The following is a 56,240-nucleotide window of genomic DNA, read 5'->3' on the forward strand; positions in this document are numbered from 1 at the left end:
CGATGATCCACACCGACGACAGCAACAGCAGGAACACAGCCCAGAGGCTGTCCACCCACGTAGGGTGCCTGCGGATGAAGTCGTAGAGCCGGTTCACGTAACCCAGCGTATGCAGGCCGAGTACGTGCAGAGGTCAACCGGACGGCCGATCCGTAAGCCCCGCGCATACTCCGCAAGGTGGAGGAGCGGGGTCCGCACGTACGGTGAAGCCCATGATCCCCGAGCTGCCGGGATGGCGTACGGCCACCGAAAGCGCCCTCTACGGGCCCCGTGGCTTCTACACGCACCAGGCCCCCGCCGCGCATTTCCGCACCTCCGTGCATGCCTCGCCGCTGTTCGCGCAGGCCGTCGCCGCCCTCCTGCTGAGGGTGGACAAGACCCTGGGGAAGCCCGCACGGCTGGACCTGACCGACGTGGGCGCCGGCCGGGGCGAGCTGCTGACCGGAGTACTGGCCGCGCTGCGGGCCCCCCACGGACCGGCGGGCGGCGAGGCGGGCGCCGACGCGGCGGCGCGGCTGCGTCCGGTGGCCGTCGAACGCGGTCCCCGGCCCCCGCGGCTGGACGCCGGGATCGAGTGGCGGCCCGAGCCGCCGCGGCCCGGCACGCTGACCGGGCTGCTGTTCGCCAACGAGTGGCTGGACAACGTGCCCGTGGACGTCGCCGAGAACGACGCCGAGGGCCTCGCGCGGCTCGTACTGGTCGACGGGGCGGGGCGGGAGCGGCTGGGGCCCGAGGTGACGGGCGCGGACGCGGAGTGGCTGGCGCGCTGGTGGCCGCCCGCCGGCGCGGGTCCGGGTGCCCGCGCGGAGATCGGGCACCCGCGCGACGCGGCCTGGGCCGCCGCCGTCGGAGCGCTCGATGCCGGAGCGGCCGTCGCCGTCGACTACGGGCACACCCTCGATACCCGGCCACCCTTCGGGACGCTCACCGGATTCCGCGACGGCCAGGAGACCGCGCCCGTGCCGGACGGCTCGTGCGACCTCACCTCGCATGTGGCCCTGGACGCGGTCGCCGCCGCCTGTCCGGGCGAGCCCACGCTGCTGACGCAGCGCGCCGCGCTGCGGAGCCTGGGCCTGGACGGACGCCGCCCCGCGCTGTCCCTGGCGAGCGAGGACCCGGCGGCGTACGTACGGGCGCTCAGCGCGGCGGGCGAAGCCGCCGAACTGCTGGACCCCGCCGGACTGGGCGGCTTCAGCTGGCTGGTGTGCGAGCGGGGGTGCGCGACGGGGCTGGGGTGAGGGTGCCTGGGGGCAGGCTTCTACGCCCTCCATCCGGTCGCCCGGCTGAACGCGCTGGGCTTCACCCTTCATCCGGTCGGCCGGCTGAACACACCGGGATTCGCCTTCATCCGGTCGGCCCGTTTCCCGGCCCTCCGCGCGGATGCCCGTGGGGCGTCGCGCTCTTATGCTCGCGGGAGGGCGTGGAGCGCCGTGCGGCCGGTCGCGGCCCGGCCGTCCGCCGACCTGATGAGGAGGCCGGGCATATGGCACGCGAGTGCGATGTCGTCGTCGTGGGGATGGGCCCCGGGGGCGAGGAGGTGGCCGGGAGGCTGGCCGAGGCGGGGCTGGACGTGGTCGGCGTCGAGGCGGAGCTGCTCGGCGGCGAGTGCCCGTACTGGGCGTGCGTGCCCAGCAAGATGATCGTGCGGGCCGGAAACCTGCTGGCCGAGGGGCGGCGGATCCCCGGCATGGCGGGCAAGTCCACCGTGGAGCCCGACTGGTCCCCCGTCGCCGCCCGGATCCGGGACGAGGCGACGACGGACTGGGACGACGCGGGCGCCGTCGAACGGTTCACCGGCAAGGGCGGCCATTTCGTGCGCGGGCGCGGGACGTTCACCGGCCCCGGGCAGGTCGAGGCGGGCGGCGAGACCTTCACCGCGCGGCGGGGCGTGGTCGTCTCCACCGGCAGCAGCCCGTCGGCACCGCCGGTCGACGGGCTGGACCAGGTGCCGTACTGGACCAACCGCGAGGCCGTCTCCGCCAAGGAGACCCCCGCCTCGCTGCTGGTGCTCGGCGGCGGCGCGGTAGGCGTCGAACTCGCCCAGGCGTACGCCCGGTTCGGCACGCGCGTGACGATCGTCGAGGCATCCGAGCGCGTGCTGTCGATCGAGGAGCCGGAGAGCGGGGAGATGCTCACGCGGCTCCTCATCGAAGAGGGTCTGGAGGTGCGGACGAAGTCCCGCGCCGCCTCCGCACACCATGAGAACGGCGAGTTCACCCTCACGCTGGAGGACGGCGAGCGGCTGCGCGCCGAGAAGCTGCTCGTGGCGACCGGTCGCAGGCCCCGGCTGGCCTCCCTCGGGCTGGAGACCCTGGGCCTGGACCCGACGGCCCGTGCCCTGGAGGTGGACGCGCACATGCGCGCGGCGCCGGGGGTGTGGGCGGTGGGGGACGTGACGGCCAAGGGCGCCTTCACCCACGTCGCGATGTACCAGGCGGACGTCGCCGTGCGCTCCATCCTGGGCGAGGACGGGCCGGGCGCCGACTACCGCGCCGTTCCCCATGTGACCTTCACCGAGCCGGAGATCGGCTCGGTGGGCCTGACCGAGCGGGCGGCGCGCGAGCAGGGCCTGACCGTGCGCACCGGGCTGTCCCGTACGCCTTCCAGCACCCGAGGCTGGATCCACAAGGCGGGGAACGACGGGCTGATCAAGCTGGTCGAGGACGCGGAACGGGGCGTCCTGGTCGGCGCGACGGCGGCGGGGCCCATGGGCGGCGAGGTGCTGTACGGGCTCGCCGTGGCGGTGCGCGCCGCCGTTCCCGTGGCGACCCTGCGCGACATGATCTACGCCTACCCGACCTTCCACCGCGCCGTGCTCGACGCCCTCGCCGACCTCGGACAGCGCTGAGCGCTGAGCGCTCCGCCGGCTGGACGGTCCGGACGCGGTACGCCGTCTGCGGGAGCTCCCCCTAGCTCTTCGAGCAGGGAGGTACCCCCAGGCTTGTCGCGCGGTTCCCCGCGCCCCTTCGGGGCGCTCCCGCTACGCCCCGCCGGGACCGGGACTGTCCGCCGGGGTCTCCGGGAGCGCCGGGAGCCGCACAGGCAGCCCCGCCGCGCGCCACGCCTGGAAGCCGCCGTCGAGGTCCGTGGCCCGGTGCAGGCCCAGGGAGCGCAGCGAGCGGGCCGCCAGGCTGGAGGCGTAGCCCTCGTTGCACACCACGACGACCGGCAGCCCGAGGCCCGTCGCCTCGGGCGCCCGGTGCGGGCACGAGGGGTCGAGCCGCCACTCCAGCTCGTTGCGCTCGACGATCAGCGCGCCGGGAATGGTGCCGTCCCTCTCGCGCAGCGCGGCGTAGCGGATGTCGACCAGCAGGGCGCCGGAGCGCTGGGCCTCGGCTGTCTGCTCGGGGTCCAGCCGCTCCAGCCCCGCGCGGGCCTCTTCCAGCAGCGCGTCGACCCGGCTGGTCCCAGCGCTCTGATGCTGGCCCCTGCCCCGCTCCTGGCCCCGGTCCTCCGTCACTCCCACTCCCCGGGACGCTCGACCTCTTCGAGCCGCAGCAGCGCGCCCGTCCGGCTGTAGCGGCGCATCAGCGGCAGCGGCGGGTAGTAGGCGTGCACCGAAACGGCGTGCTCATCCGGTGCGACGTTGAGGACCTCGTGCACATGGTGCGGCCCGAAGGCCCGGCCCCGTCCCTTGCCCAGGCGCCGCTCGCGGTCGACACCGTCGGCCAGCTCCAGCGTCTTCCACCCCTCGGTGGGCAGCCGCGCTGCCAGCGAGTGCTCGGTCAGCTCGCCGCCCGCCGTGGTGAAGGCGCCCCGGGAGCCGCCATGGTCGTGCCAGCCGGTGCCGGTGCCCGGCGGCCAGCCGATGAGCCACGCCTCGCTGCCGCCCGGCCCGTTGAGCCGCATCCAGGTGCGGCCCTCCGGATCGAGAGGCAGGGACGCGACGAGGGCCTCGTCGGCGGCGATACGGCGTACGAAATCGAACAGCTCGGCCTCTGAGGGACCCTGCCCCTGCGAGGGGGCTTCGGAGGGGTCGGAAGCGAGCGCGGGAGCAGACGCCGCGGAGGGACTCGCTGAAGGTGCGGGTGACACTGAAGACACTGCCTGCCGTCCTGAGAACGTGATCGTGGACGCGCGCCGGTGTGTGGAAGGCCGGGGGCCCGGCCGGCTGCGCGCGAACCCCGCGCCGAGCGCGTGGGTTCAGGGGAAAGAAGCGATCAACGGGACGGCAGACACACACAGCCCGCATAGCGGAGCAGGTCCAGGTGGACCCTCCGCCAGAAGTGGCCGTGTGTACTGGTCATCCGTGGAGTGCAGCACAGATCGCCGAACAGTGTCAACGCCTCCCTGCCCCTCCGCGGCCGGTCCTCAGCCGGTTTCGATCAGCTCCTCAGCTGCTCTCGATCGTCTCCAGCTCCACGTCCCCGCGTGCCACTTCCCGCTCGTCCGCGTCCACCGAGCGCCGCAGTGCCTCGTGCAGCCGGGCCGGAGTGAGGACGCCGACGAATCTGTCGCCCTCGTCCAGGACGGCGATCCACCCGGCGTCGTGCTGGAGCATCGTGCTGAACGCCTGCTTGAGCGAGGACCCCAGCGGAAGCCAGGCCTCCATGCGCCGCGCGTGGTCGCCGACGGTGCCGGAGCCGTCTGTGATCGCGCCGGCCGAGACCCAGCCGTGCAGCTCGTCCGCGTCATCCAGCACCACGGCCCAGCGGGCGTCGCTCGTCGCCATGCGCTCGGCGGCCTTGTCCAGCCGGTCGCTCAGGTGCACGGTCGGCGGCTCCACCAGGTCGCCCGGCTCGATCGGGGTGACGGACAGCCGCTTGAGGCCCCGGTCGGAGCCGACGAAGTCCGCCACGTACGAGGAGGCGGGCGCGCCCAGCACCTTCGCGGGCGGGCCGTACTGCTCGATGCGGCCCTCGCCGTAGACCGCGATGCGGTCGCCGAGGCGTACCGCTTCCTCTATGTCGTGCGTGACGAAGAGCACGGTCTTGTGCAGCCTCGACTGGAGGCGCAGGAACTCGTTTTGAAGGTGCTCGCGCACCACCGGGTCGACCGCGCCGAAGGGCTCGTCCATCAGCAGCACCGGAGGGTCGGCCGCCAGGGCGCGCGCGACGCCGACGCGCTGCCGCTGGCCGCCGCTGAGCTGGTCGGGGTAGCGGTCGCCGAACACGGAGGGGTCCAGCCCGACCAGGTCGAGCAGCTCGCGGGCCCGCTCCCGGCGCCGCGCCTTCGGCCAGCCCAGCAGGTGCGGGACGGTCGCGGTGTTGTCGAGGACGGAGCGGTGCGGGAACAGGCCGGTCTGCTGGATGACGTAGCCCATCCGGCGGCGCAGCTCGACCGGCTCCGTGCCGGCGATGTCCTTGCCCTCGACGAGAATCCGGCCCTCGGTCGGCTCGGTGAGCCGGTTGACCATCTTCATGGTCGTCGTCTTGCCGCAGCCCGACGGGCCGACGAGCGTGACCAGCTCCCCCTCGGCCACCTCGAAGGAGAGTCCCTCGACCGCGATGGTCCCGTCGGGGTAGCGCTTGGTCACGTTCTCGAAGCGAATCATGTCCCCATCCTCATACTCCGGGCCGCTCTCGCCGTACCGAATGCAGAACTCTCGTCGTACGGAATACAGAAACAACAGAAACACAGCACACCGACAATCCTTTGCGCCGAGGATGAACAGTGTGTTGCCAAGGCACGGCATTGCGGACCGATTGTCAGTGCGCCGGGATAGGGTCGCCCGGACCTGATCGAGGACCCGCGCTAGGGAGGTGACCGGCGTGAGCAGCACTGCGGCGGGCGGCCCGGGAGGCTGCCTCGCGGCGAACGACTGGCTGTGCGGTGAGTATCTCCGAACCCGTCAGAGCGAGTTGGTCGACGCCACCGTCGAGCACATCTGGATCACGGCGTCCTCGGTGGTGATCGCACTGCTGATCGCGCTGCCGCTGGCCGTCGCGGCGCGGCGCTGGCGCGCGGCCAGGGGCCCCGCGCTGGGGGTGACGACGGTGCTCTACACCATTCCGTCGCTGGCGATGTTCGCGCTGCTGCTGCCGTTCTTCGGCCTGTCCGCCGCCGTGGTGGTGACGGGCCTGGTGCTGTATTCGCTGACGGTGCTGGTGCGCAACATCCTGGCGGGCCTGGACTCGGTGCCGAGCGAGGCCACGGAGGCGGCCCGCGGGATGGGGTACGGGCCCAGCAGGCTCCTGTTCGAGGTGGAGCTGCCGCTGGCCCTGCCCGCACTGCTGGCGGGCGTACGCATCGCGACGGTGACGGCCGTCTCGCTGACCACGGTCGGCGCCATCGTGGGCTACGGCGGCCTGGGGAACCTCATCTACGACGGGATGGAGAGCTTCTTCAAGGCGCAGGTGCTGACCGCTTCCGCCATCTGTGTGGTGCTGGCGATCATCGCCGACCTGCTGCTCCTGTGGCTCCAGCGGGCCCTCACCCCCTGGACCCGCGCCGTCAAGCGCGAGCGGCCCGGGCGCCGCGGTCCGGCCGGGCGCGGGACGAAGGGCCCGAGCGACGGTCCGGGCGACAGCGGGAGCGGGGCCGGGAGCGGTACGGACGACGGCGCGGCGGGCGACGGCGGCGCCGGCCGGGGCGGGCCCCTCGGGCTCGCCGGAAAGACGACGGGGTGAGCGGCGATGAACATCGTGGGCGAGGTCTGGACGTGGCTGACGACGGGTTCGCACTGGAGCGGTGACGGCGGCGTGCTCCAGCGCCTGGGCGAGCACGTCTATCTGACCGCCGTCTGCCTGCTGATCTCCTGCGCCCTGGCGCTGCCGGTGGCGCTGTGGCTGGGGCATGTGGGCCGGGGCGGAGCGCTGGCCGTCAACATCTCCAACGCGGGCCGCGCGGTGCCCACTTTCGCGGTGCTGGTGTTGCTGACCATGAGCCCGCTGGGCAAGCAGGGCGACTGGGCGACGATCGTGGCGCTGGTGCTGTTCGCGCTGCCGCCGCTGCTGACGAACGCGTACACCGGGATCCGCGGGGCCGATCCACAGGTTGTCGAGGCAGCCAGAGGCATGGGCATGACAGGCTGGCAGCTGATGCGCCAGGTCGAAGTGCCCCTCGCCCTCCCGCTCATCATGACGGGGATCCAGACCGCCGCCGTGCAGCTCGTCGCCACGGCGACGCTCGCCGCGCTGCCCGGAGGCGGCGGCCTCGGCCGTCTGATCACGGCCGGGTTCGGCAACTACGACACCCCCCAAGTGGTGGCCGGCGCCCTGCTCGTCGCCGTGCTGGCCCTGCTGGTGGAGCGGGCGCTGACGCTGGCCGAACGGCTCCTGGACCCGATGCGCAAGCGCCGCGGCTCCCGCCCGGCCCTCGCCACGGCCACCCCCGGCGGCGACGGTGACGACGGCACGGACGGCGGAAGCACCGGGTCCGGCGAGCAGCCACCGCCCGAGAAGACGACACCCGCGGCCTCCACGGCCTGACACATCCCGCCGGAACGCCCCACCCGCATGACCACTTGGACGGCACCGGGGCGCCCCACCCGAGACGCCCCACGACGAAACGGACGAATGATGGCCCCGATGCACAAGTCCCCGCGCCCGGTCCGCCCCGGCGCCCCCGTGCGCACGCTCGCCCTGACCGGCGCCGTCGCCGCGCTGGCGGTCTCGCTCACCGCCTGTGCTGGTGACGGGCTGGAGAAGGAGGGCGGCGGAGGCGGCGGCAAGGGCAGCCTCGTGGTGGGCTCGGCCGGCTTCACCGAGTCCCAGATCGTCTCCGAGCTGTACGCCGGGGTGCTCTCCAAGGCGGGCTACAGCACCTCCGTGAAGAAGGTCAAGAACCGCGAGCTGTACGCGCCCGAGCTGGAGAAGGGCCGCATCGACGTCGTGCCCGAGTACGCCGCGACGATGGCCGAGTTCCTCAACGCCAAGGAGAACGGCCCCAAGGCGAAGCCGGTCGCCTCCAGCGACTCGGACAAGACCGTCGAGGCACTGCGCAAGCTGGCCGAGCCGCGCGGCCTGAAGATCCTGGAGGCGGGCGACGCCGTCGACCAGAACGCCTTCGCCGTCTCCAAGGACTACGCCAAGAAGCACAAGCTCAAGACGCTCTCCGACCTGGGTGAATCCAAGCAGAGCGTCACGGTCGCCGCGGGCGACGAGTGCGAGACCAGGCCGTTTTGCCAGCCCGGCCTGGAGAAGAAGTACGGCATCGACGTCAAGGGCATCGACCCCAAGGGCGTGGGCACCACCCAGTCCAAGCAGGCCGTCAAGGACGGCAAGGACCAACTGGTGCTGACGACCACCACGGACGCCACCCTCGGCCAGTTCGGCCTGGTGCTGCTGAAGGACGACAAGAAGCTCCAGAACGCCGACAACGTCCTCCCGGTCGTCAACGCCAAGGACGCCGGCGGCAAGAAGGTCGCGGGGGCGCTCGACAAGCTGACCCGCACCCTGACGACCAAGGACCTCACCGACCTCAACCGCAAGGTGGACCGGGACCGCCAGAAGCCCAAGGACGTGGCGCAGGAGTACCTCAAGAGCAAGGGCCTGGTATGACGGTGACGGAGCCACAGGACCGGCGGAGCGCGGCGCAACGGTCGGCGGCGTGAAGGTCCGCACGGAAATGTGAGGGCCTGACGAAGTGGTTCTTCCGGTGTCGTCCGCCCAGGGGCACACGGTAAATTCCCAGCCATGCCCCGTGGACGTCATCGCCATTCCCCGCCGCTGCACCGGCTCCTCGCACCCGCGACCGTCGCAGCGGTCTCGTTGGCCTGCGCCGGTGGCGCCTGGCTGATCGGCGAGCGCGGCATAAGCGACATCGAGACCGTGGCGCTCCGCGCGCTCGCCGCCGGCGCGGCGCTGGCCGCCGTCACCGGCGCCGTCCTGCTGCGCCGGTGGGATTACGAGGCCGGCCGCCGCGTCGGCGACCTCAAGGCGCAGCAGGCCAGCACCGCCTGGCGGACCGAGGAGAAGCAGGCCGAGCTGGAGGGCGAGGCCGAGGAGCAGCGCGAGATCCGCGCCAAGCTGGACACCAAGCTCCGCGCCAAGCGCGCCGAGCTGGCCCGGCTGCGCACCGAGCACGCCGCCCTGCTGCGCCGCTACGCCCACGCGGAGACGGAGCGGGCCAGCGCGCTGGAGGGCCGCAGGCAGCTGGAGATCGAGGCGGCCCAGCCCACCAAGGCGCTGACCGCCGCCGCGACCGACCACCGCCACAGCTCGGGCGCCCCCACCCCGCTGACCTACCTCCAGGCCGACGAGGCGCTCAACGGCCTCGTCCGCAACGCCGCCCGGCAGCGCGAGGCCGACGAGCGGCGCGAGCGCGAGGAGCGGATCGAGCGGGAGAAGCGGGAGGCCGAGCACAGGGCCCGCACCAGCGCGGCGGCTGCCGTACCGCCCCAGCCCGAGGCCAAGCCCAAGCCCGCACCCGAGAAGGACGGCGGGGACGGCGGGGACGAGAAGGACCGGGCCGGGCAGTCCGCCGATCCGGACGGCAGCTCTCCGGACACCGGCGGCTTCGACTTCTTCGGCAGCAAGAGCGGCGCGGCCTCCTCGTCCTGAACGCGCCGCTCACAGGGCTCGACGGGTGGGCCCCGGGCCCACCGCGCCCGCGAAGCGGCCTACTTGTCGACGTCACCGACCACGAAGAAGAACGAGCCCAGGATCGCCACCATGTCCGCGACCAGCGTGCCGGGCAGCAGTTGGGAGAGCGCCTGGATGTTGTTGAACGACGCCGAGCGCAGCTTGAGCCGGTAGGGCGTCTTCTCGCCCTTGGAGACCAGGTAGTAGCCGTTGAGCCCGAGCGGGTTCTCCGTCCAGGCGTAGGTGGCGCCCTCCGGGGCCTTCAGGACCTTCGGCAGCCGCTGGTTGACGGGGCCCGGCGGCAGCTCGGCCAGCCGGTCGAGGCAGGCGTCGGCCAGGTCGAGGGAGTTGTGCACCTGGTCGAGCAGCACCTCGAAGCGCGCCAGACAGTCGCCCTCCTGGCGCGTGATCACCTTCAGGGTGTCCTGGAGCTGCCCGTAGGCCAGGTACGGCTCGTCGCGTCGCAGGTCGAAGTCGACGCCGGAGGCTCGCGCGAGGGGCCCGCTGACGCCGTAGGCGTGCACCAGTTCGGGGCTGAGCACACCGACGCCGCGCGTCCTGGCCCGGAAGATCTCGTTGCCGAGCACCAGCTTGTCGAAAGAGTCCATCCGGCCGCGCACCGCGTCCACAGCGCGCCGGGCCCGGTCGCGCCACCCGGCGGGCAGGTCGTCCTTGAGGCCGCCGACGCGGTTGAACATGTAGTGCATCCGACCGCCGGAGACCTCCTCCATCACGTTCTGGAGCTCCTCGCGCTCCCGGAAGGAGTAGAAGACCGGCGTGATACCGCCCAGCTCCAGCGGATAGGAACCCAGGAACATCAGGTGGTTGAGCACCCGGTTCAGCTCGGCCAGCAGCGTGCGCGTCCACACCGCGCGCTCCGGCACCTCCATGCCGAGCATCCGCTCGACGCCGAGGACCACGCCCAGCTCGTTGGAGAACGCCGACAGCCAGTCGTGACGGTTGGCCAGCACGATGATCTGGCGGTAGTCGCGCGCCTCGAAGAGCTTCTCCGCTCCCCGGTGCATGTAGCCGACGACCGGCTCCGCCGCCTCGATCCGCTCGCCGTCCAGGACCAGCCGCAGCCGCAGCACGCCGTGCGTGGACGGGTGCTGCGGGCCGATGTTGAGCACCATGTCGGTGCTCTCCGCCGCACCGCCGATACCGACCGTCGTGGCGGAGGTCTCCGTCTGAGTCATGAAACTCAGTCTGTCAGCTTCCTTCTTCAGGTGGACCAGGTCCCTTGCGGGCGCTCTTAGGCTGAACCTATGACCAGGGGAACACCTCCCGATGCCCGCAGCGGCCAGAACGACGGCACGGACGGCATCCCTGACGACAACCCGGACGAGGTCCCGGAGGGGGCCCCGGACGACGGGAGCGCCGAGAGCCGGCCGGGCACCGAGAGCCGGCCGGGCACCGAGAGCTGGCGGGGCGTCGAGAGAGCGCTGCTGCCCATGCGCAGGCTCGTACTGCTGTGCTGGCTGCTGCCCTCGGCGCTCGCGCTCGGTGTGGTGCCGGCGCTCTTTGTGGAGCCGGTGTGGGCGCTGTTCGCACTGGTCCCGCTCGCCCTGGCGGCCTGGAGCTGGGGAGCGCTGGGCCGTAACTGGCACTCGTGGCGGTACGCGGAGCGCGCCGATGACCTGCTCATCTCGCGCGGTGTGCTGCGGCGCGAGGTGACGGTGGTGCCCTACGGACGGATGCAGCTCGTCGAGGTCACCTCGGGACCGATGGAGCGGCGCTACGGTCTGGCCACGCTCCAGCTGCACACCGCCGCCGCCACCACGGACGCCTCCATCCCGGGCCTGTCCCCGGCCGAGGCCGAGCGCCTCCGCGACCGGCTGACCGAGCTGGGCGAGGCCCGTTCGGCGGGGCTGTGAGGCCCGACCGGGGTGCCGGGATCCCGGCACCCGGCAAGGCAGAGGCAGAGGCCAAGACCGAGACCGAGGCCAGGACCAAGGCCGACGCCAGGACCGGGCTGGAGACAGAAGCCGGGACAACGGCCGGAGCAGAGGCCGGGAAAGGGAAAGAGCCGAACCCCACCGGCCCGCGCTTCCTGCCCCGCCGCCCCGAGGGCAACAGGCTGCACCCCATCACGCCCTGGCGCCGCGCCTGGGCGCCGCTCGCCGCGCTGCTCGCCTTCGCCGGGCACGACTTCGAGCGCGCCCGCGAGTGGTCCGAGCACCTGACCGCCGGGTGGGTGGCGCTGGGGCTGGCCGTGCTGCTGCCGCTGGCCGCCGCCTACGGCTTCCTCTCCTGGTGGTGCACCAGCTATCTGGTCACCGACACCGAACTGCGCATCCACACCGGGCTGCTCTTCCGCCGCGCCGCCCACATCCGGCTCGACCGCATCCAGGCCGTGGACATCTCCCGTCCGCTGCTCGCCCGGGTCGTGGGCGTCGCCAAGCTGAAGCTGGACGTCGTGGGCACCGAGTCCAAGGACGAGCTGGCCTTCCTCGGCGAGAAGGACGCCGTCGCCCTGCGCGCCGAACTCCTCGCCCGCGCCGCCGGCATCGCGCCCGAGGCCGCACCCGAGGCGGGCGAGGCACCCTCGCGCGCCCTGCTGCGCCTCCGGCCGCGCACCCTGATCGTCAGCGTGCTGATGACGGGCAGGATGTGGGCCCTGCTGGCCGCGCTCCTCATCGTCCCGGTGGGCGTCTACTTCGGCGCCGACAGCGTGTGGCCCGCGCTGGCCTCGCTGATCCCGCTCGCCGGCGGCTTCTGGACCACCGGCGCGGGGCGCGTGGTGCGCGAGTGGGACTGGACGGTCGCCGAGTCCCCCGACGGCCTCCGCCTCGACTCCGGGCTCCTGGACCGGCAGCACGCCACCGTGCCGCCCGGCCGGGTCCAGGCCGTGCGCATCGTCGAGCCGCTGCTGTGGCGGCGGCGGGGCTGGGTGCGGGTCGAGCTGCGGATCGCCGGCGCGGGCAAGGACGAGAAACACGGCGGCCTGCTCCTGCCCGTGGCCGGGTGGGACGAGGCCGCCGCCGTGCTCCCCCGGGTGCTGCCCGGCGTCGGCCTGGACGAGGCCGTCGCCTCCGCCGTGCACGCGCCGCGCCGCGCGCGCTGGTGCGCTCCCGTGGTGCGCCGGGGGTACGCGCACGGGGTGACGCCGAGCGTCTTCGTCACCCGCGAGGGGCTCTTGAAGCGCAGCACCACGCTGGTGCCGCACGCCAAGGTGCAGAGCGTACGGCTGACCCAGGGCCCCTGGGAGCGGCGGCGCGGCCTGGCCGACGTGTACGTCGACCACGGCGCGAACGAGGAGGTGTGCGCCCGGCTGCGCGACGCGGACGAGGCGCACGCCCTGGTACACGCCCAGGCGGAGCGCTCCCGTACGGGCCGCCGCACCGCCCGCCCCGACCGCTGGCTGACGTGACGCACCGGCTGACCCGATGGCGCGCGCGTGTCCGCGTCGGCTGACCCGACGGCGCGCGGGCCCGAGCCGGGCACGCCCCCGACCGCCCCTTTCGCCTGGTACCCCTACCCTGGGCGCATGAGTGCGAGGACGCGTGGCCGAGTGGACGGGCTCCCCGAGTGGGACCGTTGCGCCGTGATGGGTGTGGTGAACGTGACACCCGACTCGTTCTCGGACGGGGGGCGCTGGTTCGACACCGAGGGCGCGGTCAAGCACGGGCTCGACCTGGTGGCGCAGGGTGCCGACCTGGTCGATGTGGGTGGCGAGTCCACCCGCCCGGGAGCCGCCCGGGTGAGCGAGGCGGAGGAACTGCGCCGCGTCCTGCCCGTCGTCCGTGGCCTGGCCGAGGAGGGCGCCGTCGTCAGCGTCGACACCATGCGTGCCTCGGTCGCCGAGCGTGCCGTGGCCGCCGGCGCCGTGCTGGTCAACGATGTGAGCGGTGGCCTCGCCGACCCAGAGATGATCCCGGCCGTCGCGGAAGCGGGCGTTCCGTTCGTGGTGATGCACTGGCGCGGCCAGAGCATCGACATGAACAACCGCGCCGTCTACACCGATGTCGTCGGCGAGGTGATCGCCGAACTGAGGGACGCCGTGGACCGCGCCGTCGAGGGCGGCATCGCACCGGCGAGGATCGTGGTCGACCCGGGCCTGGGCTTCGCCAAGCGCGCCGAGCACGACCTGGCGCTCGTAGCAGCCCTCGCCCGCCTGCGCACCGAGCTGTCCCACCCGCTGCTGGTCGCCGCCTCCAGGAAGCGGTTCCTGGGCCGTGTGCTGGCCGACGAGCACGGCACCACTCCTCCCCCCGCACGCGAGCGCGACGCGGCGACAGCGGCCGTCTCAGCCCTCTCGGCGCGCGAGGGCGCCTGGGCCGTACGCGTCCACGAGGTACGGGCCAGCGCCGACGCCGTCCGGGTGGCCCACGCCATCGAAACGGCGGCCCCCTCCCCCGGCTCCCCGGCCTCCGGCACCCAGGCTCCCGGCTCCCCCGGCTCCCGGACCCCCCGCACCGAAGACCCCGGCACCAAGGACACAGAGGCACCCAGGTGAGCAGCGCCCGTACGGACATCGAGGCGGTCGAGGCCGCCAACACCGCGCTGTACGAGGCGGTCGAGCAGGGCGACCTGGAGGCGCTCTCCCAGCTGTGGCTGGAGGAGGGCGAGGCCGGAGAGGGCGCCGGGGCCGACGGCGCCGAGGGCAACGGCGGCGTCAGCGTCGTCCACCCGGGCTGGCCGGTGCTCACCGGCCGTGGCGAGGTGCTGCGCTCGTACGCGCTGATCATGGCGAACACCGAGTACGTCCAGTTCTTCCTCACCGACACGGAGATCTCCGTCCTGGGCGACACCGCGCTGGTGAGCTGCACGGAGAACATCCTCAGCGGCGGCCCGGCCGAGGAGGACGGCTCCGCGGGCCCGCTGGTGGGCGGCCTCGTCGTGGCCACGAACGTCTTCCGCCGCACCGGCGAGGACGAGTGGAAGCTGTGGTCGCACCACGGCTCGCCCGTACTGGTGGAACGGGACGAGGACGACGACGAGGACGGCGAGGACGAAACCGACCTCGGCCAGGGCGACATCGACATCTAAGGCGCCAGGGACATAACCGTCACCTGAGACATCCCGCACCGCTCCAGCGCGACAACCTCACTCGTTGGTGGCATGTGGCGCGGAATGCGCGAGTGGCGGCCGGTGCTGTGGGGTATGCGGCGGCGCGAGCCGCCGAACGGCGGACCCGGACAGGCCCTTCCAGGGCTGTCCGTGCTCCTGCCGGGCGACGGAAGGGTTCCCTCGCGGGCCCCTCGGCCGAAAGGCCGTGTGCTCGCAGGTAGATTCGATTCGGTGGCGCGACCAGCGGCGCCGTGTCCGTACGACCGACGGGAGTGACGCATATGGACCGCGTCGCACTGCGCGGCCTCAAGGCGCGTGGGCATCACGGGGTGTTCGCCAGGGAACGCGAAGAGGGACAGACCTTCGTCGTCGACCTGGACATGGGCCTCGACACCCGTCCGGCGGCCGACGGCGACGATCTGGCCAAGACCGTGCACTACGGCATCGTGGCGGAGGAGACCGTCGCGGTCGTCGAGGGCGAGCCGGTCGACCTGATCGAGACGCTCGCCCAGCGGATCGCGGACAGCTGTCTGCGGCACGAGGCCGTACGAGAGGTCGAGGTGGTCGTCCACAAGCCCGACGCCCCGATCACCGTGCCCTTCGAAGACGTGACCATCACTATCAAGCGGAGCCGCGCATGACGCCGAACAGTGACCCGACCGTACAGCCGGTGCCCGCCTCGGTGGTGCAGCAGGTGGATGCGGCGGACGCGACCCTGCACAACCCCAAGCGCGCCGTCATCTCCCTCGGCAGCAACCTCGGGAACCGGCTGGAATCCCTCCAGAGCGCGATCGACGCCCTCGCCGACACCCCGGGGCTGAGGGTCAAGGCCGTCTCGCCGGTCTACGAGACCGAGCCGTGGGGGGTGGATCCGGACAGCCAGCCCAGCTATTTCAACGCGGTCGTGGTCGTCAAGACGACCCTGCCCCCCGGCTCGCTCCTGGAGCGCGGCCACGCCATCGAGGAGGCGCTGGAACGCGTCAGGGACGAGCGCTGGGGCCCCCGCCCCATCGACGTGGACATCGTCGCCTACCAGGGCGTCGTCTCGGACGACCCGAAGCTCACCCTCCCCCACCCGCGGGCCCACGAGCGGGCCTTCGTCCTGGTGCCCTGGCGCGATGTGGACCCGGCCGCCGAGGTGCCGGGGCACGGCCCCGTCGACCAGCTGCTCGCCTCGCTCGGCACGGAGGGCGTCGCCGCGCGCCCGGACCTGGAACTCAGCCTGCCCGCGTAAGCGTTGGGTGCCCCGTGCCGCTTTTTTCCGGGGGCTGCCCCGGACCACCGCCCCCGCGAGGTGAAGCTCTGTGAAAGAACTCCGTATCCGCACCCTGGCGGCCCTCTTCGTGGTCGCCGGGGTGCTCTCGTGGGGCGGAGCGAGACTCTGGGACTCGCTCGGCACCCTGCCGAGCGTCCCGGTCGCGGCCCCGATCGTGCTGGGCGCGATCGCCGCGGTGCTCCTGGCCACGGCGCTGTCGCTGCGCTCCCGCCTGAAGGCGCAGCGGGAGCGGGCGCCGGGCGCTAAGGGGGTCGACCCCATGATGGCGGCCCGCGCCCTCCTGTTCGGCCAGGCCAGCGCCCTGGTGGCCGCCCTGGTCTCGGGCATGTACGGCGGTACGGGCGTGTTCCTGCTGATCGAACGCTCCGACGTCCCCGCCAGAAGCGACCAGGCGCTCTACGCCGGCCTCGCTGTGGCGGCGGGTATCGCCGTCATAGCGGCTGCGGTCTTCCTGGAGCGCGTATGCCGCCTGCCCGACGACGAGGACGACGACGCCCCTCCGGCGGCGCGAGCGTAGAGCGCGGCCAGGCGGCCCCGCTGAAGCCGCGCCCCGAAGGGGCGCGGGGAACTGCGCGGCCAGCCACAACGGGGCCGCAGCCGAACGACGGCCTCTCGGCCCTTCCGGCGGAGCGCTCAGCGCAGGATGAGGCTCATGGCCTCGGAGCGGGTGGCCGCGTCCCGCAGCTGGCCGCGCACCGCTGAGGTGACGGTCTTGGCGCCGGGCTTGCGGATGCCCCGCATGGACATGCACATGTGCTCGCACTCGATGACGACGATAACGCCGCGCGGCTCCAGTATCCGCATCAGCGAGTCGGCGACCTGCGTGGTCAGCCGCTCCTGGACCTGCGGACGGCGGGCGTAGACGTCGACGAGCCGGGCCAGCTTGGACAGCCCGGTGATCTTGCCCGAGACCGCCGGGATGTAGCCGACGTGGGCCACACCGTGGAACGGGACCAGATGATGTTCACAGGTCGAGTAGACCTCGATGTCCTTGACCAGCACCATCTCGTCGTGGCCCAGATCGAAGGTCGTGGTCAGCACATCCTCGGGCTGCTGGCGAAGGCCCCCGAAGATCTCCTTGTACGAGCGGGCAACCCGCGACGGGGTCTCCAGGAGACCCTCCCGGTCCGGGTCCTCACCGACAGCGATCAGGAGTTCCCGCACCGCGTTCTCGGCCCGCTTCTCGTCGAACTCGCCTATCGGGCTCGCACCCTCCAGGGTCACCGGGTCGGTCATGTGGGTCCCTCGTTCCTCGTACGTAAGCAGCGGAAAGCCGCGCCCCTCAGAGGCTAGAACCTGAGGGACGCGGCTGACATTCCGGGGGTGCTGCCCGGCCCGCTGTGATACGGGTGACGGCTATCCGTTGTCGGGATCCGCCGGCTCGATGATGGCGTCCGAGTCGCGGGGGCCGATCTCCTTGCCCAGCGACGGCGTGGAGCCGTTCGTCAGGGCGGCCGGCGGCGCCGAGACCGGCGGCCGGGTGGAGGGGGTCCGGCGCGAGGAGCCGGTCCAGGCGGGCCTGGCGGGACGCTTCACGATGGAGTTGAAGACCTCGGCGATCTCCTCCTTGTTCAGCGTCTCCTTCTCCAGCAGGGCCAGGACGAGGTTGTCGAGGACGTCGCGGTTCTCCACCAGGATTTCCCAGGCTTCGTTGTGCGCCGTCTCGATCAGCTTCTTGACCTCCTCGTCCACCAGCCCGGCGACCTCCTCGGAGTAGTCGCGCTGGTGGCCCATCTCCTTGCCCAGGAAGGGCTCGGACTGGTCGGAGCCGAACTTGATCGCCCCGAGCCGCTCGGTCATGCCGTACTGCGTGACCATCGCGCGGGCGGTGGCCGTCGCCTTCTCGATGTCGTTGGCCGCGCCCGTGGTCGGGTCGTGGAAGACCAGCTCCTCGGCCGCCCGGCCGCCCATCATGTAGGCGAGCTGGTCGAGCATCTCGTTTCTGGTCGTGGAGTACTTGTCCTCGTCGGGCAGCACCATGGTGTAGCCCAGCGCACGACCTCTCGACAAGATTGTGATCTTGTGAACGGGGTCGGAGTTCGGTGAAGCCGCCGCGACCAGGGCGTGTCCGCCCTCGTGGTACGCGGTGATCTTCTTCTCCTTGTCGCTCATGATCCGGGTCCGCTTCTGCGGGCCCGCCACGACGCGGTCGATCGCCTCGTCCAGATACTTGTTGTCGATCAGCTTCGCGTCACTGCGCGCGGTGAGCAGCGCGGCCTCGTTGAGGACGTTGCTCAGGTCCGCGCCCGTGAAGCCGGGGGTGCGGCGCGCCACGGCGCTCAGGTCCACGTCGGGCGCCATCGGCTTGCCCTTCTGGTGGACCTTGAGGACCTCCAGACGGCCCTGCATGTCGGGGCGGTCGACCGCGATCTGGCGGTCGAAGCGGCCCGGACGCAGCAGCGCCGGGTCCAGGATGTCCGGCCGGTTGGTGGCGGCGATCAGGATGACGCCACCCTTCACATCGAAGCCGTCCATCTCGACCAGCAGCTGGTTGAGCGTCTGCTCGCGCTCGTCGTGACCGCCGCCCATGCCGGCGCCGCGGTGGCGGCCGACGGCGTCGATCTCGTCGACGAAGACGATCGCCGGGGCGTTCGCCTTGGCCTGCTCGAACAGGTCGCGCACCCGGGAGGCACCCACACCCACGAACATCTCGACGAAGTCGGACCCGGAGATCGAGTAGAACGGGACGCCCGCCTCGCCCGCGACCGCGCGGGCCAGCAGGGTCTTACCGGTGCCGGGCGGGCCGTAGAGCAGCACACCCTTGGGAATCTTGGCACCGACGGCCTGGAACTTCGCCGGCTCCTGGAGGAACTCCTTGATCTCGTGGAGCTCCTCGACGGCCTCGTCGGAGCCCGCCACATCGGAGAAGGTCGTCTTCGGGGTGTCCTTGGTGATGAGCTTGGCCTTGGACTTCCCGAAGTTCATGACCCGGGAGCCGCCGCCCTGCATCTGATTCATCAGGAACAGGAAGACGACGATGATCAGGACGAACGGCAGCAGGGAGAGCAGCATCCCGACGAACGGGTTCTGCTTCTGCGGTGCGACCGTGTAGCCCTTGGGGATCTCCTTCTGGTCGTACTTCTGCTGAAGTTCCTTGGCGATGTCGACGCCCTGGTCGTCGATGTAGCTCGCCTTGATCTTGTCGCTGTCCTCGACCTTGGCGCCGTCCTTGAGCTCCAGCTTGACGATTCGCTCGTCGTCCGTGGTGAGCTCAGCGGACTTCACCTTGTCTTGTCGGATCGCCTGTACGACCTGGCCGGTGTCCACCGTCTTGAAGCCGCCGGACGAGCCGACGACCTGCATCAACACGACCACGGCAAGGACGGCCAGCACGATCCACATGACCGGCCCGCGGAAGTATCGCTTCACGTCCATCCATACGGAGCGCGTGCGCCCCGTCCCTCCTGCCACAGTGAGTTGAAAAGCCTGACCTTCGGACGGTACCCCAGCATTGTCACCCGGCGCCGCCGAGGACGGTTAACCACACCGCCCTCCGAAGCTCCAACGAGGGGCCCCGGCCCAGTGTTCCCGGCCCGCAAGCACGTACGGACCGTTGCGCCGACCGGTTCGGTGAACGCGGTGCGCCGGATGGCTCAGCCGCCGTACACGTGCGGCGCCAGCGTGCCCACAAAGGGCAGGTTGCGGTACCGCTCGCGGTAGTCGAGCCCGTAGCCGACCACGAACTCGTTGGGGATGTCGAAGCCCACCCATTTCACGTCGATCGCCACCTTGGCGGCGTCCGGCTTGCGCAGCAGCGTGCACACGTTCAAGGAGGCGGGCTCGCGCGAACCCAGGTTGGACAGCAGCCACGACAGGGTCAGCCCCGAGTCGATGATGTCCTCGACGATCAGCACGTGCTTGCCCTGGATGTCGGTGTCCAGGTCCTTGAGGATGCGCACCACCCCGGAGGACTGGGTGCCGGCGCCGTAGGAGGACACCGCCATCCAGTCCATCGTCACCGGGCTCGACAGCGCCCGCGCCAGATCGGCCATGACCATGACGGCGCCCTTGAGGACCCCGACGAGCAACAGGTCCTTGCCCTCGTATTCAGCGTCGATCTTCGCGGCCAGCTCGGCCAGCTTCGCGTCGATCTCTTCCTTGCCGACCAGCACCGACTGAAGGTCGGTGCCCATGTCTTTCTCGTCCACCCGTGCCGCTCTCGCTCTGTCGAGGTCTCAGCCCCACCGGGGAGGCCGGCCGGCCGTCGTGCGACGGGCCGCCGGCCGGCGCCGGTCAGTGCCGGTCGTTCGGTGAGCCATGCCGGATGACCAGTCTGCCACCCTGCCGGCTGGCCTCCACACGCCCGGGCAGGTTGAGGGCCCGCTGACCGCGCCAGGCGGTGATCAGCCGGTCCATCTCCTCGATGTGCCGGGCGAACAGGGATCCGGCCGGGGCGCCCGCCTCGATCGCCGCCCGCCGCAGCACCCGCCGCCGCACGGCGGGCGGCAGCGCGTACAGCCGTGCGGTGTCAAGCTCCCTGCGCAGACCGGGTACGGCGCCCTGGGCCCCGGGGCCGCCGGGGCTCTCGGGGTCCTCCGTGTGCAGCACCGTGCGCTCGGCGTCCTCCGTCCAGGCGTCCAGCGCGTCCGCGTCGTCACGGGAGAGCTGTGCGGTGCGGGCGAGGGCCTCGACGACGCCCTTGCCGAGGGCCTTCTCCAGCGCGGGCAGCGCCTCGTGCCGCACGCGGGAGCGGGTGTAGGCGGGGTCGGCGTTGTGCGGGTCGTCCCAGACGGGGAGCGACTGGACCATGCACGCCTTGCGGGTGGATTGCCGGTCGACGCCCAGGAAGGGGCGCCGGTAGCGGCCCCGGGGGCCGGAGACCGCCGCCATGCCGGACAGGGAACGGGTGCCCGAGCCGCGTGCGAGGCCGAGCAGCACGGTTTCGGCCTGGTCGTCGCGGGTGTGCCCGAGCAGCACGGCCGCGGCGCCGAGCCGCTCGGCGACCTCGTCGAGCGCGGCGTAGCGGGCATCGCGAGCCGCGGCCTCGGGGCCCGTGTTCGTACGGCCCACGCGTACGGCGACGGACTCGACGGGGGTCAGGCCGAGGTCGGCGAGGCGCTCGGCGACGTCCTGGGCGCGCTCGTCCGAGCCGGGCTGGAGGCCGTGATCGACAGTGACACCTCCGGCGCGCAGCCCGAGGCGGGGGGCTTCGAAGGCGAGCGCGGAGGCGAGCGCCGTGGAGTCCGCGCCGCCCGAGCAGGCGACGAGGACGAGCGGCGCGTCGGAGGGCGCGGCGGCCCGGGCACGGGGGGTGGCCGGGACGGTCGCGGAGGCTTGGACGGGCGCGGAGGCAGGGACGGTCGCGGAGGCGGGGGATTCGGGAGCGGGGAGGGAGAGGGCCGGCTGGGGGGCTGCCGTCACATGTGCGCTGAGCACGTCGTGGAGTGTGCGGCGGACCGCCAGGCGTATCGCGGCGACCGCGGGGTGGGGACCCATGTCCGATTCACTTCCTCGTCAAGTGATCTGCGTCGATGCGGGGGTCCGCAGATCTGCGGGGTTCTGCGGTTCTGCGGGGATGTTGCGGAGAGTTGAAGCTGATCTCATCACGCTGAGTATGTCGATGGTGACAGAGACGAGCCGTATTCCCCGAGCATCGCACGCGTACCCGGCCCTCACGGTCCCTCAGAAGGGTGATTGGCGAGGCTCCCGGTAGCCTCAGTCGGCCTTTCGGTGCACCCTCGCGACCCACTCCGCGGGTTTGGCGATCTCTGCCTTCGTCGGGAGTGTGTTCGGTGACGTCCACACCCGGTTGAAGCCGTCCATGCCGACCTCGTCGACCACGGCGCGCACGAAGCGCTCGCCGTCGCGGTACTGCCGCAGCTTGGCGTCGAGGCCCAGCAGCTTGCGCAGCGCCTGGTCGAGGCGGCCCGCGCCGCTGGCGCGCCGCTGCTGGAACTTCTCGCGGATCTCCGAGACCGAGGGCACGACCTGGGGCCCCACCCCGTCCATGACGTAGTCGGCGTGGCCCTCCAGCAGGGACATCACCGCGGTCAGACGGCCCAGGATCTCGCGCTGCGCCGGGGTCTGGACCAGCTCGATGAGGCTGCCGCGCTCCTCGCGCGCCTCCGTCTCGTTCTCGGCCCCCTCGGCCCCCGCCTCGCCCGGCTTGTTGCCGGTCAGGGTCTGGGCGGCCTCGCGCAGGCGCTCCAGGAGGGTGGAGGGGTCGATGTCGGTCTGCTCCAGGAAGGACTGGATCTCCATCCGGATGTGGTCGCGCAGCCAGGGCACGGCCGTGAACTGGGTGCGGTGCGTCTCCTCGTGCAGGCACACCCACAGCCGGAAGTCGTGCGGTTCCACATCCAGTTCCCGCTCGACGTGCACGATGTTGGGCGCCACCAGCAGCAGCCGCCCGCCGCCCTCGGAGGCACCGGGCAGCTCGCGGGTGGCCGGGGCGAACGTCTCGTACTGGCCCAGGACGCGCGAGGACAGGAACGAGAGCAGCATCCCGACCTCGACGCCGGTGACCTTGCCGCCGACGGTGCCGAGCACCGCGCCGCCGGGCAGCGCCGCGCGCCGCTCCTCGACCTTGCTGAGCAGCGGCGAGAGCAGCTCGCGGAAGCCCGCGACGTTGGCGCGCACCCAGCCGGGCCGGTCCACGACGAGGACGGGGGTGTCCGTGCCCTCGGGGCCGGCCGCGCTCAGGCGGGTGAAGCCGCGCACATGCTCCTCGGACGCCTTGGCGTGCCGCCGCAGTTCGGCGACGATGCCGCGCGCCTCTTCCCTGCTGACTTCGGGCCCCGGCCGCACGAGCCGGGTCGCGGTCGCGACCGCGAGATTCCAGTCGACCATCTCCACACCACCGAGGCTCGTCATTCCTTCACCGTACGTGCAGTGTGCTCCGTACGGGAGGAGACCTGGGTACCACCGCTCCCCTAGGGGCGTCGGGGCCCGGGCCGCTTCCGTGCCGGGTGACGGATCAGCCGGCGGAAGGCGAGTCGCGGCAGCCGCAGTTGGCCAGGGTGGAGGCCAGCCGGTCCAGCGAGGTCTGTGCCGCGTTCGCGTCGACGGTGCCGGTGGTCATGAAGGCGAAGGCCAGCATCCGCCCGTCGGCGTCCACGACGGTGCCGGCCAGAGTGTTCACGCCGGTCAGCGTGCCGGTCTTGGCGCGTACGAGGCCCGCGCCCGGCTCGCCGCGCTCGCCGCCGTAGCGGGCGTCGAGGGTGCCGGTGAACCCGGCGACCGGCAGGCCCGTGATCACCGGCCGAAGCGTGGGCCTGTCCGGGTCGGCGGCGCGGACCAGGAGCTGGGTGAGCAGCGCGGGCGAGACGCGGTCGGCGCGGTTCAGGCCGCTGCCGTCGGCGAACTTGACGCCCTTCAGCGGCAGGCCGAGCCGCTTGAGGGTGCTCTTCACTGCGCGGCCCGCGCCCTCGAAGCTGGCGGGCTCGCCCTTGGCCAGCGCGGTCTGGCGGGCCAGGGCCTCGGCGATGTCGTTGTCGCTGTTGGTGAGCATCCGTTCGACCAGGGCGCCGAGGGTGGCCGACTTGTGGACGGCCAGTGCGCGGGCCGAGCCGGGGGCCTTCCGGGACTCGGCGGTACCCGTCGTCTTCACGCCCTCCTCGCTGAGCCGGTCGGCGAACTCCTGGGCCGCCTGGCCGGCCGGGTCGCCGGTGCGGGCCGCGGGGCCGTGGTCGCTCTTGTCGAGCCTGCCCTCGTTGAGCATCAGCGGGGTGACGAGGGCGAGGTTCTCGTTCGGGCCTATGGGGTGCTGCTCGGTGCCGGTGTAGCGGGTGAGGTCGTAGGCGAGCGTGACCTTGCGCACGCCGCGCTTGCGCAGGGTGTGTGCGGTGTCCTCGGCCAGGTCGGAGAGCGCGCCCTTGGTGAGCGTCGGGTCGCCGCCGCCGACGAGCGTGACGTGGTCGCCCTTGCCGACGACCCGGGTGGCGATGCGGTGGTTCTCGCCCCGCGCGGTCAAGGCGGCGACGGCGGTGGCCAGCTTGACGGTGGAGGCCGGGGCCGCGGTCTCGCCCGAGCCCTGGGCGAACAGCTGCCTGCCGGTGACGGCGTCCACGACGGAGGCGTGCCGTACGGCGCCGAGCGCATCGTCTTCGAGCAGGGGTTCGAGGGTGTCGGCGAGCGCGGAGGCGGTGGGCGGCGGCACCTTGTCGGCCCGCTGGGAGCCGCTCCCGTTCGCGCCGCCGCCTCCCTTGGTACCGCCGGCTCCGGGAAGGGGGCCCGCCTCGGCGAGGACCTGGGGGGCGGTGAGCCCGGTGCGGCCGTCGTGGTCGGTGCCGCTGTCCGGCCGCTGCTCCGCCGCCCAGGTGCGCTCCGCCGTACGCTGGCCCGAGTCCCAGGGTCCCGCCGCGGCCACCGTCGTCAGCGCGACCGCGAGTCCCACGGCGGCGGAACCCGCCGCCAGCTGGATGGTCTGCCGCTGCTGCGGCGCGGCCTCCCGCCACCGCTGCGGGATTCCCCGTATGACCGTATCGGCGGACCGTACCGCCACGCCGGCGCGACGCCGTGCCACGCCTGCGGACCGCGAGGCCGCGCGATACGCCCGGTTCGCGGTGTCTCGCACCTTCGATGCGGTGTCAGGCACCCCGACCAGCCCCTTTCGCGAGCACACATGTGCGTGGGGGACACTTAATCACCAGACTGGAGTTCTTCTGGGGGACGGCCCCCAGGGCACGCGAGTGCTGATCTATTGATGATCTATACGGAGGAGCCTCCCTGTGGAGTTCGACGTCACCATCGAGATCCCGAAGGGTTCGCGGAACAAGTACGAGGTGGACCACGAGACCGGCCGCATCCGGCTCGACCGGCACCTGTTCACCTCGACCGTGTACCCGGCGGACTACGGCTTCGTCGACGGCACCCTGGGCGAGGACGGTGACCCGCTCGACGCTCTGGTGCTGCTGGAGGAGCCGACGTTCCCGGGCTGCATCATCAAGTGCCGCGCCATCGGGATGTTCCGCATGACCGACGAGGCCGGCGGCGACGACAAGCTGCTGTGCGTGCCCTCCTCGGACCCGCGTATGGAGCACCTGCGTGACATCCACCACGTCAGCGAGTTCGACCGGCTGGAGATCCAGCACTTCTTCGAGGTCTACAAGGACCTGGAGCCCGGCAAGTCGGTCGAGGGCGCGAACTGGGTGGGGCGTGCGGAGGCCGAGGCCGAGGTCGAGGCTTCGGTGAAGCGGCTGGCCGCCGAGGGCGGTCACTGAGACTCGCTCGTTCCGCCGCGACGGCGGGTGCCACCTCGTGGCGCCCGCCGTCGCGGCGGAAAGTGGTCAGAACCCGCGGGTCCGCTTCGCCGCGCGGCGGCCCGGGAGCGGGGTCTCCCGGCCCGGGGTCTTGATGAAGAGGCGGGCCAGTTCGCCGCCGAGGTTGACGCCGATGGCGATGGCGAGGGCCAGCGCGCCCGCCGTCGCAAGGTGTTCGAAGCCCTTGTTCACATCCTCCTGGGCGATGTTGAGCAGCCCGAAGTACGTCGAGCTGCCCGGCAGCAGCGGCCCGATGGCCGCGGTGATGTAGGGCAGCGAGGACGCGAACTGGTAGCGGGACAAGAGCTGGCCGAAGAGGCCCACCAGCCCGGCGGCCACCACGGTGGCGGGCACCGGCGGCACCTGCGCCGTGCTCAGCGCCCCGTAGATCAGCCAGGCCACTCCCCCGTTGAGGGTGGCCAGCAGGACGGTGTGACGTTCCTGCTGGAGCAGCACGCAGAAGGCCAGCGCCAGCAGCATCGCGGCGAAGAGCTGGGTGACCGGGTCACCGGCGTGGTGTACGACGTCCGGCGTCAGTTTGGCGTTCAGCTTGGCGCCGACGTAGAGCACCAGCAGCACGCCGCAGACGATGCCGACGATGAGGTAGATGACCTCCAGCAGGCGGGCCGCTGCCGTGATGTAGAAGCCGGTCAGCCCGTCGTGGACGGCCGCCACCAGCGCCCTTCCCGGGATCAGCGCGAAGAGGCCACCGGTGATGACCGCGGACGCCTGGAGGCGTGAGTCGTCGACCTGGTAGAGCAGCGCGACGCTGACTCCTATCGCGGCCGGCGGCATCGCCGCGGCGGCGAACTGGTAGAACTCGGGCAGCCCGCGCCCCGCGCACAGCCAGGCCAGCCGGTCGCCGAGCATGGCCCCGAGCGCGGCCAGGACGAACACCAGCGCGTCACCGCCGACCAGCAGCGAGGCGGCGCCGGACAGCGCGCCGCTGGCCACGGTGAGCGCGCCCTTGGAGAAGGGGTGCCGGTTACGGCGCATCTCGGCGAGGCGCCGGTAGGCCTCCTCCAGCGTGACGTCGCCCTGGGTGATGTCGGCGACGAGCCGGAAGACGGAGGCGAGCCGGGTGTAGTCGGTGCCGCGCCTGCGCACCGTCCTGCTGAGCGTGACCGGGTCGTCCACCAGCGAGGGCTGGTGGGTGATGGACAGCAGGGTGAAGGTCACCGTGGGCTCGGTGCGGTCCAGTCCGTAGGCGTGGGCGACGCCGAACATGGCGGCCTCCACGTCCTCGGCGCCCTCTCCCCCGGCCAGCAGCAGCTCGCCGATACGGAGGATGAGGTCGAGGACACGGGGGGCGGCGGGCTTGGTCTCCACGTCCTCGGAGCGCGCGGCGCGCTCCGGGACGGGCCGCTCGGCCAGCGGCATCCGCACCATGGTGCGCATCCGGTCCTGCCAGGGCGAGCCCGACTTGGCCAGCGGGCCGATGACCGGGATGCCCTCGGGCGGGGTGAAGGCGCTGCCGAACTCGTAGGACGGGGGAGCGACGAGTCCCTCGGGGACGGTGAACTCGGAAGCGGGCTGCTCGTCCTCCGGTACGGGAGGGAGCGGTACGCCCAGCGGGGGTGTGAACGCGCTGCGCGCCTCGTCGGCGAGCGGCTTCGCGTCCTCCGGTTCTTCACTCTGCCCTGCGGCGTCGCCGTTTCCTTTTGGCTGCCCCACCACGTTCTGTCCGCTCCTTACACTCTTGCGTCTTACGCGCGGTAAGCCTCAAGTCTCCACCAGTGCCACACCCTCCACGCGGTGTCCAGCGGGGCTGGTTCCACCTTGCGGAAGCGTGATACCTCACAGTGGAGCGCAATGCTCTCCCCAAAGATCCCCCTGAGCCCAGGGATTAAAAGGGAGTCAGATGGCGGAAGTGAGTCGGAGGGCTGAACGCGGTGCGGGACGGCACACGCGAATAGTCATACTTCGCGCATACCGTCCCGTCGTGGAAACCGCCACGCCCGAGCAGGCCAGATGCAGCCGTGCGGCGCAACGCGCCTCGGGCGGCGGGGGCCCGGGCAGCGGGCCCCCGTTCTCAGGCGGCGCGGGCCGCGTTGGCGGTGATCGCATCCCGCATGTAGACGGCGAGGCCCGGCCTGATGGCCTCATAGGTGGCGGCGAACCGCTCGTCGGCCACGTACATCTCGCCCAGCCGGCGGTGCATATCGTGGCCGCACTCGTAGCCGGTGCGCGAGATGAACCCGTGGTGTTCCTCGGCCAGGTCCATCGCCTCGGGGGCGTCGGCGGGTACGCCTTCGGCCAGCAGCCCCGCGATCCGGCGGTGGATCCCGTTCATCTCCTCGGTGAACGCCTTCCAGTCCTCCTTGGTGTACGAGGCGGCCTCGCGCCGCGACTCGGCCCACGCCTCGGTGCCGCCCCAGCGGCGCTCGGCCTCCTCCGCGTGCTCGTCCGGGTCGAAGTCCCCGAAGACCTCGAACTTCTCTTCGGGCGTCAGGTTGATACCCATCTTCTGTGCCTCCATGGCGCGTTCCACGGCGGTCGCCATCTTCCGCAGCCGCTCGATCCGCCCGGTCAGCAGCTTGTGCTGACGGCGCAGATGACCGGCCGGATCCTCCCCCGGCCTCCGGCCGGGAGGTGCCCCCGCGGGATCGTCGAGCAGGGCCGCGACCTCTTCCAGCGGGAAGCCCAGTTCCCGGTAGAAGAGCACGCGCTGGAGCCGGTCCAGGTCGGCGTCGGTGTAGCGGCGGTGGCCCGCCGCACTGCGCTGACCAGGGCTCAGCAGCCCGATCTCGTCGTAGTGGTGCAGCGTGCGCACCGTCACCCCGGCGAAACCGGCGACCTGCCCGACGGAGTAGTCCACGTCCGCCTCCTCGTTCGGTTGACGACGACCACGGTGGGCCCTCACGCCGCGTGAGGTGCAAGCCCTTTCCGCCGGTCTCCCGGCCACGCGTCGGGCGGCGCGCTCACTTCCCCATGGCCGCGTACTTGCGTACCGCCAGCGGGAAGAAGACCGCCAGCAGCGCCAGCGGCCACAGCACGGCCAGCAGCGTGGCGTGCTCGGCCGCCCAGGAGCCGCCGCCCCACACGGGGTTGCCGAACAGCTCCCGCACGGCACGGGCCGTCGCGGACATCGGGTTCCACTCGGCGACGGTCCCCATCCAGCCGGGCATGGTGGAGGGCGAGCTGAACACGTTGGAGAAGAAGGCCACCGGCCAGACCAGGATCTGCACTGCCTGCACCAGCTCGGGCCGCCCGGCGACCAGCCCCAGGTAGATGCCGACCCACAGCATCGCGAAGCGCAGCAGGAGCAGCAGGCCGAGCGCGGCGAGCACGGCCCCGGGCCCGCCGTGCCAGCGCCAGCCGACCAGCAGCCCGGCGAGGACGAGGACGACCAGGCCGACGGCGGACTCCAGCATGTCGTGCGCGCTGCGGCCCACCAGCACGGCGGACTGGGACATGGGCATGGAACGGAAGCGGTCGATGACGCCCTTGTTCAGGTCCTGGGTGAGCGCCACCATCGTGGACTCCAGGCCGAAGCCCATGGTCAGCGCGAACATCCCGGGCACGAGGAACTCCCGGTAGTTCTCGACGCCCATGCCTCCGCCGATGAAGTACACGAACATCACCAGCATCACCAGCGGGAAGACGACGCTGACGATGACCTGCACCGGCCTGCGCTGCCAGTGGGCCAGCTCCCGCCTGGTCATCGTCCAGCAGTCGCTCAGCACATGGGTGCTCATGCGGCGTCCTCCCCCGCTTCGGTGGTGTGCAGGAAGACCTCGTCGAGGGTGGGGCGGCGCAGCGCGATGTCCTCGGCCTCGATCCCGGCCGCGTCCAGGGCCCGTACGGTCTCGGCGAGGGCCGCCATCCGGTCGGTGACCGGGGCGCTGAGCAGCCTGCGGTCCTCGTCGCGGGTCACCTCGGCGGCCCCGGCCGCCATGCCGACGACGGAGGCCGCGGCCTGAAGGCGGGTGGCGTCGCGTACGACCACGTCGATGCGGTCGGTGCCGAGCTTGGCCTTCAGCTCGTCGGCCGTGCCCTCGGCGACGACGCGGCCCGCGTCGATGACGGCGATGGCATCGGCGAGCTGGTCGGCCTCCTCCAGATACTGCGTGGTCAGCAGCACCGTCGTGCCCCCGCCCACCAGCGTGCGGACGGCGCTCCACACCTCGGTCCTGCCGCGCGGGTCCAGGCCGGTGGTCGGCTCGTCCAGGAAGAGGACCTGGGGGCCCGCGCCGCCGTCGGTGCCGTCGCCGCCGATGAGGGAGGCGGCCAGGTCGAGGCGGCGGCGCATGCCTCCGCTGTACGCGCTGACCGGCTTGCGCCCCGTGTCGGCGAGGGCGAAGCGCTCCAGCAGTTCCCCGGCGCGGGCCGCCGCGCGCCGGGCGCCCAGGTGGTGGAGGCGTCCGAACAACTCCAGGTTCTGCCTGCCGCTCAGGTCCTCGTCCACAGCGGCGTGCTGCCCGAGCAGTCCGATGCGGTGGCGGACCGCGTCGGGCTCGGTGACCACGTCGTGGCCCGCGACGAGTGCCCGGCCGGCACTCGGGCGCAGCAGGGTCGCCAGGATGCGCACGGCCGTGGTCTTGCCCGCTCCGTTGGGCCCGAGCAGTCCTTGTACGGTGCCGGCGGGCACCGTCAGGTCCAGCCCGGCCAGCGCGCGTTTCGTGCCGTAGTCCTTTCTCAGCCCCTCGATGACGACGGCGTCGTCCGTCCCCATTGCGTCTCCCCTCAGCTCGTAGTCAAAGTTGACTAGTGGCTGAGAAAGTAGCCTCGGATCCCCTATTAGTCAAACTTGATTACGAGTGCCAGAGAGCTGCGGGATTTTCCGGAGAGGCTGCGGGACGTCCGGGAGAGGCTGCGGGATGTCCGGGAGAGGCAGCGGGGTGTTCCGGAGGGCTTCAGCAGTCCGGGTCCGCCGTCAGGCCGGTCCGGTCCCGTTCCCCCTCGCCCTCCATGACGTAGAGCCCGCTCTCCAGGCGGGCGATCAGCGCACGCGCCCAGGCGGCCCCGCTGTCGGCGGTGTGCACCCACAGCTGCATGATCTCGCCGATGTGGCCCCACTCCTCGGGAGTGCTGCCCTCGGGGGTCCAGTGCCGCGTGACCTCACCGCGCCACTCCTCCAGCGCCGCCACCCGCTGCTTGAGCAGCGCGAGGGCCTCGGCGCGGGGCAGTTCGACGAGAAAACCGACGCCGGCCGTCAGCACGTCCGGCTTCTCGTCGATGGAGGTGAGCGAGTGGCGCAGGAGCTTCATGAACTCCTCCTCGCCCGCCGCCGTCAGCTCGTACTCGGTACGCGGCGGACCGCCCGCCGTACTGGGCGCGACGTCGTGCGCGAGGAGCAGCTCCTGCTTCGCGAGCTGCTTGAGGGCGTGGTAGATCGACCCGGGCTTGGCACTGGACCACTGGTGCGCGCCCCAGTACTCCAGGTCGTTGCGGATCTGATAGCCGTGTGCCCGTCCGTGCAGGCGCACGGATCCCAGGACCAGCAGCCGGATCGACGACATCGTTGTTCGCGTCCTCCCAGGTCCCCCGCGTCCGTCCGTACAGGGGAACCCTAGTCAAGCTTGACCAGAGAGGAGAACGCCACCCGATGTCACTTCTGGGACTCGAAGCCCGTCCAGTCGGGCTCGGGCATCGCGCCGGTCTCGAAGACCAGGTCGAATGCGCCCTTGCCGTCGATCGTCTCGCGGATGACGTCGGCGTGGCCCGCGTGCCGCGCGACCTCTTCGATCAGGTGCAGCAGCCCCCAGCGCCAGGAGAAGTCGCCGCCCTTGTCCCAGGGGGCCGGCGGGACGACGAAGGTCTCATCCAGCGAGGCCACCGCGCGCACGGCCCGCTCGGTCTCGGCGGCGACCCGCTCGGAGAAGGCGATCAGCTCCTCGATCGTCTCCTCGGAAGACGGCGTGAAGCTGTTCTCCCACTCTTCCTTCTTCTCCGCCTCCGTGGCCTCGATGCCCTGGAAGGTGCGCACCCAGCCGCTCTCCACGACCGTCACGTGCTTGAGCAGCGCGGCCACCGACAGTTCGCTGGCCGCGGGGGCGCTGCGGGCCTGCTCCTCGGTGAGGTTGTGCAGGGCGCGGCGGATGCCGCCGCGCTGGGCCTCCAGATACGCCAGGAGCGCTCCGCGCTCGTCACCGCGGGCCTCGGCCTGAACGACTACCGGCATGCTCTTGCCACCTCTCAGCGTGTGGGACCCCGTTCGGGGCCCCGGTGAGGAACAAGTTATGCGGCCTCGCGGTCAGCTTCTGTCCTCAAGACACCATCGTTCGAAAGCGGCACTCAGAAGGGGAACGCGGTGCGCTGCCGCTGGATGGAGACCCACTTGGTGGTGGTGAACGCCTCGACCACCTGGGGGCCGTTGAGCCTGCCCAGACCCGAGTGCTTCTCGCCGCCGTACGGCACGATCGGCTCGTCCGCGACCGTCGAGTCGTTCACATGCACCATTCCGGCCTCGATGCGGCGGGCCACCGCGATGCCCCGTTCGATGTCGCCGCTGTGCACGGCGCCCGCCAGGCCGTAAGGGGTGTCGTTGGCGACGCGGACGGCCTCCTCCTCGCCGTCGACGGGGATGATCAGCGCGACCGGCCCGAAGATCTCCTCGTGCAGCAGCGGCGAGTCCGGCGGCAGGTCGGTCAGCACGCTGGGCGAGACGAGGTTGCCCTCAACGGTGCCGTGCAGCAGCGCCGTCGCCCCGCTGGAGACGGCCTGCTCGACGATGGCGGTGAGCCGCTCGGCCTGGCGCGAATTGATCAGCGGGCCGATGTGGGTGGCCGGATCCTCCGGGTCGCCGACGACCAGTTCCCTGACGCGGGCCACGAACTTGGCGGTGAACTCCCGCTCCAGGGAGCGGTCCACGATGATCCGGTTGGCCGCCATGCACAGCTGGCCCTGGTTGACGAAGCGGCTGAAAACCGCCGCGTCCACGGCGTAGTCGACATCGGCGTCGTCCAGCACCAGCAGGGCGCTGTTGGAGCCGAGCTGGAGAATGACGCGCTTGAAATTGCGGGCCGCGACGGTGGCCACATGGCGGCCGACCCGGTCGGACCCGGTGAAGGAGATCACCTTGGGAACCGGGTGCTCGATGAGGGTGTCGCCGATCTCCGCGCTGTCGGTGATCACGACATTCACCAGCCCCGGCGGAAGCCCCGCTTCCTCCAGCACCTTCGCGACCAGGGTGCCCCCGCACACCGGGGTCGACTGGTGGGGTTTGAGAACAACGGCGTTGCCCAGCGCGAGCGCGGGCGCGGCGGATTTGACGGCCAGCAGGAAGGGATAGTTGAAGGGGGAAATAACACCCACGACACCGACGGGATCGCGATAGACGCGATTCTCCTTGCCCTCGACCGAAGAGGGCAGGATCTCCCCCTGGGTGTGCAGCGAGAGCTGAAGCGCTTCCCGGAAGAATTCCTTCACCATATGGATCTCGAAGGCCGCCTTGAGCCGGGTGCCGCCCAGCTCGGCGATGATCGCCTCCGTGATCTGGGACTCGCTCTCCTCGATGACGCGGATCGCCCGCTCGAAGACGCGCCTTCTGGTGTACGGATTGGTGACGGCCCACTCGCGCTGCGCGCGCTCAGCCGCGCGATATGCCTGGTCCACCTCGTCCAAGGTGGCGACGGTGATCGAGGCCAGCTTCTCGCCGTTGTACGGGTTGAAGTCGATGATGTCCCAGGACCCGGTCCCGGGGCGCCATTCACCATCTATGCACTGGAGCGCCAGCTCCGTGAAGTAGGACATGCCATTCCTTCGGGGGGTGGAAGGAGATCCTGTAGGCAGGTCATCTTACCGTTGCGTCACCTTAGTTGGCGGATTCGGTGAAGGTGATCGCGGGTCCGTGCGGGAGAAAGGCTGATATCCACCAGGCGCTCCAGGACCTGGTCGTACTGCGCCACCTCGTCGCGCTTGTCGAGGTAGAGCGCGCTGGTGAGCTGCTCCAGGTAGACCACGTCGTTGAGGTCCGACTCGGGGAAGCGCAGCAGGGTGAAGGCGCCGCTCTCGGCGGCGTGTCCGCCGGACTCGAACGGGATGACCTGGAGCGTCACATTGGGGCGTTCGGAGATCTCGGCCAGGTGGGCGAGCTGGCCGTCCATGATCGTCTCGCTGCCGAACGGCCGACGCAGCGCGGCCTCGTCCAGGACACAGAGCAGGTCGGGGGCGTTCTCTCCGAGGAGGAGCTTCTGGCGCTCCAGACGGAGGGCGACCCGGCGCTCGATCTCCTCCTCGGCGATGGGATGGCGGTGGCCGGCGGTGACCACCGCGTGGGCGTACCCGTCGGTCTGGAGCAGGCCGTGCACGAACTGGACCTCGTACGTGCTGATTTGAGAGGCGGCGCCTTCGAGGCCGACGTACGTCTGAAACCAGCCAGGCAGCACATCGCTGTAGTTGTGCCACCAGCCGGCGATGCTGGAGTCCCGGGCGAGGGCGAGGAGGGGCTCGCGCTCGGCGTCGTCGGTCACCCCGTAGAGCGTGAGCAGGTCCTCGACGTCCCGCGCCTTGAAACTCACGCGCCCCAGCTCCATGCGGCTGATCTTGGACTCGGAAGCACGGATCGAGTAACCGGCTGCTTCGCGGGTCACCCCGCGCGCCTCGCGGAGCCGCCGCAGCTGGGATCCGAGCAGGATCCGCCGGACCATGGACCCACTCGAACTACTCGCCCCCTTTGCGCCTCCGCTGACGTGATTTGCCGGTTCTGTAACCATTTCGATCAGCCCTCCGCCCCTGCTTGAAGGGAAGTGTGCCATCTCTGCGCTTCGTTGCGTGCCCGTGTGATTACACACGATCGAAAGTCTCTCGTGCACGTGCATCTGCCCTTGCATCTGCTGTGGGCATTGGGAACCATGGGGATCGCACAAGTGCACCCGGTGTCGGTCTAGTTGGCGACACGGGGAGCACTTTGGCGCCCGCACCAGGCGGGGAAGCACGGCCGACAGGATCCGCACAGGATCATCACTGCCGCTAACGCCAGGAGTGGCCCTTCATGGGGACCGATGGATCAACGGTGCTGGAGCCCTTATGGCAAGGGCTCGTCACGCGGGATGCCACTTCGGTTTCGGGTTCCGCTTCATGCACGCTTCCGCCGCACTACGAATCGGTCAAAAGCGCACGGGATTTCACCCGCAGGACTCTCCAAAACTGGGGGCTCACCGAAGAATTCGATGACGTGGCGCTGGTCGTCTCCGAACTGGTGACCAACGCCATGCGGCACGGCCTCGCCCCCGGCGCCGATCACGGGGCGGCGTCGGGGGACGAGGGCGATCCGCCGGTACGGCTGCATCTGATGCGCTGGTCGGCCCGGTTGGTCTGTGCCGTGAGGGACCCCAGCGACGAGCCGCCGGACACCTCGGGCCTGAGCCCGGCGGGGCCGGCGGCGCTGGGGGGACACAGAGAAGGCACCATCGAGCACGGGGGCAACGGGGGCCACGGGGAAAGAGGGGCCAACGGGGGATACGGGGGCCACGGGGGAACAGCCGAGGCCCTCGTCCGCGGGAACACGGGGGATCCCGCGGACGGGGCCGAGGCGTTGACATTCGCCGCCGAGTCGGGCAGAGGGCTCTGCCTCGTCGACTCCTTCAGCGACAACTGGGGCTGGCACCCACTCTCCGGGCCGCTGGCAGGCAAGATCGTGTGGGCGCTCTTTCGGCTCGGCCCGGCCTGAGCGGCCGGACTTCGAGCGGCGCGGGGTCTTCCGCGCGCGAACGAGCTCGGGCGCGTACGCGTCAGCCCCGTGTGTGTGGGCGCCGTACACGTCAGCCCCGTACAAGGCGGTTGGACTAGTCCCGTATGAGGTAGTCGAACTCGCCGTCCTTGATGCCGAGCAGCATCGCCTCCATCTCGGCGGGCGTGTAGACGAGCGCGGGTCCGTCGGGGAAGCGCGAATTGCGCATGGCGACGTCTCCGTCCGGCAGCTTGGCGAACTCGACGCAGGTTCCCTGCGAGTTGCTGTAGCGGCTCTTTCGCCACACGACCCCCTGGAGGTCCCTGGCGGCCATGCCGTTGTACGCGTGAGGCACTTGGATCTCCCGGACTAGTCAGGTGTGGGGGGTGCAGGTTGAGCAGTGTCGAAACTGTCAACTGCCCGGGATCATAACCGCGTTCACTTGCCGATGCATGTGCCGATGCACGTGCACGACCCCCTGTCGCGGGACCATCACAGCCGGTCAAAGCGGGTAGCGCACCGCTTCGCCGTCGTCACGCGGGGTCCCGGAGACAGGGCATTCGGGCCGTTCCGGCGTCCGGCACTCCTACAGACGCGATGCGGCCGTTCTTTACCTGTCTTTGCCTGTCCGCATGCCCGCACGCGGCGCCGTCACTCCCCACATCTCTTGACTTGAACTTCGCTTCAAGTTCTACGTTCCTTGCATGAGCATGGAGATCACCGCGTGGAACGCCCTGTACAACACGCGCCACGCGCACCAGGACCAACACCCCTTCTCGGCGGCGACGGTCCGCCGCATCGTCCGCTTCGCCCACCGTCACCACCGCAAGCTGCTGGCCTTCTTGCTGCTCAGCAGCGCCCTGGCCGTCCTCACCGTGGCCACCCCACTGCTCGCCGGTCAGGTGGTCGACGCGATCGTGCACCGCGACCCCGCGGCCACCGTGCTCACCCTCGCCGGGGTGATCGCCCTCATCGCTCTCGCAGAGGCCGCCGTCGGCATCCTCACCCGGTGGCTCTCAGCCCAGGTCGGTGAAGGCCTCATCCTCGATCTGCGTACCGCCGTCTACGACCATGTGCAGCGCATGCCGGTGGCCTTCTTCACCCGCACCCGCACCGGCGCGCTGGTCAGCCGCCTCAACAACGACGTCATCGGCGCCCAACGGGCCTTCAGCAGCACGCTGTCGGAGGTCTTCAGCAACCTGGTCACCCTGCTGCTCACCCTCGTGGTGATGCTCAACCTGTCCTGGCAGATCACGCTGCTGGCCCTCGCCCTGCTGCCGGTGTTCGTACTGCCGGCGCGCCGCATGGGCGCCCGGATCGCGAAGCTGGAGCGCGAACGTGCCGACCACAACGCGGCGATGAGCACCCAGATGACCGAGCGCTTCTCCGCCCCCGGCGCCACCCTCGTCAAGCTCTTCGGCAGGCCGCGCGAGGAGTCCGCCGAGTTCGCCGGGCGGGCCGGGCGCGTACGGGACATCGGGGTGCGCACCGCCATGGTGCAGGAGATCTTCTTCACGGCCCTCACACTGGTGGCGGCGCTCGCCCTCGCCCTCGTATACGGACTCGGCGGCTACTACGCGCTGCGCGGCAGCCTCGACCCCGGCGCCGTCGTCTCCCTCGCGCTGCTGCTCACCCGGCTCTACGCCCCGCTGACCGCGCTGGCCTCCGCCCGGGTGGAGGTCATGAGCGCGCTGGTCAGTTTCCAACGGGTGTTCGAGGTGCTGGACCTCAAGCCGCTGATCGAGGAGAAGGAGGACGCCCGGCCGGTGGCCGAAGGGCCCGTCTCCCTCGAGTTCGACGACGTGCGCTTCGGCTACCCCTCCGCCGAGAAGGTCTCCCTCGCCTCTCTGGAGGAGGTCGCCACCCTCGACACCCGGGGCGGTGAAGAGGTGCTGCACGGCATCTCCTTCCGTGCCGAACCCGGCCAGATGGTGGCGCTGGTCGGCTCCTCCGGCGCGGGCAAGTCCACCCTCGCCTCGCTGGCGCCCCGGCTCTACGACGTGGACAGCGGCGCCGTGCGCCTGGGCGGCACCGATGTGCGCGACCTGAGCGCCGCCTCCCTCCGGCAGACCCTCGGCATGGTCACCCAGGACGGCCACCTCTTCCACGACACCATTCGCGCCAACCTGCTCCTCCCCCGCCCCGAGGCCACCGACGACGAGTTGTGGGCCGCGCTGCGCAGGGCGCGTCTGGACGGGCTGGTCGCCTCCCTGCCGGACGGCCTGGACACGCTGGTCGGCGAGCGCGGCTACCGGCTCTCGGGCGGCGAGCGGCAGCGGCTGACCATCGCCAGGCTGCTGCTGGCCCGGCCCCGCGTCGTCCTGCTGGACGAGGCGACCGCGCACCTGGACTCCACCTCCGAGGCGGCGGTGCAAGAGGCGCTGGCCGAGGCCCTGGAGGGCCGTACGTCCGTGGTGATCGCCCACCGGCTGTCCACGGTGCGGGCCGCCGACCTGATCCTGGTGCTGGAGGACGGCCGGATCGTGGAACGGGGCACCCACACCGAACTCCTCGCGGCCCGGGGCCGCTACGAGCAGCTGCACCGCACGCAGTTCAGCGAGGACGCCGTTGGCGGTGGCCGGGGCGAGCGCGGTGGCCGGGGCGAGCGCGGTGGCCGGCGCGGTGGTGGTGGCACGGGCGCCGACGCGGGCGAGAGCGAGGGCGAGGGCCGGGGCGACAGCGGGGGCGCGGGCGAAGGCACGGGCACGGACGGGGGCTCGGGCGTGAGTGACCGTACCGGCGGCAGCACGGGGGACGCGGCGCCCGCCGTCGTCTGACGGCGCCTCAGCGGCGGGCTCACCCGACCGGTGCAGCCCGGCGCGCGCCCGGATGCGGCGCGCCGCACGCTGAGCAGTGGACCGTCCGGCGGACGGTCCACGCCCCGCACCGCACTCCCGGGAAGGACACGAGCGCCATGGGCTGCTCCAGTCTTGAGGACCTGAACCGCTGCTCCGTCGCCGTCGATCTGGGAGCCGCCAGGACCCGCGTCCATGTGAAGGGGACCGGCCTCATCGTCGACCAGCCCTCCGTGGTCGCCGTCAACACCCACTCCGGCGCGCTGATCGCCGTCGGCGAGGCCGCCGAGCTGATGGACGGGCGTACGCCTCGGCACATCCGCGTCGACCGGCCCGTCTCCGGCGGCACCGTCATCGACATCGACATGGCACAGCGGATGCTGCGGGCGCTCGTCGGCGAGCGGCTGCGGGGCCTCCGCCGGCGCCGGGTGCTGCTGCGGGCCGCGGCGACCATCCCCCACGACGCCGACCCGCTCGCGCAACGGGCCACCGTGGAGACGCTCACCGGGGTGGGGGCGCGGCGGGTGGAGCTGGTGGACACCCCGACGGCTGCCGGGATCGGCTGCGGGCTGCCGGTCGAGCGCCCCGAGGCGACGATGATCCTCGTCTGCGGCGCGGTCACCACCCAGGTCGCGGTGCTCTCGCTCGGCTCGATCGTCGCCGCCGGAACGGTGAGCCTGGGCGGGGAAATCATCCACAACGCCGTCGTGCAGTACCTGCGCGACCGCCACGAGCTGCTGCTGCCCAGCCAGGCGGTGCGCCCGCTGCATCTGGCCCTGACCGGCGGGGAGGGCGCCGAGAAGATCGCCGAGGTGCAGGGCAGGGACATGGTGACCGGCCTCGCGCGCACCGTCACCATCGACCCGGAGGACGTACGCCGCGCGATCCAGACCCCGCTGACCGGGCTGACCCACACCATCCGCGCCGTCCTGCACCGCTGCCCGCCCGACCTGGTCGCCGACCTGGCCGAGCGCGGCATGGTGCTCACGGGCGGCAGCGCGCTGCTGCCCGGCCTCGCCGAGCGGCTGCGAGCGGCGACGGGCATGTCCGTGCACCTTGCCGAGCAGCCCGAACTGAGCGCGGTGAACGGGCTCGCGGCGATGATGGAGGGGCGCGTACGGCCCTTCGTCGACAGGGTCGTGGCAGGGACCTCGGGCCGCGAGACCGAGGTGAAGGCCGAGGTGGGGACCGTGCGGGAGGCGGTGGTGAAGTCGGGTGCGGTGCCGGTGAAGTCGGCGGTGGAGCCGGGTGCGGTGCCGTCGCCCGGCTCGGAGGTGAGGCCCGAAGGAGTGAGGCCCGAGGAGGTGACGGCGGCTGCGCCGGTGGCGGTGGCCGAGGCGGTGGGAGTGCCTGAATCCATGGCGGTCGCTGAGCCCGTGGCGTCGGCGGCGGGTGGCGGGCTGGCGCCGGAGCTGATGCCGGAGCCCGCTGTCCCCGCCCGTGCGGAGCAGGACGGTACGGCGCCGGACACTGCCCCGGGGACGGCAGCGGCGGCCGGGTAGCTCTCGCGCGCCGCGCGGGGCGCGCGCACCGCGCGGAGGCACGCACCGTCGCCCCGCCTGGCCTGCTGTCCTTGGGCGGGGCGAGCCTTGGAACGGAACCTGGGGCAGGGCCCTCGGGACGGGGCCCTGGGGACGGGGCGAGGGCCTCGGGACGGGGCACTGCCGCCTTGGGACGACGTTGCGGGGCGAGGGTGCCGCCTTGGGACGTTGCGCGACGAGGGGCAAGGCCAGGGCCTGGGGCTGGGCCTGGGCCTGGATCAGAGCAGCCCGGAGGCGACGTCCCTCGGCGCGTACGGGCCGAACATGTCGATCAGCCGGGCGCGGGAGCGCTGGAGCCGCTCGGCGATCACCGCGGCGACCGCGTGATTGAGCGCCAGACCCAGTTCTGTGTCCTCCTCGCACAGCACCCGCACCGACATGGCGTCGAACTGGAGAGCGCGCACGGGGCTGTCCGCCTGCGAACCCAGCGTCCACACGAACGGCTTGAACAGCCAAGACCAGCCCAGCAGTTCCCCGTGGCGCACGTGGTCGAAGACCACGTTCCGGTGGCCGGGCACGTGCATGTCGAGCGTCGCGGAGCCGGTGTGCAGGATCCAGAAGCGGTCAGCTCTGTCACCCTCTTCGAAGATGCGCTGCCCGGCCTCGAAATATGCCTCTTGCCCCAGCGAGCGCAACCGTTCCCGTTGCTCCGGCATCAGCTCACCGAGCAGTCCCGTCATGGTCTGCATGGCCCGCCCTCCCTCCAGGGGTGGGAGCGTTCGCCCAGGTCACCCGGAGATGCGTGGGCATATGCGACATACGCCGGATTCACGACGCATACCCACATCACGGCTATTTCACGGTACCTCGCATCACCCGAACAGGCGAACGGGCAGGCGAGCCGGAAGGCGACCCGGCCGAGCGCCGGCCGGGCGGTGAGCCGGGCGGTGAGCCGGGCGGTGGGGCCGCGCGCCGGGCCGGGCGGTGGCGCGGCGGCGGAGGACTCCCGCCACGGCAGTGCCCGACGTACCGTCGGCAGTATGTGCAGAAGCATCAAGACCCTGCGTCCGCCCTACGCCGAGGCCGTCACCGAGACGGACATGCGCGCCGCCGCGCTTCAGTACGTCCGCAAGGTGTCCGGCTTCCGCGCCCCCGCCGCCCACAACCAGGCAGCCTTCGACGAGGCCGTCGAGCGCATCACGGCCGCGACGGAGGACCTCCTGGACGCGCTGGAGGTCCGGGGCGCGCAGGGCTGACCCCCGGCCCCGACGCGGCAGGCCGGAGCAGGGCCCCGGCCCCGACACGGCAGGCCGGAACGGGGCCGCGAGGGGCGGGTACGGAAATCCCGTCCGCGAGAAAGGGCATTTTTACCACCGCCCGGCCACCCCGCCCCGGCCCATAATCGAGGAAGCCGACAGAGCCCGCCCCAGGACCACGCGGGGTGGGGCGGGTCGGGCGGGCAGGGGAGGACGGGGGACGGCATGGACGCCACACGGGAACAGATGTCGAGCGGCTTCTTCACCGGCACGCGCGCCGGACCGGCCGAACCCGCCGGACCAGCCGGACCAGCCCGAACGGCCGGACCCACCCAACGCAGCGGCCCCCTCGTCACCCTCGGCCCCTTCGTCAGTGACGGCCTCACCGGGCTGCGCCGCTGCCTCACGCTGTGGGGCCTCTCCTTCCGCGCGCTGTTGCTGTCCCTGTGGCTCGCGATGGCCTGCCCGGTGGTCGTCGGGGTCGGCTCCATACTGCTGCCCTGTCCGCTGCGTGCCGTACGGCGGCTGGCCGACCGCTACCGCGCGCTGGCGGCCCGATGGTCGGACATCGAGATCCCCAGCACGTACGAGGAGCCCCTCGACGGTGCGGAGTCCGGCGCGAAGAGCGGGAAGGCCGGCGCGGAGGCCGGGTACACCCCGCTCCGGGCCCGGATGATGATCAAGTCCTCGCAGGAGCGGCGGGACTGGCGCTGGGTGACCTGCGTCCCGCTGGTGAACGGGCCGCTCTCCTTCTTCCCCCTCTCACTGGTCGCCAGCGCCGTGCTGGGCGTCGGCCTGGCCTTCGGCGGCGTGCCGCTCTCCCGCGAGCTGGACGCCATCTGGTACCTGTTCGTCCCCGTCGACGGGCCTGTCACCGCCGCCCTGGCCGGGCTGCTCGGCCTCGCCCAGCTCCCGCTGGCGCTGTGGGCGGCACCGCGTGTGGTGCGCGCGCACGCCCAGCTGGACCGCAAGCTGCTCGCGCCCAACGAGAGCGCGCTGCTGGCCGACCGTATAGACCACCTCCAAACCACCCGCTCCGACGCCGTGGACAGCCAGATGGCGGAGATCCGCCGCATCGAGCGCGACCTGCACGACGGCGCCCAGGCCCGGCTCGTCGCGATGGGCATGACTCTGGACGCCGCCGAGCACCTCCTGGAAAGCAATACGGAGGCTGTCCGCACGCTGCTCATCGAGGCGCGGCAATCCTCCGTCAAGGCCCTGGAAGAGCTGCGTGACCTGGTACGGGGCATTCACCCGCCAGTCCTGGCCGACCGGGGGCTGGGCGACGCCGTACGCTCCTTGGCCATGCTCAGCCCGCTGCGTACCGAGGTGCGCGTCGAGCTGCCAGGGCGGCCGGAGCCGCCGGTGGAGTCCGCCGCCTACTTCGCCGTCTCGGAGGTGCTGGCCAACGCGGCCAAGCACTCGGGGGCCGAGCGGGCCTGGATCGAGGTACGGCACGAACACGGCATGCTGCGCGTCGACATCACCGACGAGGGATGCGGCGGCGCCGAAGTGTCGCGGGGTACGGGGCTGCGCGGTATCGAGCGGCGACTGGCCACCTTCGACGGCGTACTGGCTGTGAACAGCCCCGCGGGGGGACCGACGATGGTGACGATGGAGCTGCCGTGCGAGTTGTCCTCGCGGAAGACCACTTCCTCCTGAGAGACGGCCTCACCCGCCTGCTGACCGCCTTCCGGCACGAGGTCGCCGCCGCCGTCGACAACGGGCCCGAGCTCCTGCGGGCGCTGACCGAGCTGCGTCCGGACGCCGCCGTGGTCGACGTACGGCTGCCCCCGGACTTCAGCGACGAGGGCCTGCGCGCCGCCGTCGAGGCCCGCACCCGGGTCCCCGGGCTCCCGGTGCTGCTGCTGTCGCAGTACGTCGAGCCCCTTTACGCCCGCGAGTTGCTGGCCACCGGGCCCGAGGGCGTCGGCTATCTGCTCAAGGACCGGGTCTCCGACGGCGCCCGGTTCGTCGCCGACATCGAACGGGTCGCGGAGGGCGGCACCGCGATGGACCCGGAGGTCATCACGAAGCTGCTGGTCAGCAAGGACCGGGACGAGCCGCTCGGCAGCCTCTCCGCGCGCGAGCGCGAGGTCCTGGAGTGGCTGGCGCAGGGCCGGTCCAACGCGGGCATCGCGGAGGGCCTGTTCATCAGCGAGAAGGCTGTCGCCAAGCACATCGGCAACATCTTCACCAAGCTGGACCTGCCCGCCTCGGAGGCGGACAACCGCCGGGTACTGGCCGTCCTCGCCTACCTGGACCGCTGAGCGGGGCGGGGCAGGGCGGGCCGGGCGGCGGGCGGGCGGGCGGGCGGGCGGCGCCCTTGTCGTACCCGACTTGTAGGTTGATGCGCGTGAACCGTACCGACCGCCTCTATGCCCTGGTCGAGGAGTTGCGGGCCGTCGCGCCCCGGCCACGGAGTGCGCGCTGGCTGGCCGGCCGCTTCGAGGTCAGCGTGCGGACGGTCGAACGGGACATCAGCGCGTTGCAGCAGTCCGGGGTGCCGATCTACGCGGAGCCCGGCCGCACGGGCGGCTACTGCCTCGACAAGGCGCGCACACTGCCGCCGGTCAACCTGACGCCGGACGAGGCCGTCGCGATGGCCGTGGCACTGCGGCGGCTGGAGGGCACGCCGTTCCGGTCGACCGCGGCCTCGGCACTGCGCAAGCTGGTCGCGGCGATGCAGGCCGACGACGCCGCCGCGGCGCACGATCTGGCCGGCCGCGTCCACCTGCTCGGCGACGAGGACACCACACCCCCGATGCCTCGCAAGGTGGCCGACGCGCTGTCCACCGGCCGCGTCCTGCGCATCGGCTACGGCGACCGCGAGGGCGCCACCACTACCCGCGAGATCGAACCCCTCGGCTACATCGGAAAGTCCACCCACTGGTATCTGATGGCCTGGTGCCGACGGCGCGACGCCCTGCGCGCCTTCCGGACCGACCGGATCACCTCGGTCTCGGTCACCTCCGAGGTGCCCCCGCAGCGCGCGCTGCGCCGCGAGGATCTCGACATCCCGTACGGCCTCGTCCAGCAGCTCACCTTGAGCTGACAGCCGGCCCGCGGCTGTCCGGGCCCGTGACCGGCCGGGCGACCGGACCTCCCCCGACCCGCACACCCGGCAGTCCGCCGAATCCGCCGATCCGCCGGCCCGACGACCCGCCGTTCAGCGGCAGGTCGGGCTCAGGGCTGGACGGACGGCGGGGTGAACACGGCGAAGTGGTTGCCGGCCGGGTCGAGCAGGTGGGCGAACTTCACCCCGACCGGGTTGACCTCCGGCGCACGCTGGACCGCACCCCCCGCTGCCTCGGCCCGTCGGCAGGCGGCCTCGACGTCCTCGACCAGCACCGTGAACACCGCGTAATTGGGCATCTTCCCCTTCGTCGCGAAGAGGCCGCCGCGCAGTCCCTCCGGGTCACCGGTGGTGAAGATCTGGTAGGCCTGGTCCGTGCTCTTGGTGTCGTCGTGCGCCACCGTCCAGCCGAACATGTCCCCGTAGAACCGCTCCGCGCCCTCCGGGTCGTCGGTCCCGATCTCGAACCACGCGATGCCGTTGATTCCAGGCATGTCGTCCCTCTCGTCCAGCGTTCAGCGTTCAGCGTTCAGCGCCGGGCGTTTCCCGGCCGGACCCCACTCTCGGAGCCGTCGGCGACAACCCTGTGTTGGTGTTTACGAGATCGTTCGGCCGGCCTCGTACGACCTCGTAGCAGCGCCGGAAACCTGACGCGGACGAACGGCGCCGACGAGCGGCGGAGATGACAGGCGCACGGCACGGGGTGAAGCCTGTCCGCGTGAAGGAATCGTCTCCGCGCGACCAGCAGCACCCCGACCGCGACGCCCAGCCGCCAGCCGGCCCCGTACAGCTCGTACGGAGCGGCTCCGCCGCGCGCGCCGGCTATCTCGTCACCGGATACGCCGAAGCGCGGCAGGCCCTCGGTGATCCACGGCTGTCGAAGGACACCGCCGCCTTCTTCGCCGACAAGAACTCCACCCGCCGGCTGCATCCCGCCGTGACGCGGAACATGCTGGCCGTCGACCCTCCGCAGCACACCCGGCTGCGCAAGCTGGTCACCAAGGCGTTCACCACGGGCGCCGTCGCCGCGCTGCGCCCCTTCATCGAGCAGGTGACAGATGCCCTGCTGGACCGGTGGCCCACGGCGGGGCAGGTCGATGTCGTCGCCGAGCTGGCCATGCCTCTTCCGGTCACCGTGATCTGCGAGCTGCTCGGCGTGCCGGCGGCCGACCGGGCGGACGTCCGGCGCTGGTCCGCCGACATGTTCGCGGCGGGGCAGCCCGAGCGGATCGACGCGGCCTCGCACGCGATGGCCGCGTTCATGACGGACCTCATCGCCGCCAAGCGGGACCGGCCGGGCAACGCGCTGCTGGATCAGCTCATCGCATCCCGCGACGGCGAGGACCGGCTGAGCGAGGACGAGTTGGTCGCGCTGGCCGTGCTCCTGCTCGTCGCCGGGCACGAGACCACCACCAACTTCATCGGCAACGCGCTCCTCGCCCTCCTGCGACCACCCTCCGACCGGCCCTCGGAACAGTTCTCATCTCGGCCCTCCGAGCGGCTCTCGGATCTGGAACGGCTGTGCCGCGAACCCGACACCCTCGTGCCGCGCGCACTGGACGAACTACTGCGTCACGGCTCCCCCGTGAGCACGGCGACCTTCCGGTACACGAAAGAGGCCATCACGCTCGGCGGCACCGAGATTCCCGCCGGCGCTCCGGTGCTGGTGGGGATCGGCGCCGCCAACCGCGACCCCGGCCGCTTCCCCGAACCCGACCAGCTCGACCTCGGACGGGAGGACGCCACCGGGCACCTCAGCTTCGGCCACGGCATCCACCGGTGCGTCGGCGCCCCGCTGGCCAGAGCGGAGGCGGAAATCGCCCTCCGGAAGGTTCTGACCCGCTTCCCGGGTCTCCGGCTCGCCGTACCCCCCGAGCAACTGGTCCGGCGTCCCACCCGCCTGGTACACGGGCTGACGACACTCCCCGTCCTCACCTAGGGGGAGCCGCCCGCCACGGCACGGCGCAGCACCGGGCCGGGCAGATCACCGGGCAGATCACCGGGCACGGCACCTCACCCGGTACGGCGCAGCACCGGGCATGGAACACCCCCCGCAGCGTCTCCGCGAACGCCCCTGCGCCCGCCCCCGCGCGGGTCGTAGGTGACAACGATCCGCGCGGGGGCGGGTACGACCCGATCGCCGCCATGGCTCCATGTCACCTTGCCGCAGGGGAAACAGCCCGGAGAGAACAAAGGGCCCGAATCTCGAAGCACGTCATATCCGGCGCCCTCACGTTGTGCTTTCCGCGATTACGGCGACGTCTGACCCAGGTGTTCCGATGATGCTCAGTTTGTGACGGGCATTCAGCAGAGGGCGTGCGTTCCGGTAACAGCCCTTCATCCGCGCCGACCCATATATGCATGACGCAATTAGCCCTTATCGCAGCACTTTTCATGGTTGCCGTGCAGCCATGGTTCGGCTGACTCGCTTGACCTGTTTGACCTGCTTGACCCGCTTGACCCACTGACCCGCCGCGGATCCGGCGGGACGGCCGCTGCGAGGCTCGGCGCATTCATGGGGCGGGGGCGGACCATTTCGATGGTCCGCCCCCGCCCCATTTGCGTGGTCCGCCCCCGGCGACGGGGAACCGCATCACGCGTCGCGCCTCTCCGCGGCCCGTTGTGACTCTTCGACAACCCGGCCGGCCCGTTGTGACTCTTCGACGACCCGGCGCATCGCCGCCATGTGCCCTTCGAGCGCGTCCCGTCCGGCTTGGTTGAGGCTGATCCACGTACGGGGGCGCTTGCCCACGTACCCCTTCTCCACCTCGACGTAGCCTCGCGCCTCCAGCGTGCTGACCTGCTTGGACAGCGCGGAGGGTGAGACCCCCGCCGATTCCCGCACCCACCGGAACTCGGCCCACTCAACGCCCGCGAGCAGCGCCACGATCGACAGTCGCGTCGGGTCGAGCAGGGCGGTGTCGAAGTCAGCGGGATCCATGGAGCACACCGCTGTCGTCGGGCCGGCGACGCGTGGCCAGGGAGTTGAGGCCCTTCTGCAAGGTGGGCCCGAATGCGATCAAGCCGCCGCAGAGTACGGCGCCCAGAACCGTCCCCGCGTACGGGAACAGCAGCTTGCCCCCGTACAGCGCGGCGATGAAGCCGAGCACCATGACGACGGCGATCGCCAGCCGGGCGAAGTACGCGAACCGGCGGGAGATTTCGCTCTTCCGCGGCCGGGCGGGCCGCCCCAGAAGGTCGGAGCCACGGCGGGTCCGCAACAGCACCATGTACACCATGAGGAGCGCGAAGACGGACCACGACATCCAGGGCCGCACCTTCTCCCCGAAGAAGTCGGGCGCCGCGAGCTGCGCGAAGAGGGCGATGGCGAACACCACGCCGACCCAACGGGACTCCTGCGTCGATTCCCGTACCGCCTGATCTCGGCGCTGATCGACGTCACGGAGCGCTCGGGCGGCCTCGTCGGCATGAGGCAGACGGTCGGACATGGGTACCTCCACGAGATTGCTCCATCAGACCTTGTTTCCTTAGAGGAAACTAGTTTCCTGTGCGGGCCTAGTCAACCGGAAGACAGTTATGTCGCGGTCAGGGTGAGCATCTCCCGGCCTCCGGAAGCGACCGGCCGGACGCCGCGCCGGAATCGGGGCGGCGCGAGAGCGGACAGGGGCGGGACTGGACAGGATCAGGGCAGGAGCCAGGATCAGGGGCAGGAGCTGCCATCCAGGTCAGGCGTCTATCACCAGGTTCTCCAAGGGCGTTGAGCAACACAGAAGGATCTTGTTCTGCGCCGTGTCACGGGGGCGGATCCCCCCGTTGTGCCGCATGTCGACCGACCCCGCTTCGAGGGTCGTCATGCAGGAGCCGCACAAGCCTTCGCCGCATGAGGAGGGAAGCGTGATTCCCGCCCGCGCTGCGGCCTCCAGTACGGGAGTACCGGCGTCGCATTCGATGGTCGTCCCGCTGCGGGAAAGCTCCACAGCGAACTTCGCGGCCCTGTCGGGCTCGTCCGCTGTGCGCAGGGAAGCGCTGTCCGACACCCCGGCCTCGAAGCTCTCCTGGTGATAGCGGTCCACCGGGAACCCCGCTCCGAAGAGCATCTGCCGGACCGCGCGCATGTAGCCGGGAGGTCCGCAGGTGAACACTTCGCGTTCGGGGAAGTCGGGGGCGATCTGCCGCAGCATGCCGAGGGTGAGACGACCACGGTGGCCGTGCCACCCCGGTGCCTGCCCGTCGTCCTCGCCGACCTGAACGACGTCCTCACGGGCCTGGAGGACGTCCTCGCCGACCTGAACGACGTCCTCACAGACGTGGACGACGCGGATGGCCGGCATGGTCCCGGCGATCAGCTCCAGTTCCTGACGGAAGGGGATGTCGTCGGGGGTACGCGCACTGTGCAGGAAGACGACGTCCGCCGGGGAGGCGAGGTCGTAGAGCGTTCTGGTCATCGACATCAGGGGGGTGATCCCGCTGCCGCCGGAGAGGAAGAGGTATGCGGGCGCCGGATGCCGGGCCATGGAGAACTGGCCGAGCGGCCCCCGGGCGCGCACGGTGTCGCCTGGAGTCAAGTGATCGTGCAGCCAGTTCGAGACCTGTCCCCCGGGGACCCGTTTCACGGTGATCGCGGCGACGTTCGGACGCGACGGCGGGGAGGAGATCGTGTAGCAGCGATCGACCTCCTGGCCGTCGATCTCGAAGGTGAACACGAGGTACTGGCCCGGGTCGTGCCGGAAGAGACGGGGCTCGGTCGGCTCGAAGACGAACGTCTTCATCTCGCTGGTGACGTACTGAACGTGTTTGCAGACCAGCAGTTGGTCCCCCGAACCGTCCTCTTCACGAGACCTGGCCAGTGGCTCCAAGGACTCCGCGCCGGGGAGGGTGAGCGTGTTGTTCATCGCTGAAGAGCCTCCCGAAGACGAGTGATGTACCAGTTGCAGAACGCCTCGACCTGGTATTCCGTCGGGGCGTACGGGCCTGGCTCGTACGCCGGGCTGGAGATCCCCTGCTGAGCGCGGGCGACGAGGCGTGCGTCCTGCTCGTTCGTCGCGGTCCAGATCTTCACCAGCGTGTCCGGGTCGTAGTCCACGCCCTCGGTGGCCTCCGGATGGACGAGCCACGTGGTGCGCAGCAGTGTCTTGTCCGGGGCGACGGGGAGGACGCTGAAGGTGACCGCGTAGTCGCTGACGACGTGGAACCAGGAGTTGGGCTGAAGGTGCAGAGCCAGATGCCCGAGGCGGGGCGTGGGCAGGTCGCCCAGTAGACGGTGGCATGCCGCTCTGCCGTCCGGGGTGAAGGATTCACCGGCGAGGTCGAGGGCGTCGCGCTGGATCCGGAATCCGGTGGCGCGGTTGTCCAGTTCCTCTAGGAGGGCGTACGGCAGGCCGAGCCTCTCGTACGTTTCGCGCATCTCGGCGTCGGCCCGCAGGTAGCGTTCGTGCGCCGGGCGCAACCGCGTGGGGACGTTCTCCTCGGTGTAGCCGTAGGTGGGGAAGAAGGTGCGCAACAGCTCGGGGTGTTCGTCGCAGTGGTAGCACTCCCGGTTGTTCTCCATCACGAGTTTCCAGTTGCCGTCCTCGACGAGGTCGGTCCGCGCCGCCACCTTGGCGCGGCGTAGCTCGTGCGGAAGAAGGTACGGCTCGACGCGCGCGGCGACCTCGGCGAAATCGGCGGGCGGCTCGTCGGCGAGACAGACGAACACGAGCCCGCCGACGCTGCGCACGTGGACCGCTTTGAGTCCGAAGCAGCTACGGTCGAAGTGCGCCGGCTGGGACGGGGCGTGCCGAAGTGCGCCGTCCGCACCGTAGGTCCATTTGTGGTAGCCACAGACCAGGTTCCCGGCCGATCCACGCCCTGCTTCCAGGATGCGGGCGCCACGGTGACGGCAGACGTTGTGGAAGGCCCGGAGGTTCTCGTCGTCGTCGCGCAGGACGATGACCGAGTACGGCCCGATGTCCACGGTGGTGTAGTCGCCCGGCTCAGGCACCTCCGCGTCCACAGCCACGAAGACCCATTGACGGGTGAAGATCGCTGCGATGTCGAGGTCGAAGAACTCCCGGTCGGTGTAGAACGGGCCTTCCAGGCTGCGGCCTGCGCACCGTCGCGCCACCGCGTCCCCTGTCCGGGACACTTCCGGCGTCCGGGGCACTTCCGGCATCTTGGTGTCTCCCAACGATGTCACGCTGTTCTCCTCTCGCTGCTGATCCCTGGCGACGGCCTTCCGGCGACGATCAGCCCCGGCACACCTGGGCTGTGCTTGCTTCTGCTGTGCTCGCATCTGCTGTGCTCGCATCTGCGGAAGCGGGTCTGACGGGAGCCGGTCTGCGGCGGCCGGTCTGGCGGAAGCCGGGTCACATCGGCAGGCACAACCGCAGTGCGTCCAGGACCGCGGCGTGGATGTTGCGGCTGGTCACCGCATCGCCGATGCGGAACAGCTGATAGCGGCCCTCGGGGTTCGTGACCTCCCGCTGCGGCTCACCGGCCAGCAGTTCGCGATGGTTCAGCCGGCCGAGGTTGCTCGACCCGGAGAGCAGGTCCCAGTAGAGGTCCGCATGGGGCAGCGTCCCGTGCTCCACCACCACGTGCTGCACGACCCGCTCCGTCTCCGTGGCCGCGTACTCGCTGCGCAGGGTCGCGATGAGGCGGCCGTCTTCCGCGCGGCGCACGGACAGCAGCCGGTGCGCCAGGGTGGTGGTCACCGCGTGTTCGGCGAAGGCCCGCAGGTAGGCCGGCGCATTCATGCTGCCGACGTCGGGTGCGAGCGTGCGCTCCGGCGTCACGTACTCGATCGAGATGCCCTTCCGGGCCAGCACCTCTACAGCGTCCAGCCCCGGATAGGCCCCGTTGTCGTCGTAGACCAGTACGCGTCCTTGGGGACGCAGGGTCCCGCTGAGAACGTCCCACGTATCGGCCACGGCATCCGCGCCCTTCGCGCCTTCCACGCCCTTCGCACGCTCCGCGCCTTCCGCGCCTTCCGCGCCTTCCCCGAGAAACGCGGAGTTGGGGAGGCCGCCCGTGGCGACGAGGACGATGTCGGGACGTTCCATCAGAACGTCTTCCGCCTCGGCGAGGACTCCGAACCGAAGGTCGACGCCGAGCCGCTTGCACTCGTCGACGCGCCAGTCGACGATGCCGAGGAGATCCCGCCTGCGCGGGTTCGAAGCGGCGATACGTATCTGTCCGCCAGGCAGCTCACCTGCCTCGTACAGCACGACTTCGTGCCCGCGTTCGCCCAGCACCCGGGCCGCTTCCAGCCCTGCGGGTCCGCCGCCGACGATCACGGCCCTCTTCCGCTCTGCCGCGGGCGGGACCGTGTGCGGCAGCTGAAGCTCCCGCCCGGTGGACGGGTTATGGATGCACTTGGTGTCGCCGGAATCGTAGATCGCGTCCAGGCAGTAACTCGCGCCCACGCAGGGCCGGATGCGGTCCTCGGCTCCGGCAGCCACTTTGGCCACCAGGTGCGGGTCCGCGATCTGAGCCCGGGTCATGCCGACCAGGTCGAGCATGCCCTCCCGCACGGCATGCCGCGCGGTGGCGACATCGGCGATACGGCCGGCGTGCATCACAGGGACATCGAGTCGGCGCTTGACCTCCGCCGTGAATTCCAGGAACGGCGCCGAAGGCGTACCCATGGACGGAATCGCCCTCGCCAGAGCGGCATCGCTTTCGATCGAACCCCGAATGGTGCTGACGAAGTCGATGCCGTCCGCGATGTACCGCCGGGCTGCCTCCAATGCCTCCTCGAAGGTCAACCCGCCTGGCCGGTCCTCCTTCATCATCATGCGGATACCGACGACGAATTCGGGACCGACCGCGGACCGGATCGCGCGGATCACCCGGCGCGGGAAGGCCATCCGCCCCGCGAGGCTCCCGCCGAGTTCATCCCTCCGCTGGTTCGTCGTCGGCGACAGAAAGCTGTCCAGAAAGTGGCCGTACGACTGGATCTCTATGCCGTCGAGGCCGCTCTCCTCGCAGCGCGCGGCTGCGTCGGCGTAGTCCTGCACGATGCGGTCCAGGTCCCACGGCTCGGCTTCCTTGGGAAAGGCGCGATGTGCGGGTTCACGCAATGGGGACGCGGAAAGGACCGGCAGCCAATCGCCTGTGTAGTTGCTGGTACGCCGTCCCAGATGGGTGACCTGGCACATCACCGCGGCCCCGGCTTCGTGGACATCGTCGGCCAGCCGCCGGAGCCAGGGCACCACGTCATCGCGGTAGAGCAGCAGGTTGCCGAAGGACGGCGGACTGTCGGGTGACACGACCGCCGAGCCACCAACCATCGTCAGCCCGACCCCGCCCCTGGCCTTCTCCAGGTGGTACATCCGGTACCGGTCCCGGGGCAGACCGTCTTCCCCGAACGCCGGCTCGTGCGAGGTGCTCACCACTCTGTTGCGCAAGGTGAGGTTCTTGATCGTGAAGGGCTGGAGCAGGGGATCCGTCACTCGCGTACGCATGGCGCTCCTCGTGAACCGTCCGGGATGGCCTGGAGGACTGTGCGTCGTCTCCAGCGCCGCCATGGCAGCCGCAGCGCTACGCCGCAGCAGTTACTCGGAAAAGGAGAAGCCGACCCCGAGCCATTCGCTTCGAGGCAGGCAGAAAGGTGGACAGACAGGCAGAACTGATCGCATCGGCAAGGAGGTTGAACCCCCTTCGCGCGGTACGCCCCAGCATGGAGCCCGCTATTGCCCACGGACAATCAAACGGTGTCGCAGGAAACCATGCGAACCCCCTACAAGATCGACAGCCGCCCTCTCCTTCCCGAGACGCCCAACGCCTGCTACCGCGAAGCACGCCTGGCGACATCCACTCCCTGACCACAGATGCCCGACGGGCCGGCGCGGGACCGGACAGACTCACCAGAGCTGCACGAATCCGACACCCACCGCGCGGAGAGCGACCACGACAGCACACCCACGCCCCCCGTTCCACTCCCACCCCCACAACCCCACCAGCACAGGAGCACGAAAAAGCCCAGGTCACACGAGGTGTGACCTGGGCTTCAGGTGAGCCGCCTAGGGGAGTCGAACCCCTGACCTACGCATTACGAGGGCTGGCAGGATCGTGCCAAGTGGTGATCCGTGATCGCTCTCGATCCAGTATTGCCTGGTCAGAAACATGTCGGGTTTAGGGGTGTGACGGACGGTCCAGAGAGTGATGGACCGTCCGCTCACGCAACGCTCACGCAGACTGGCGCTCATCTCCCAGCAGACTCGCGTGAGGTTGCCCCGTCGTCACTCGGCGTCGTCAGTCTCGTCTTCAAGATCTTCGATCACTGCGGCAACACTCGACATGAAGATGTGATGCTTGTCGTCGTTCGCCAGATAGGTCACAAGGTTCTCTCGCAGACGCTGAGTTCCCAGGTAGTACTCCCGAAACGCCTTCGAGACCTCGTCTGCCACTTCGCGGCTCGGAGGAATAGGGATACGAATTTCCCTATACCGTCGGCCAACATCTTCACGGTTGGTCTGCATGAAGACAACGCGGTCCCACTGTCGGCGTACGGCCTTCAGCGTCATTGCCCACAAGAGATAGAAGTTATCGAAGGGCGCCGACTCTGATGCTCGCAACACCAGCACCTCTTTGGTCAGCACGACCCTCTCTTGCCCCGGCATGATTACCGCAAAATCGCCGATGTTTTTGCTGGTCCGGATTGGGGTGATCAGGTCATATTCTTCGAGCCCGGATTCACTCCCCTTCCAAAAGCGTTCAGCAACCACATCGGGCACGCGATTCGTTGGATTGATATTCATCTGTCCGGCGCGAATATCGGAAACCTTGATGTAGGGAATGTGCCCGGTTCGAAAATCTGCCGACGGGCTCCCATGCCCATGCATCGAGACCAACACTTGATCGTCGACCAATTCACCGATAGAAGCACTAGCGAACGTCCCCATCTCGGGTGTGTCCATAAGCGTAAAGAAGTCACGCACTGAACGTTCATCGAAATAGTTTGGAACGGCAGTTAGGCGGTCAGTGAGCTCGGCCTCATCTACCCACCGACTCGTTTTAGTCGTATCGAACTCGTCCACGAGAGCTGTTGTGTCTGCGGCGATCTGGTCGTCGACTACATCTGTTCGAGTGCCAGTATCAGCATCAACAACGAAGAGTTCCTCGCCATCCTTGTTGATGCCTACTGTCGGAGCGTAGGAAACGAATACCTGACCATCACGGAACCAAGCCGGCCTATGCACCATGGAAATCACTTCTTCTCAAAGACGTAGAAGTTAGTCTTCGCTCGGCAGAACCCCTGAAACGCTTCCATGGGGATGTTCAGGAATCCCCGTAGGACGAAGCGAGCACTCAGCCATTCTGGCAGCCATTTATACGTAGGCGAGAAGAAGTACGTTTCCGGCAGAATGATCCCGAGTCTGCCGCCACTCATCAGGAGCCTGTGCGCGCGCTCAAGGAAAACGAGACCAATTTCAAGGTCGGCATACTCGCCCTGTTTCCGGTTGGCCGCAGCCGCGATACTGTAATCGTTACGACGCGCATCAACCTTGCCGACCTTAAGGTTCTTACCGAAGGGCGGATTTGTGATCACCACCGTAAAAGACCCGTCACTGAGAGGCCGCTCGAGTTGAGGGTAGTCCCTTCCCCACCGGTCCCCTCTTATCGAATCCCCAATGTGCACGTTGGCAGAACCGTCCCCAAGGCCCACCATAATTGCCCGAGTGAGCTTCACGTTAATGGAGTCTTTGTCCACTCCATAGATGTTCCGGTGTGCCCACGTCCGCGCCGCGGCGGCAGAGTCACCAGCAGGAATGCGTTCGACCAACGAGAGGAACGCTTCGGTGAGGAATCCGCCGGTTCCACATGCCGGGTCGATGATCTTGTCTTCCAGGCGAATATCCATCATTTTGATGGCGGCAGCGATTACACGCTGCGGGGTGAAATACTGCCCTTCCCCCGCCTTCAGGTTCGCTCTGCGGAAGACCTGAAAGGCCGAAGAAATCGCTTCAGGCCCCACATCGTTCAGGTTCAGGCTGGAAAGCTCATACACCGATTCCTGAATGGTATGATCATCCAGCTCGAGGGTGCCTTCTCGATGCTCAGAAAATACTTCCGGTCGAAATTTCTTGAGTGCATCGAACTGCGCCTTCATCGCCTTAGCTGTTGCCGCTTCTCCCCCCTGGGAGAGTTGGAAAGTAACTGGCTTGCTGGGATCATACGATGCGTTTGAATCTGATTCCAGCTTGAGCAACAAGAGGTTGCAGAGTTCGTTGAGTTGCGCCTCCGAACGAGTCGACTGACTGTCCCGCGCAACCACAACATCCAACAAGCGACTAAAGATGGACCGCAATTGCCCGTTCTTCGGCGTGACCAATTCACCGAACGTCAAAGGCTTCTCGGAGGGGCGCGTAAACCCTTCCCCAGGCTGCGGCAGGCCGCGATTACGAAAGTGCCGAAACCTGCCGTCGGCGAGTTTATAGACCCTGACGTCATCGGAACCGTTGGTCCAATAACCCATCCGCGCACGCGGCTCACGGCCGAGGTAGATCTCGAGCTGAGAAACGCCAGCCTCAATCGTAGGCTGCTTGAATTCGCAGATGACCAGGAGGTGCTCCCAATCACCTGCATGCCGCACATCGTCAAAGATGGCCAGGTCTACAGGCCATCCAGCGAAGGACTTCCCTTCCTCCCGCTTCGCCGCGTCGTGGGGTGACTGCGGTACGCGCCATTCGGGCTGCCACTTCAGCTGGCCTGTGTCCCAACCTGCTTCCACGAGGCTCTTGATCGTCGGCCGCCGCACTTGCTGGTGCTCGGGGCCGCTGAGAGTACGCGAAGAGTCATCAGTCACCCCGCAACTCTAGCCGCTCGCTGGAGGACAGAAGTGTAGGAGGGTGGGGAGCGCTTGCGCCGACACGGCTACGTACTCAGCGGATGCCAGACTCTGAGTGGAATCAGGGCAGGAATCGGGTCACCTATGGTTTTCGCTGGTGCGGGGGCACGTAGTCCACCCGGCCACGCTCGCTGAAACGACTGACGGCCGACCAACGTCAGCGGGCCGGCCGTCCAAGATGTCCTGATACAACAGGTTCGTAGCGGGGACAGGATTTGAACCTGCGACCTCTGGGTTATGAGCCCAGCGAGCTACCGAACTGCTCCACCCCGCGTCGGTGCCTCAAGTCTACTCCATGTCGAGGCCCCCCTGTCGGTCCCTCGCCAGGCCCCTTGTCCCTGATGCCGTTACGGGGACCTTCGTGCGCTGCCGCAGGCTACTGGCGGTCGCCCCACTTCAGAGGTTCCTCGGCCTGGCGACACCACGCGGTGAGGTTCAGCGATCCGGACGGGTGGGCCCATGGCTGCGGCGCAAGAAGTGCACCTCGCGGCGCGTCTGTGGTCACGCGCTTGCGGTCCGGCCAGAGGCCAAATCTCGATACCATGGGCGGCATGTCTGCTGCCCCGGTTCGTGTTCGTTTCGCCCCGTCTCCGACCGGCATGTTTCATGTTGGTGGGGCGCGGTCCGCTCTCTACAACTGGGCCGTGGCACGACAGTCCGGCGGCCGGTTCGTCCTGCGTATCGAGGACACGGACGCGGCGCGGAACAAGCCGGAGTGGATCGAGGGCATCGTCAGCGCGCTCGCGGCGATCGGCATCCATGCTGAGGACCCGGCCTTCGAGGGCCCGTACTTCCAGTCGGAGAACGCGGCCCGGCACAGCGAGGCGGCTCAGCAGCTCTTCGAGACCGGGCGGGCGTACTACTGCGACTGCACCCGTGAGCAGCTGAAGGAGCGCACGGGGTCGGAGCATCTCGGGTACGACGGGTTCTGTCGGGAGCGGGGGCTGGGCTTCGAGGTGGGGCGGGCGCTTCGGTTCCGGACGCCGGACGAGGGCGAGACCGTCGTGGTCGACCTGATCCGCGGGGAGCCGGCGTTCCCGAACAACGCGATCGAGGACTTCGTGATCGCTCGCGGCGACGGATCTCCCGTGTTCTTGATCGCCAATGTGGTCGACGATCTGGATGAGGGGATCACGCAGGTCATCCGTGGCGACGAGCACCTGTCGAACACGCCGAAGCAGCAGCTGCTGTGGGAGGCGCTTGGCGCCGAGCCGCCGGTGTGGGCGCACCTGCCGGTGATCGTGAACGAGAAGCGGCAGAAGTTGTCCAAGCGTCGCG

Annotated in this window: 52 protein-coding genes, 1 tRNA gene and 1 pseudogene (2 of these 54 only partly in view); 23 read left to right on the forward strand and 31 right to left on the reverse strand. The window is 70.3% G+C overall.

Annotated features, from left to right (window positions below; all coding sequences use genetic code 11):
- Positions 1 to 97, reverse strand: partial view of a sensor histidine kinase gene (locus OHB04_RS18440; protein ID WP_326688794.1) — the beginning only. The gene continues 1,136 nt to the left of window position 1, outside the view; 97 of the gene's 1,233 nt are visible here — the first part of the coding sequence; it begins with the start codon at positions 95 to 97; the stop codon falls past the left edge of the window.
- Positions 98 to 212: 115 nt separating this feature from the next.
- On the opposite strand from OHB04_RS18440, the gene OHB04_RS18445 reads away from it, so the two are divergent.
- Together OHB04_RS18445 and OHB04_RS18450 are read left to right on the forward strand one after the other, a co-directional pair.
- A complete protein-coding gene (locus tag OHB04_RS18445) occupies positions 213 to 1,238 on the forward strand; it encodes an SAM-dependent methyltransferase (RefSeq protein ID WP_326807829.1) in 1,026 nt (341 codons plus the stop codon).
- Positions 1,239 to 1,483: 245 nt separating this feature from the next.
- Positions 1,484 to 2,848 (forward strand): dihydrolipoyl dehydrogenase family protein, encoded by a 1,365-nt coding sequence (locus OHB04_RS18450; RefSeq protein WP_326807830.1) that lies wholly within the window; start codon positions 1,484 to 1,486, stop codon positions 2,846 to 2,848.
- Positions 2,849 to 2,980: 132 nt separating this feature from the next.
- Here OHB04_RS18450 and OHB04_RS18455 read toward each other — a convergent pair whose 3' ends face one another.
- The 4 genes from OHB04_RS18455 to OHB04_RS18465 all read right to left on the reverse strand — a co-directional run bounded on the left by OHB04_RS18455 (position 2,981) and on the right by OHB04_RS18465 (position 5,494).
- Positions 2,981 to 3,460 carry a rhodanese-like domain-containing protein gene (locus tag OHB04_RS18455; RefSeq protein ID WP_405804927.1) on the reverse strand — a complete coding sequence of 160 codons (480 nt, stop codon included), beginning with the start codon at positions 3,458 to 3,460 and terminating at the stop codon, positions 2,981 to 2,983.
- Entirely contained in the window at positions 3,457 to 4,035 is a 579-nt protein-coding gene (locus OHB04_RS18460) for a cysteine dioxygenase (RefSeq protein ID WP_326692799.1), read from the reverse strand. The genes OHB04_RS18455 and OHB04_RS18460 overlap by 4 nt, the downstream gene beginning before the upstream one ends.
- 125 nt (positions 4,036 to 4,160) lie before the next feature.
- On the reverse strand, positions 4,161 to 4,247 hold the full coding sequence (locus OHB04_RS41845; protein ID WP_405807455.1) for a putative leader peptide: 87 nt from the start codon (positions 4,245 to 4,247) through the stop codon (positions 4,161 to 4,163).
- An 86-nt stretch (positions 4,248 to 4,333) separates the two neighbouring features.
- Positions 4,334 to 5,494: a betaine/proline/choline family ABC transporter ATP-binding protein gene (locus tag OHB04_RS18465; protein WP_326688797.1), complete on the reverse strand. Its 1,161-nt coding sequence runs from the start codon at positions 5,492 to 5,494 to the stop codon at positions 4,334 to 4,336.
- Between the two features lie 217 nt (positions 5,495 to 5,711).
- On the opposite strand from OHB04_RS18465, the gene OHB04_RS18470 reads away from it, so the two are divergent.
- The 4 genes from OHB04_RS18470 to OHB04_RS18485 all read left to right on the forward strand — a co-directional run bounded on the left by OHB04_RS18470 (position 5,712) and on the right by OHB04_RS18485 (position 9,443).
- A complete protein-coding gene (locus OHB04_RS18470) occupies positions 5,712 to 6,569 on the forward strand; it encodes an ABC transporter permease (protein WP_326688798.1) in 858 nt (285 codons plus the stop codon).
- Between the two features lie 6 nt (positions 6,570 to 6,575).
- Positions 6,576 to 7,370: an ABC transporter permease gene (locus OHB04_RS18475; protein ID WP_326688799.1), complete on the forward strand. Its 795-nt coding sequence runs from the start codon at positions 6,576 to 6,578 to the stop codon at positions 7,368 to 7,370.
- Positions 7,371 to 7,469: 99 nt separating this feature from the next.
- A complete protein-coding gene (locus OHB04_RS18480; RefSeq protein WP_326688800.1) occupies positions 7,470 to 8,441 on the forward strand; it encodes an ABC transporter substrate-binding protein in 972 nt (323 codons plus the stop codon).
- A 135-nt stretch (positions 8,442 to 8,576) separates the two neighbouring features.
- Complete coding sequence (locus OHB04_RS18485; protein ID WP_326688801.1) at positions 8,577 to 9,443, forward strand: hypothetical protein; 867 nt, start codon at positions 8,577 to 8,579, stop codon at positions 9,441 to 9,443.
- A 59-nt stretch (positions 9,444 to 9,502) separates the two neighbouring features.
- Here OHB04_RS18485 and OHB04_RS18490 read toward each other — a convergent pair whose 3' ends face one another.
- Positions 9,503 to 10,660: an NADH-quinone oxidoreductase subunit D gene (locus tag OHB04_RS18490; protein WP_326688802.1), complete on the reverse strand. Its 1,158-nt coding sequence runs from the start codon at positions 10,658 to 10,660 to the stop codon at positions 9,503 to 9,505.
- 69 nt (positions 10,661 to 10,729) lie between these two features.
- On the opposite strand from OHB04_RS18490, the gene OHB04_RS18495 reads away from it, so the two are divergent.
- The 7 genes from OHB04_RS18495 to OHB04_RS18525 all read left to right on the forward strand — a co-directional run bounded on the left by OHB04_RS18495 (position 10,730) and on the right by OHB04_RS18525 (position 16,267).
- Entirely contained in the window at positions 10,730 to 11,338 is a 609-nt protein-coding gene (locus tag OHB04_RS18495) for a PH domain-containing protein (protein ID WP_326688803.1), read from the forward strand.
- Positions 11,335 to 12,834 carry a PH domain-containing protein gene (locus OHB04_RS18500; protein ID WP_442814872.1) on the forward strand — a complete coding sequence of 500 codons (1,500 nt, stop codon included), beginning with the start codon at positions 11,335 to 11,337 and terminating at the stop codon, positions 12,832 to 12,834. The genes OHB04_RS18495 and OHB04_RS18500 overlap by 4 nt, the downstream gene beginning before the upstream one ends.
- A 117-nt stretch (positions 12,835 to 12,951) precedes the next feature.
- Positions 12,952 to 13,920 (forward strand): dihydropteroate synthase, encoded by a 969-nt coding sequence (folP, locus tag OHB04_RS18505; protein ID WP_326807831.1) that lies wholly within the window; start codon positions 12,952 to 12,954, stop codon positions 13,918 to 13,920.
- A complete protein-coding gene (locus tag OHB04_RS18510; RefSeq protein ID WP_326688805.1) occupies positions 13,917 to 14,453 on the forward strand; it encodes a nuclear transport factor 2 family protein in 537 nt (178 codons plus the stop codon). Before folP ends, OHB04_RS18510 begins: the two co-directional genes overlap by 4 nt.
- Before the next feature lie 302 nt (positions 14,454 to 14,755).
- Positions 14,756 to 15,115, forward strand: coding sequence for a dihydroneopterin aldolase (gene folB / locus OHB04_RS18515; protein WP_326688806.1), 360 nt, complete (start codon positions 14,756 to 14,758; stop codon positions 15,113 to 15,115).
- Positions 15,112 to 15,708, forward strand: coding sequence for a 2-amino-4-hydroxy-6-hydroxymethyldihydropteridine diphosphokinase (gene folK / locus OHB04_RS18520; protein WP_326688807.1), 597 nt, complete (start codon positions 15,112 to 15,114; stop codon positions 15,706 to 15,708). Before folB ends, folK begins: the two co-directional genes overlap by 4 nt.
- 70 nt (positions 15,709 to 15,778) lie before the next feature.
- Positions 15,779 to 16,267, forward strand: a complete 489-nt coding sequence (locus tag OHB04_RS18525) for a DUF3180 domain-containing protein (RefSeq protein WP_326688808.1) — start codon at positions 15,779 to 15,781, stop codon at positions 16,265 to 16,267.
- 116 nt (positions 16,268 to 16,383) lie between these two features.
- On the opposite strand, the gene folE is transcribed toward OHB04_RS18525, so the two are convergent.
- The 6 genes from folE to dacB all read right to left on the reverse strand — a co-directional run bounded on the left by folE (position 16,384) and on the right by dacB (position 24,286).
- On the reverse strand, positions 16,384 to 16,986 hold the full coding sequence (gene folE, locus OHB04_RS18530) for a GTP cyclohydrolase I FolE (protein WP_326688809.1): 603 nt from the start codon (positions 16,984 to 16,986) through the stop codon (positions 16,384 to 16,386).
- Between the two features lie 120 nt (positions 16,987 to 17,106).
- Complete coding sequence (gene ftsH / locus OHB04_RS18535; RefSeq protein WP_326688810.1) at positions 17,107 to 19,125, reverse strand: ATP-dependent zinc metalloprotease FtsH; 2,019 nt, start codon at positions 19,123 to 19,125, stop codon at positions 17,107 to 17,109.
- 218 nt (positions 19,126 to 19,343) lie between these two features.
- Positions 19,344 to 19,883 carry a hypoxanthine phosphoribosyltransferase gene (gene hpt / locus OHB04_RS18540; protein ID WP_326688811.1) on the reverse strand — a complete coding sequence of 180 codons (540 nt, stop codon included), beginning with the start codon at positions 19,881 to 19,883 and terminating at the stop codon, positions 19,344 to 19,346.
- Positions 19,884 to 19,983: 100 nt separating this feature from the next.
- Positions 19,984 to 21,186: a tRNA lysidine(34) synthetase TilS gene (tilS, locus tag OHB04_RS18545; RefSeq protein ID WP_326807832.1), complete on the reverse strand. Its 1,203-nt coding sequence runs from the start codon at positions 21,184 to 21,186 to the stop codon at positions 19,984 to 19,986.
- A gap of 219 nt (positions 21,187 to 21,405) precedes the next feature.
- Entirely contained in the window at positions 21,406 to 22,563 is a 1,158-nt protein-coding gene (locus tag OHB04_RS18550; RefSeq protein ID WP_326688813.1) for a zinc-dependent metalloprotease, read from the reverse strand.
- Between the two features lie 103 nt (positions 22,564 to 22,666).
- A complete protein-coding gene (gene dacB / locus OHB04_RS18555) occupies positions 22,667 to 24,286 on the reverse strand; it encodes a D-alanyl-D-alanine carboxypeptidase/D-alanyl-D-alanine endopeptidase (RefSeq protein WP_326688814.1) in 1,620 nt (539 codons plus the stop codon).
- A 133-nt stretch (positions 24,287 to 24,419) separates the two neighbouring features.
- On the opposite strand from dacB, the gene OHB04_RS18560 reads away from it, so the two are divergent.
- Positions 24,420 to 24,911 (forward strand): inorganic diphosphatase, encoded by a 492-nt coding sequence (locus OHB04_RS18560; RefSeq protein ID WP_326688815.1) that lies wholly within the window; start codon positions 24,420 to 24,422, stop codon positions 24,909 to 24,911.
- A gap of 66 nt (positions 24,912 to 24,977) precedes the next feature.
- Here OHB04_RS18560 and OHB04_RS18565 read toward each other — a convergent pair whose 3' ends face one another.
- The 8 genes from OHB04_RS18565 to OHB04_RS18600 form a co-directional block, all read right to left on the reverse strand.
- Complete coding sequence (locus tag OHB04_RS18565; protein WP_326688816.1) at positions 24,978 to 26,627, reverse strand: threonine/serine ThrE exporter family protein; 1,650 nt, start codon at positions 26,625 to 26,627, stop codon at positions 24,978 to 24,980.
- 355 nt (positions 26,628 to 26,982) lie between these two features.
- Complete coding sequence (locus tag OHB04_RS18570) at positions 26,983 to 27,768, reverse strand: MerR family transcriptional regulator (RefSeq protein WP_326807833.1); 786 nt, start codon at positions 27,766 to 27,768, stop codon at positions 26,983 to 26,985.
- Positions 27,769 to 27,871: 103 nt separating this feature from the next.
- A complete protein-coding gene (locus tag OHB04_RS18575; RefSeq protein WP_326807834.1) occupies positions 27,872 to 28,648 on the reverse strand; it encodes an ABC transporter permease in 777 nt (258 codons plus the stop codon).
- A complete protein-coding gene (locus OHB04_RS18580; protein WP_326688819.1) occupies positions 28,645 to 29,625 on the reverse strand; it encodes an ATP-binding cassette domain-containing protein in 981 nt (326 codons plus the stop codon). Before OHB04_RS18580 ends, OHB04_RS18575 begins: the two co-directional genes overlap by 4 nt.
- Before the next feature lie 181 nt (positions 29,626 to 29,806).
- Positions 29,807 to 30,412: a PadR family transcriptional regulator gene (locus OHB04_RS18585; protein ID WP_326688820.1), complete on the reverse strand. Its 606-nt coding sequence runs from the start codon at positions 30,410 to 30,412 to the stop codon at positions 29,807 to 29,809.
- 89 nt (positions 30,413 to 30,501) lie between these two features.
- Positions 30,502 to 31,074: a DinB family protein gene (locus tag OHB04_RS18590; RefSeq protein ID WP_326688821.1), complete on the reverse strand. Its 573-nt coding sequence runs from the start codon at positions 31,072 to 31,074 to the stop codon at positions 30,502 to 30,504.
- Between the two features lie 113 nt (positions 31,075 to 31,187).
- Positions 31,188 to 32,645 carry an aldehyde dehydrogenase family protein gene (locus OHB04_RS18595; RefSeq protein ID WP_326807835.1) on the reverse strand — a complete coding sequence of 486 codons (1,458 nt, stop codon included), beginning with the start codon at positions 32,643 to 32,645 and terminating at the stop codon, positions 31,188 to 31,190.
- A gap of 56 nt (positions 32,646 to 32,701) precedes the next feature.
- Positions 32,702 to 33,541, reverse strand: a complete 840-nt coding sequence (locus OHB04_RS18600; protein WP_326688823.1) for a helix-turn-helix domain-containing protein — start codon at positions 33,539 to 33,541, stop codon at positions 32,702 to 32,704.
- 344 nt (positions 33,542 to 33,885) lie between these two features.
- On the opposite strand from OHB04_RS18600, the gene OHB04_RS18605 reads away from it, so the two are divergent.
- A complete protein-coding gene (locus OHB04_RS18605; protein ID WP_326688824.1) occupies positions 33,886 to 34,563 on the forward strand; it encodes an ATP-binding protein in 678 nt (225 codons plus the stop codon).
- Positions 34,564 to 34,678: 115 nt separating this feature from the next.
- On the opposite strand, the gene OHB04_RS18610 is transcribed toward OHB04_RS18605, so the two are convergent.
- Positions 34,679 to 34,918, reverse strand: a complete 240-nt coding sequence (locus tag OHB04_RS18610; RefSeq protein ID WP_326688825.1) for a DUF397 domain-containing protein — start codon at positions 34,916 to 34,918, stop codon at positions 34,679 to 34,681.
- A 349-nt stretch (positions 34,919 to 35,267) separates the two neighbouring features.
- Between OHB04_RS18610 and OHB04_RS18615 the strand changes: the two genes are divergently transcribed.
- Both OHB04_RS18615 and OHB04_RS18620 read left to right on the forward strand, forming a co-directional pair.
- Complete coding sequence (locus tag OHB04_RS18615; protein WP_442814874.1) at positions 35,268 to 37,340, forward strand: ABC transporter ATP-binding protein; 2,073 nt, start codon at positions 35,268 to 35,270, stop codon at positions 37,338 to 37,340.
- A 137-nt stretch (positions 37,341 to 37,477) separates the two neighbouring features.
- A pseudogene (locus OHB04_RS18620) lies at positions 37,478 to 38,483 on the forward strand (rod shape-determining protein); the annotation flags it as partial.
- Between the two features lie 634 nt (positions 38,484 to 39,117).
- On the opposite strand, the gene OHB04_RS18625 reads toward OHB04_RS18620, so the two are convergent.
- Positions 39,118 to 39,588: a Crp/Fnr family transcriptional regulator gene (locus OHB04_RS18625; protein ID WP_326688826.1), complete on the reverse strand. Its 471-nt coding sequence runs from the start codon at positions 39,586 to 39,588 to the stop codon at positions 39,118 to 39,120.
- A gap of 291 nt (positions 39,589 to 39,879) precedes the next feature.
- Between OHB04_RS18625 and OHB04_RS18630 the strand changes: the two genes are divergently transcribed.
- From OHB04_RS18630 to OHB04_RS18645, 4 genes are all read left to right on the forward strand, one after another.
- Positions 39,880 to 40,095: a DUF2277 domain-containing protein gene (locus OHB04_RS18630; RefSeq protein ID WP_326807836.1), complete on the forward strand. Its 216-nt coding sequence runs from the start codon at positions 39,880 to 39,882 to the stop codon at positions 40,093 to 40,095.
- Positions 40,096 to 40,320: 225 nt separating this feature from the next.
- Positions 40,321 to 41,757: a sensor histidine kinase gene (locus tag OHB04_RS18635; RefSeq protein WP_326807837.1), complete on the forward strand. Its 1,437-nt coding sequence runs from the start codon at positions 40,321 to 40,323 to the stop codon at positions 41,755 to 41,757.
- A complete protein-coding gene (locus OHB04_RS18640) occupies positions 41,721 to 42,365 on the forward strand; it encodes a response regulator transcription factor (RefSeq protein WP_326688829.1) in 645 nt (214 codons plus the stop codon). Before OHB04_RS18635 ends, OHB04_RS18640 begins: the two co-directional genes overlap by 37 nt.
- An 86-nt stretch (positions 42,366 to 42,451) precedes the next feature.
- Positions 42,452 to 43,150 carry a helix-turn-helix transcriptional regulator gene (locus OHB04_RS18645; protein WP_326688830.1) on the forward strand — a complete coding sequence of 233 codons (699 nt, stop codon included), beginning with the start codon at positions 42,452 to 42,454 and terminating at the stop codon, positions 43,148 to 43,150.
- A gap of 131 nt (positions 43,151 to 43,281) precedes the next feature.
- Here the strand turns inward: OHB04_RS18645 and OHB04_RS18650 are convergent, their stop codons facing one another.
- Positions 43,282 to 43,665, reverse strand: a complete 384-nt coding sequence (locus tag OHB04_RS18650; RefSeq protein WP_326807838.1) for a VOC family protein — start codon at positions 43,663 to 43,665, stop codon at positions 43,282 to 43,284.
- 188 nt (positions 43,666 to 43,853) lie between these two features.
- Between OHB04_RS18650 and OHB04_RS18655 the strand changes: the two genes are divergently transcribed.
- Entirely contained in the window at positions 43,854 to 45,110 is a 1,257-nt protein-coding gene (locus tag OHB04_RS18655) for a cytochrome P450 family protein (protein WP_442814875.1), read from the forward strand.
- A 654-nt stretch (positions 45,111 to 45,764) separates the two neighbouring features.
- Here the strand turns inward: OHB04_RS18655 and OHB04_RS18660 are convergent.
- From OHB04_RS18660 to OHB04_RS18695, 8 genes are all read right to left on the reverse strand, one after another.
- Positions 45,765 to 46,112, reverse strand: coding sequence for a winged helix-turn-helix domain-containing protein (locus OHB04_RS18660; protein ID WP_326688834.1), 348 nt, complete (start codon positions 46,110 to 46,112; stop codon positions 45,765 to 45,767).
- Positions 46,099 to 46,620, reverse strand: coding sequence for a hypothetical protein (locus OHB04_RS18665; RefSeq protein ID WP_326688835.1), 522 nt, complete (start codon positions 46,618 to 46,620; stop codon positions 46,099 to 46,101). Before OHB04_RS18665 ends, OHB04_RS18660 begins: the two co-directional genes overlap by 14 nt.
- A gap of 237 nt (positions 46,621 to 46,857) precedes the next feature.
- On the reverse strand, positions 46,858 to 48,024 hold the full coding sequence (locus tag OHB04_RS18670; RefSeq protein WP_326688836.1) for a hybrid-cluster NAD(P)-dependent oxidoreductase: 1,167 nt from the start codon (positions 48,022 to 48,024) through the stop codon (positions 46,858 to 46,860).
- Positions 48,021 to 49,307 carry an aromatic ring-hydroxylating oxygenase subunit alpha gene (locus tag OHB04_RS18675; protein WP_326688837.1) on the reverse strand — a complete coding sequence of 429 codons (1,287 nt, stop codon included), beginning with the start codon at positions 49,305 to 49,307 and terminating at the stop codon, positions 48,021 to 48,023. Before OHB04_RS18675 ends, OHB04_RS18670 begins: the two co-directional genes overlap by 4 nt.
- 169 nt (positions 49,308 to 49,476) lie before the next feature.
- The gene (locus OHB04_RS18680) at positions 49,477 to 51,576 is read right to left on the reverse strand and encodes an NADH:flavin oxidoreductase (protein ID WP_326807840.1); all 2,100 of its coding nucleotides are present in this window, start codon (positions 51,574 to 51,576) and stop codon (positions 49,477 to 49,479) included.
- Between the two features lie 777 nt (positions 51,577 to 52,353).
- A complete protein-coding gene (locus OHB04_RS18685; RefSeq protein ID WP_326688839.1) occupies positions 52,354 to 53,316 on the reverse strand; it encodes a hypothetical protein in 963 nt (320 codons plus the stop codon).
- A 5-nt stretch (positions 53,317 to 53,321) separates the two neighbouring features.
- The gene (locus tag OHB04_RS18690; protein ID WP_326688840.1) at positions 53,322 to 54,920 is read right to left on the reverse strand and encodes an HsdM family class I SAM-dependent methyltransferase; all 1,599 of its coding nucleotides are present in this window, start codon (positions 54,918 to 54,920) and stop codon (positions 53,322 to 53,324) included.
- 242 nt (positions 54,921 to 55,162) lie between these two features.
- Positions 55,163 to 55,236 (reverse strand) — tRNA-Met (locus OHB04_RS18695).
- Between the two features lie 325 nt (positions 55,237 to 55,561).
- Here OHB04_RS18695 and gltX point away from each other — a divergent pair.
- Positions 55,562 to 56,240, forward strand: partial view of a glutamate--tRNA ligase gene (gene gltX, locus OHB04_RS18700; RefSeq protein ID WP_442814876.1) — the beginning only. The gene runs 695 nt beyond the window's last position; 679 of the gene's 1,374 nt are visible here — the first part of the coding sequence; its start codon is at positions 55,562 to 55,564; its stop codon lies beyond the right edge, outside the window.

This window comes from Streptomyces sp. NBC_01775 (assembly GCF_035917675.1).
GTDB lineage: Bacteria > Actinomycetota > Actinomycetes > Streptomycetales > Streptomycetaceae > Streptomyces.

Bases quoted from the DNA above. Each gene is read 5' to 3' on its own strand.
- OHB04_RS18445 (WP_326807829.1), top strand. From the start codon at position 213: ATGATCCCCGAGCTGCCGGGATGGCGTACGGCCACCGAAAGCGCCCTC.
- OHB04_RS18450 (WP_326807830.1), top strand. From the start codon at position 1,484: ATGGCACGCGAGTGCGATGTCGTCGTCGTGGGGATGGGCCCCGGGGGC.
- OHB04_RS41845 (WP_405807455.1), bottom strand. From the start codon at position 4,247: ATGACCAGTACACACGGCCACTTCTGGCGGAGGGTCCACCTGGACCTG.
- OHB04_RS18465 (WP_326688797.1), bottom strand. From the start codon at position 5,494: ATGATTCGCTTCGAGAACGTGACCAAGCGCTACCCCGACGGGACCATC.
- OHB04_RS18475 (WP_326688799.1), top strand. From the start codon at position 6,576: ATGAACATCGTGGGCGAGGTCTGGACGTGGCTGACGACGGGTTCGCAC.
- OHB04_RS18480 (WP_326688800.1), top strand. From the start codon at position 7,470: ATGCACAAGTCCCCGCGCCCGGTCCGCCCCGGCGCCCCCGTGCGCACG.
- OHB04_RS18485 (WP_326688801.1), top strand. From the start codon at position 8,577: ATGCCCCGTGGACGTCATCGCCATTCCCCGCCGCTGCACCGGCTCCTC.
- OHB04_RS18490 (WP_326688802.1), bottom strand. From the start codon at position 10,660: ATGACTCAGACGGAGACCTCCGCCACGACGGTCGGTATCGGCGGTGCG.
- OHB04_RS18495 (WP_326688803.1), top strand. From the start codon at position 10,730: ATGACCAGGGGAACACCTCCCGATGCCCGCAGCGGCCAGAACGACGGC.
- folP (WP_326807831.1), top strand. From the start codon at position 12,952: ATGAGTGCGAGGACGCGTGGCCGAGTGGACGGGCTCCCCGAGTGGGAC.
- folB (WP_326688806.1), top strand. From the start codon at position 14,756: ATGGACCGCGTCGCACTGCGCGGCCTCAAGGCGCGTGGGCATCACGGG.
- folK (WP_326688807.1), top strand. From the start codon at position 15,112: ATGACGCCGAACAGTGACCCGACCGTACAGCCGGTGCCCGCCTCGGTG.
- folE (WP_326688809.1), bottom strand. From the start codon at position 16,986: ATGACCGACCCGGTGACCCTGGAGGGTGCGAGCCCGATAGGCGAGTTC.
- ftsH (WP_326688810.1), bottom strand. From the start codon at position 19,125: ATGGACGTGAAGCGATACTTCCGCGGGCCGGTCATGTGGATCGTGCTG.
- hpt (WP_326688811.1), bottom strand. From the start codon at position 19,883: ATGGGCACCGACCTTCAGTCGGTGCTGGTCGGCAAGGAAGAGATCGAC.
- tilS (WP_326807832.1), bottom strand. From the start codon at position 21,186: ATGGGTCCCCACCCCGCGGTCGCCGCGATACGCCTGGCGGTCCGCCGC.
- OHB04_RS18550 (WP_326688813.1), bottom strand. From the start codon at position 22,563: ATGACGAGCCTCGGTGGTGTGGAGATGGTCGACTGGAATCTCGCGGTC.
- OHB04_RS18575 (WP_326807834.1), bottom strand. From the start codon at position 28,648: ATGAGCACCCATGTGCTGAGCGACTGCTGGACGATGACCAGGCGGGAG.
- OHB04_RS18580 (WP_326688819.1), bottom strand. From the start codon at position 29,625: ATGGGGACGGACGACGCCGTCGTCATCGAGGGGCTGAGAAAGGACTAC.
- OHB04_RS18585 (WP_326688820.1), bottom strand. From the start codon at position 30,412: ATGTCGTCGATCCGGCTGCTGGTCCTGGGATCCGTGCGCCTGCACGGA.
- OHB04_RS18590 (WP_326688821.1), bottom strand. From the start codon at position 31,074: ATGCCGGTAGTCGTTCAGGCCGAGGCCCGCGGTGACGAGCGCGGAGCG.
- OHB04_RS18595 (WP_326807835.1), bottom strand. From the start codon at position 32,645: ATGTCCTACTTCACGGAGCTGGCGCTCCAGTGCATAGATGGTGAATGG.
- OHB04_RS18600 (WP_326688823.1), bottom strand. From the start codon at position 33,541: ATGGTCCGGCGGATCCTGCTCGGATCCCAGCTGCGGCGGCTCCGCGAG.
- OHB04_RS18605 (WP_326688824.1), top strand. From the start codon at position 33,886: ATGGGGACCGATGGATCAACGGTGCTGGAGCCCTTATGGCAAGGGCTC.
- OHB04_RS18615 (WP_442814874.1), top strand. From the start codon at position 35,268: ATGAGCATGGAGATCACCGCGTGGAACGCCCTGTACAACACGCGCCAC.
- OHB04_RS18625 (WP_326688826.1), bottom strand. From the start codon at position 39,588: ATGCAGACCATGACGGGACTGCTCGGTGAGCTGATGCCGGAGCAACGG.
- OHB04_RS18630 (WP_326807836.1), top strand. From the start codon at position 39,880: ATGTGCAGAAGCATCAAGACCCTGCGTCCGCCCTACGCCGAGGCCGTC.
- OHB04_RS18635 (WP_326807837.1), top strand. From the start codon at position 40,321: ATGGACGCCACACGGGAACAGATGTCGAGCGGCTTCTTCACCGGCACG.
- OHB04_RS18650 (WP_326807838.1), bottom strand. From the start codon at position 43,665: ATGCCTGGAATCAACGGCATCGCGTGGTTCGAGATCGGGACCGACGAC.
- OHB04_RS18655 (WP_442814875.1), top strand. From the start codon at position 43,854: ATGACAGGCGCACGGCACGGGGTGAAGCCTGTCCGCGTGAAGGAATCG.
- OHB04_RS18660 (WP_326688834.1), bottom strand. From the start codon at position 46,112: ATGGATCCCGCTGACTTCGACACCGCCCTGCTCGACCCGACGCGACTG.
- OHB04_RS18665 (WP_326688835.1), bottom strand. From the start codon at position 46,620: ATGTCCGACCGTCTGCCTCATGCCGACGAGGCCGCCCGAGCGCTCCGT.
- OHB04_RS18670 (WP_326688836.1), bottom strand. From the start codon at position 48,024: ATGAACAACACGCTCACCCTCCCCGGCGCGGAGTCCTTGGAGCCACTG.
- OHB04_RS18680 (WP_326807840.1), bottom strand. From the start codon at position 51,576: ATGCGTACGCGAGTGACGGATCCCCTGCTCCAGCCCTTCACGATCAAG.
- OHB04_RS18685 (WP_326688839.1), bottom strand. From the start codon at position 53,316: ATGGTGCATAGGCCGGCTTGGTTCCGTGATGGTCAGGTATTCGTTTCC.